General features: G+C 56.1%; 61 protein-coding genes and 1 pseudogene (1 of these 62 only partly in view). 39 read left to right on the forward strand and 23 right to left on the reverse strand.

Annotation, left to right across the window (positions count from 1 at the left end):
• The first annotated feature begins 353 nt into the window (after positions 1-353).
• Together D777_RS07100 and D777_RS07105 are read left to right on the forward strand one after the other, a co-directional pair.
• Complete coding sequence (locus tag D777_RS07100) at positions 354-1,058, forward strand: hypothetical protein (protein ID WP_036130027.1); 705 nt, start codon at positions 354-356, stop codon at positions 1,056-1,058.
• A gap of 12 nt (positions 1,059-1,070) precedes the next feature.
• Positions 1,071-1,709 (forward strand): hypothetical protein, encoded by a 639-nt coding sequence (locus D777_RS07105; RefSeq protein ID WP_036130030.1) that lies wholly within the window; start codon positions 1,071-1,073, stop codon positions 1,707-1,709.
• Between the two features lie 58 nt (positions 1,710-1,767).
• Here D777_RS07105 and rlmF read toward each other — a convergent pair whose 3' ends face one another.
• From rlmF to D777_RS17840, 3 genes and pseudogenes are all read right to left on the reverse strand, one after another.
• Positions 1,768-2,700 carry a 23S rRNA (adenine(1618)-N(6))-methyltransferase RlmF gene (rlmF, locus tag D777_RS07110; protein ID WP_036130034.1) on the reverse strand — a complete coding sequence of 311 codons (933 nt, stop codon included), beginning with the start codon at positions 2,698-2,700 and terminating at the stop codon, positions 1,768-1,770.
• Positions 2,697-3,139: pseudogene (locus D777_RS07115) on the reverse strand (DUF3010 family protein). The gene rlmF and the pseudogene D777_RS07115 overlap by 4 nt, the downstream one beginning before the upstream one ends.
• A gap of 23 nt (positions 3,140-3,162) precedes the next feature.
• Positions 3,163-3,282 (reverse strand): SEC-C metal-binding domain-containing protein, encoded by a 120-nt coding sequence (locus D777_RS17840; protein WP_319802602.1) that lies wholly within the window; start codon positions 3,280-3,282, stop codon positions 3,163-3,165.
• 235 nt (positions 3,283-3,517) lie between these two features.
• On the opposite strand from D777_RS17840, the gene D777_RS07125 reads away from it, so the two are divergent.
• The 5 genes from D777_RS07125 to D777_RS07150 all read left to right on the forward strand — a co-directional run bounded on the left by D777_RS07125 (position 3,518) and on the right by D777_RS07150 (position 7,309).
• Positions 3,518-3,847 carry a thioredoxin family protein gene (locus D777_RS07125; protein WP_036130036.1) on the forward strand — a complete coding sequence of 110 codons (330 nt, stop codon included), beginning with the start codon at positions 3,518-3,520 and terminating at the stop codon, positions 3,845-3,847.
• Positions 3,848-3,869: 22 nt separating this feature from the next.
• Positions 3,870-4,511, forward strand: a complete 642-nt coding sequence (locus D777_RS07130) for a DUF1294 domain-containing protein (RefSeq protein WP_036130039.1) — start codon at positions 3,870-3,872, stop codon at positions 4,509-4,511.
• A 271-nt stretch (positions 4,512-4,782) separates the two neighbouring features.
• Positions 4,783-6,258, forward strand: coding sequence for a type VI secretion system PAAR protein (locus tag D777_RS18140; protein WP_081849494.1), 1,476 nt, complete (start codon positions 4,783-4,785; stop codon positions 6,256-6,258).
• Positions 6,251-6,646: a hypothetical protein gene (locus D777_RS07145; RefSeq protein WP_036130041.1), complete on the forward strand. Its 396-nt coding sequence runs from the start codon at positions 6,251-6,253 to the stop codon at positions 6,644-6,646. Before D777_RS18140 ends, D777_RS07145 begins: the two co-directional genes overlap by 8 nt.
• Positions 6,647-6,688: 42 nt before the next feature.
• On the forward strand, positions 6,689-7,309 hold the full coding sequence (locus D777_RS07150; RefSeq protein WP_036130043.1) for a hypothetical protein: 621 nt from the start codon (positions 6,689-6,691) through the stop codon (positions 7,307-7,309).
• A gap of 31 nt (positions 7,310-7,340) precedes the next feature.
• On the opposite strand, the gene D777_RS07155 is transcribed toward D777_RS07150, so the two are convergent.
• The gene (locus tag D777_RS07155) at positions 7,341-7,844 is read right to left on the reverse strand and encodes an Lrp/AsnC ligand binding domain-containing protein (RefSeq protein ID WP_036130044.1); all 504 of its coding nucleotides are present in this window, start codon (positions 7,842-7,844) and stop codon (positions 7,341-7,343) included.
• A 174-nt stretch (positions 7,845-8,018) separates the two neighbouring features.
• Between D777_RS07155 and ald the strand changes: the two genes are divergently transcribed.
• Positions 8,019-9,143 carry an alanine dehydrogenase gene (gene ald / locus D777_RS07160; protein ID WP_036130045.1) on the forward strand — a complete coding sequence of 375 codons (1,125 nt, stop codon included), beginning with the start codon at positions 8,019-8,021 and terminating at the stop codon, positions 9,141-9,143.
• 118 nt (positions 9,144-9,261) lie between these two features.
• Entirely contained in the window at positions 9,262-10,650 is a 1,389-nt protein-coding gene (locus D777_RS07165; protein WP_036130047.1) for an alanine/glycine:cation symporter family protein, read from the forward strand.
• Between the two features lie 72 nt (positions 10,651-10,722).
• On the opposite strand, the gene D777_RS07170 is transcribed toward D777_RS07165, so the two are convergent.
• Positions 10,723-11,172 carry a hypothetical protein gene (locus D777_RS07170; protein WP_036130050.1) on the reverse strand — a complete coding sequence of 150 codons (450 nt, stop codon included), beginning with the start codon at positions 11,170-11,172 and terminating at the stop codon, positions 10,723-10,725.
• 219 nt (positions 11,173-11,391) lie between these two features.
• On the opposite strand from D777_RS07170, the gene D777_RS07175 reads away from it, so the two are divergent.
• The gene (locus tag D777_RS07175) at positions 11,392-11,778 is read left to right on the forward strand and encodes a DUF2750 domain-containing protein (protein WP_036130051.1); all 387 of its coding nucleotides are present in this window, start codon (positions 11,392-11,394) and stop codon (positions 11,776-11,778) included.
• On the forward strand, positions 11,775-12,113 hold the full coding sequence (locus D777_RS07180; RefSeq protein WP_051668995.1) for a DsbA family oxidoreductase: 339 nt from the start codon (positions 11,775-11,777) through the stop codon (positions 12,111-12,113). The genes D777_RS07175 and D777_RS07180 overlap by 4 nt, the downstream gene beginning before the upstream one ends.
• 118 nt (positions 12,114-12,231) lie before the next feature.
• Here the strand turns inward: D777_RS07180 and D777_RS07185 are convergent, their stop codons facing one another.
• Positions 12,232-12,885, reverse strand: coding sequence for a murein L,D-transpeptidase catalytic domain family protein (locus D777_RS07185; RefSeq protein WP_227501706.1), 654 nt, complete (start codon positions 12,883-12,885; stop codon positions 12,232-12,234).
• 74 nt (positions 12,886-12,959) lie between these two features.
• On the opposite strand from D777_RS07185, the gene D777_RS07190 reads away from it, so the two are divergent.
• From D777_RS07190 to D777_RS07260, 15 genes are all read left to right on the forward strand, one after another.
• Positions 12,960-14,693 carry a L,D-transpeptidase family protein gene (locus D777_RS07190; protein WP_051668997.1) on the forward strand — a complete coding sequence of 578 codons (1,734 nt, stop codon included), beginning with the start codon at positions 12,960-12,962 and terminating at the stop codon, positions 14,691-14,693.
• A 78-nt stretch (positions 14,694-14,771) separates the two neighbouring features.
• Positions 14,772-15,014, forward strand: coding sequence for a hypothetical protein (locus D777_RS07195; protein ID WP_036130054.1), 243 nt, complete (start codon positions 14,772-14,774; stop codon positions 15,012-15,014).
• A 58-nt stretch (positions 15,015-15,072) separates the two neighbouring features.
• The gene (locus D777_RS07200) at positions 15,073-15,741 is read left to right on the forward strand and encodes an HAD-IA family hydrolase (RefSeq protein ID WP_036130056.1); all 669 of its coding nucleotides are present in this window, start codon (positions 15,073-15,075) and stop codon (positions 15,739-15,741) included.
• 125 nt (positions 15,742-15,866) lie between these two features.
• Complete coding sequence (locus D777_RS07205) at positions 15,867-16,436, forward strand: DJ-1/PfpI family protein (protein ID WP_036130058.1); 570 nt, start codon at positions 15,867-15,869, stop codon at positions 16,434-16,436.
• A 51-nt stretch (positions 16,437-16,487) separates the two neighbouring features.
• A complete protein-coding gene (locus D777_RS07210) occupies positions 16,488-16,868 on the forward strand; it encodes a ribbon-helix-helix domain-containing protein (RefSeq protein WP_036130060.1) in 381 nt (126 codons plus the stop codon).
• 137 nt (positions 16,869-17,005) lie between these two features.
• On the forward strand, positions 17,006-19,159 hold the full coding sequence (ovoA, locus tag D777_RS07215) for a 5-histidylcysteine sulfoxide synthase (RefSeq protein ID WP_201443351.1): 2,154 nt from the start codon (positions 17,006-17,008) through the stop codon (positions 19,157-19,159).
• Between the two features lie 130 nt (positions 19,160-19,289).
• Positions 19,290-20,183: a metal-dependent hydrolase gene (locus tag D777_RS07220; protein WP_036130064.1), complete on the forward strand. Its 894-nt coding sequence runs from the start codon at positions 19,290-19,292 to the stop codon at positions 20,181-20,183.
• Positions 20,184-20,251: 68 nt separating this feature from the next.
• Positions 20,252-20,992, forward strand: coding sequence for a helix-turn-helix domain-containing protein (locus D777_RS07225; RefSeq protein ID WP_051668998.1), 741 nt, complete (start codon positions 20,252-20,254; stop codon positions 20,990-20,992).
• A gap of 95 nt (positions 20,993-21,087) precedes the next feature.
• A complete protein-coding gene (locus D777_RS07230; protein WP_036130068.1) occupies positions 21,088-22,038 on the forward strand; it encodes an alpha/beta fold hydrolase in 951 nt (316 codons plus the stop codon).
• Positions 22,035-23,405, forward strand: coding sequence for a flavin monoamine oxidase family protein (locus D777_RS07235; RefSeq protein WP_036130075.1), 1,371 nt, complete (start codon positions 22,035-22,037; stop codon positions 23,403-23,405). The genes D777_RS07230 and D777_RS07235 overlap by 4 nt, the downstream gene beginning before the upstream one ends.
• Positions 23,406-23,457: 52 nt before the next feature.
• Positions 23,458-25,506, forward strand: coding sequence for an MOSC N-terminal beta barrel domain-containing protein (locus D777_RS07240; protein WP_081849496.1), 2,049 nt, complete (start codon positions 23,458-23,460; stop codon positions 25,504-25,506).
• A 38-nt stretch (positions 25,507-25,544) separates the two neighbouring features.
• Positions 25,545-27,563: a DUF3604 domain-containing protein gene (locus D777_RS07245; protein ID WP_051668999.1), complete on the forward strand. Its 2,019-nt coding sequence runs from the start codon at positions 25,545-25,547 to the stop codon at positions 27,561-27,563.
• Positions 27,533-28,480 (forward strand): foldase protein PrsA, encoded by a 948-nt coding sequence (locus D777_RS07250; RefSeq protein WP_150112626.1) that lies wholly within the window; start codon positions 27,533-27,535, stop codon positions 28,478-28,480. Before D777_RS07245 ends, D777_RS07250 begins: the two co-directional genes overlap by 31 nt.
• 5 nt (positions 28,481-28,485) lie before the next feature.
• Positions 28,486-29,472 carry a HupE/UreJ family protein gene (locus tag D777_RS07255; protein ID WP_150112627.1) on the forward strand — a complete coding sequence of 329 codons (987 nt, stop codon included), beginning with the start codon at positions 28,486-28,488 and terminating at the stop codon, positions 29,470-29,472.
• Between the two features lie 99 nt (positions 29,473-29,571).
• Positions 29,572-31,350, forward strand: a complete 1,779-nt coding sequence (locus D777_RS07260) for a DEAD/DEAH box helicase (protein WP_036130079.1) — start codon at positions 29,572-29,574, stop codon at positions 31,348-31,350.
• A 49-nt stretch (positions 31,351-31,399) separates the two neighbouring features.
• Here D777_RS07260 and D777_RS07265 read toward each other — a convergent pair whose 3' ends face one another.
• Complete coding sequence (locus D777_RS07265) at positions 31,400-32,008, reverse strand: DUF938 domain-containing protein (protein ID WP_036130081.1); 609 nt, start codon at positions 32,006-32,008, stop codon at positions 31,400-31,402.
• Between the two features lie 97 nt (positions 32,009-32,105).
• On the opposite strand from D777_RS07265, the gene D777_RS07270 reads away from it, so the two are divergent.
• The 5 genes from D777_RS07270 (at position 32,106) to D777_RS07290 (ending at position 35,424) form a co-directional block, all read left to right on the forward strand.
• Positions 32,106-32,969 carry an alpha/beta fold hydrolase gene (locus D777_RS07270; protein ID WP_051669000.1) on the forward strand — a complete coding sequence of 288 codons (864 nt, stop codon included), beginning with the start codon at positions 32,106-32,108 and terminating at the stop codon, positions 32,967-32,969.
• A 70-nt stretch (positions 32,970-33,039) separates the two neighbouring features.
• Complete coding sequence (locus tag D777_RS07275; RefSeq protein WP_036130083.1) at positions 33,040-33,480, forward strand: hypothetical protein; 441 nt, start codon at positions 33,040-33,042, stop codon at positions 33,478-33,480.
• Between the two features lie 3 nt (positions 33,481-33,483).
• Positions 33,484-34,116 (forward strand): hypothetical protein, encoded by a 633-nt coding sequence (locus D777_RS07280; RefSeq protein WP_036130086.1) that lies wholly within the window; start codon positions 33,484-33,486, stop codon positions 34,114-34,116.
• A 47-nt stretch (positions 34,117-34,163) separates the two neighbouring features.
• On the forward strand, positions 34,164-34,475 hold the full coding sequence (locus tag D777_RS07285; RefSeq protein ID WP_036130087.1) for a hypothetical protein: 312 nt from the start codon (positions 34,164-34,166) through the stop codon (positions 34,473-34,475).
• 163 nt (positions 34,476-34,638) lie between these two features.
• Positions 34,639-35,424 (forward strand): alpha/beta fold hydrolase, encoded by a 786-nt coding sequence (locus tag D777_RS07290; protein ID WP_036130089.1) that lies wholly within the window; start codon positions 34,639-34,641, stop codon positions 35,422-35,424.
• Positions 35,425-35,519: 95 nt separating this feature from the next.
• On the opposite strand, the gene D777_RS07295 is transcribed toward D777_RS07290, so the two are convergent.
• From D777_RS07295 to D777_RS07325, 7 genes are all read right to left on the reverse strand, one after another.
• Complete coding sequence (locus tag D777_RS07295) at positions 35,520-36,134, reverse strand: PEGA domain-containing protein (RefSeq protein ID WP_036130090.1); 615 nt, start codon at positions 36,132-36,134, stop codon at positions 35,520-35,522.
• Positions 36,135-36,168: 34 nt separating this feature from the next.
• The gene (locus D777_RS07300; RefSeq protein ID WP_036130092.1) at positions 36,169-36,720 is read right to left on the reverse strand and encodes a hypothetical protein; all 552 of its coding nucleotides are present in this window, start codon (positions 36,718-36,720) and stop codon (positions 36,169-36,171) included.
• Between the two features lie 227 nt (positions 36,721-36,947).
• The gene (locus D777_RS07305) at positions 36,948-37,898 is read right to left on the reverse strand and encodes a sensor domain-containing diguanylate cyclase (protein WP_051669001.1); all 951 of its coding nucleotides are present in this window, start codon (positions 37,896-37,898) and stop codon (positions 36,948-36,950) included.
• Positions 37,899-38,023: 125 nt separating this feature from the next.
• Positions 38,024-38,986: a DUF6635 family protein gene (locus D777_RS07310; protein WP_051669002.1), complete on the reverse strand. Its 963-nt coding sequence runs from the start codon at positions 38,984-38,986 to the stop codon at positions 38,024-38,026.
• A gap of 41 nt (positions 38,987-39,027) precedes the next feature.
• Positions 39,028-39,231: a DUF3185 family protein gene (locus D777_RS07315; protein WP_036130093.1), complete on the reverse strand. Its 204-nt coding sequence runs from the start codon at positions 39,229-39,231 to the stop codon at positions 39,028-39,030.
• 161 nt (positions 39,232-39,392) lie between these two features.
• Positions 39,393-39,599 carry a cold-shock protein gene (locus D777_RS07320; RefSeq protein WP_036130097.1) on the reverse strand — a complete coding sequence of 69 codons (207 nt, stop codon included), beginning with the start codon at positions 39,597-39,599 and terminating at the stop codon, positions 39,393-39,395.
• Positions 39,600-39,809: 210 nt separating this feature from the next.
• Entirely contained in the window at positions 39,810-40,415 is a 606-nt protein-coding gene (locus D777_RS07325; RefSeq protein WP_081849497.1) for an NUDIX hydrolase, read from the reverse strand.
• Positions 40,416-40,507: 92 nt separating this feature from the next.
• Between D777_RS07325 and D777_RS07330 the strand changes: the two genes are divergently transcribed.
• From D777_RS07330 to D777_RS07340, 3 genes are all read left to right on the forward strand, one after another.
• Complete coding sequence (locus tag D777_RS07330; protein WP_036130101.1) at positions 40,508-42,247, forward strand: N-acyl-D-amino-acid deacylase family protein; 1,740 nt, start codon at positions 40,508-40,510, stop codon at positions 42,245-42,247.
• A 75-nt stretch (positions 42,248-42,322) separates the two neighbouring features.
• Entirely contained in the window at positions 42,323-44,053 is a 1,731-nt protein-coding gene (locus tag D777_RS07335) for a chloride channel protein (RefSeq protein WP_036130103.1), read from the forward strand.
• On the forward strand, positions 44,040-45,167 hold the full coding sequence (locus tag D777_RS07340) for a polyamine ABC transporter substrate-binding protein (RefSeq protein WP_036130106.1): 1,128 nt from the start codon (positions 44,040-44,042) through the stop codon (positions 45,165-45,167). The genes D777_RS07335 and D777_RS07340 overlap by 14 nt, the downstream gene beginning before the upstream one ends.
• Here the strand turns inward: D777_RS07340 and D777_RS07345 are convergent.
• Positions 45,161-45,346, reverse strand: a complete 186-nt coding sequence (locus tag D777_RS07345) for a hypothetical protein (RefSeq protein ID WP_036130110.1) — start codon at positions 45,344-45,346, stop codon at positions 45,161-45,163. The genes D777_RS07340 and D777_RS07345 overlap by 7 nt on opposite strands.
• A gap of 156 nt (positions 45,347-45,502) precedes the next feature.
• On the opposite strand from D777_RS07345, the gene D777_RS07350 reads away from it, so the two are divergent.
• Positions 45,503-45,682, forward strand: a complete 180-nt coding sequence (locus D777_RS07350; RefSeq protein WP_036130113.1) for a hypothetical protein — start codon at positions 45,503-45,505, stop codon at positions 45,680-45,682.
• Here D777_RS07350 and D777_RS07355 read toward each other — a convergent pair.
• The 3 genes from D777_RS07355 to D777_RS07365 are packed head-to-tail and all read right to left on the reverse strand — an operon-like array spanning position 45,670 to position 48,257.
• Positions 45,670-46,221: a nucleoside 2-deoxyribosyltransferase gene (locus D777_RS07355; RefSeq protein WP_036130116.1), complete on the reverse strand. Its 552-nt coding sequence runs from the start codon at positions 46,219-46,221 to the stop codon at positions 45,670-45,672. The two genes, D777_RS07350 and D777_RS07355, sit on opposite strands and share 13 nt — an antisense overlap.
• A 7-nt stretch (positions 46,222-46,228) precedes the next feature.
• The gene (locus D777_RS07360) at positions 46,229-46,666 is read right to left on the reverse strand and encodes a universal stress protein (protein WP_036130118.1); all 438 of its coding nucleotides are present in this window, start codon (positions 46,664-46,666) and stop codon (positions 46,229-46,231) included.
• Positions 46,638-48,257, reverse strand: coding sequence for a BCCT family transporter (locus tag D777_RS07365; RefSeq protein WP_036130121.1), 1,620 nt, complete (start codon positions 48,255-48,257; stop codon positions 46,638-46,640). Before D777_RS07365 ends, D777_RS07360 begins: the two co-directional genes overlap by 29 nt.
• A gap of 68 nt (positions 48,258-48,325) precedes the next feature.
• On the opposite strand from D777_RS07365, the gene D777_RS07370 reads away from it, so the two are divergent.
• Both D777_RS07370 and D777_RS07375 read left to right on the forward strand, forming a co-directional pair.
• Entirely contained in the window at positions 48,326-48,781 is a 456-nt protein-coding gene (locus D777_RS07370) for a DUF4112 domain-containing protein (protein ID WP_036130123.1), read from the forward strand.
• A gap of 63 nt (positions 48,782-48,844) precedes the next feature.
• Positions 48,845-49,261, forward strand: a complete 417-nt coding sequence (locus D777_RS07375) for a PilZ domain-containing protein (protein ID WP_036130125.1) — start codon at positions 48,845-48,847, stop codon at positions 49,259-49,261.
• A gap of 25 nt (positions 49,262-49,286) precedes the next feature.
• On the opposite strand, the gene D777_RS07380 is transcribed toward D777_RS07375, so the two are convergent.
• Positions 49,287-50,177, reverse strand: coding sequence for a haloalkane dehalogenase (locus D777_RS07380; protein WP_036130128.1), 891 nt, complete (start codon positions 50,175-50,177; stop codon positions 49,287-49,289).
• A 76-nt stretch (positions 50,178-50,253) separates the two neighbouring features.
• Positions 50,254-51,135, reverse strand: coding sequence for a LysR family transcriptional regulator (locus D777_RS07385; protein ID WP_036130131.1), 882 nt, complete (start codon positions 51,133-51,135; stop codon positions 50,254-50,256).
• A gap of 136 nt (positions 51,136-51,271) precedes the next feature.
• Between D777_RS07385 and D777_RS07390 the strand changes: the two genes are divergently transcribed.
• A complete protein-coding gene (locus tag D777_RS07390; protein WP_036130134.1) occupies positions 51,272-51,946 on the forward strand; it encodes a type 1 glutamine amidotransferase domain-containing protein in 675 nt (224 codons plus the stop codon).
• Between the two features lie 108 nt (positions 51,947-52,054).
• A complete protein-coding gene (locus tag D777_RS07395) occupies positions 52,055-52,432 on the forward strand; it encodes a hypothetical protein (RefSeq protein ID WP_036130136.1) in 378 nt (125 codons plus the stop codon).
• Positions 52,433-52,440: 8 nt separating this feature from the next.
• On the opposite strand, the gene D777_RS07400 is transcribed toward D777_RS07395, so the two are convergent.
• The 3 genes in view from D777_RS07400 to D777_RS07410 are tightly spaced (at most 54 nt apart) and all read right to left on the reverse strand, a layout consistent with a single transcriptional unit that may run on beyond the window.
• Positions 52,441-54,027: a flavin-containing monooxygenase gene (locus D777_RS07400; protein ID WP_081849498.1), complete on the reverse strand. Its 1,587-nt coding sequence runs from the start codon at positions 54,025-54,027 to the stop codon at positions 52,441-52,443.
• 23 nt (positions 54,028-54,050) lie between these two features.
• Positions 54,051-54,887 carry an SDR family NAD(P)-dependent oxidoreductase gene (locus tag D777_RS07405; protein WP_036130139.1) on the reverse strand — a complete coding sequence of 279 codons (837 nt, stop codon included), beginning with the start codon at positions 54,885-54,887 and terminating at the stop codon, positions 54,051-54,053.
• A 54-nt stretch (positions 54,888-54,941) separates the two neighbouring features.
• Positions 54,942-55,740, reverse strand: the 3' portion of a protein-coding gene (locus tag D777_RS07410; protein WP_036130141.1) for a metal-dependent hydrolase. It continues 140 nt past the right edge of the window; the window shows 799 of its 939 coding nt (coding positions 141-939); the start codon falls outside the window, past its right edge; it ends in the stop codon at positions 54,942-54,944.

A 55,740-nucleotide genomic window follows, 5' to 3' on the forward strand; every position in this document is an offset into this window, starting at 1 on the left:
GGGCCTCAATTTACCCAAAACACGGAAGGAATTGTCCATACAAGGTGGTCAACGGGATGCTGGACTTCCACGGATGTTTTGGACAATGGAGTAGAGGTTGAGATATTGCGGGTCGGTGCTGGAAGTTAGATCACAATAGGGCTGTTCTTGGTAACCCCAATCGATCAATGTTTTCCCTTTAGATTTCGAATGGATGCTATGGAGACCCATAGAGGGGAGTAGCGTTTCCAGTAACCACGTTATAAATATTTTGCAGAATGACAAGCTGAGTTAGCATTGTAGCCAGAGTAATATGCACTACTCTGACCCTCATCGTTTGTCATACTAATAAACTAATTGGGAGGAAGTCTGGGTTGGAGTTCGATATTGGGAAGTGGCTGGGAAAAATTATTGTCGAGCCAGGGAACTATCAAGCTTTATTTGAATTTGCTGAGAGTGAAAAGTATCTCGAAGCGCATACTCAAGGCCGATCTGTTCTACCGAGCAATGGAACGGAAAGAACTGTTGCCGATTTAGATGAGCCGATCAGAGAGCAGGTGGTTGCTACCATCAGTGCGTCCGTCAAGCGAGCCCTTGATACCTATTCAAGTCAAATGATCGTGTTAGCAATCGCCCTTGTAGAGGGGATGACTCAGGAATATGTCCAGTCCATTTTTAGGAAGCATCCAAGCAGAATGCATCGATTTTTAAATGGAGGTGGGCAAAGTGGGCAGGTGAGCTTCAAACTCATAACAGAGTCAGAAGACAAGGAACAGATCCTGGCTTCTCTTGCCAGGGACTCGTCGAATACTCTAATGCAAGGAAAATTTGATAAGTCTTTGGAGCGAGTTGAGTCTATATCCAAGGATCAAATCCCAGACGATTTAAAGGAAGAGTTGGTCCGTCTATCTAAAGTGAGAAATCAAATTGTGCATGAGGCTCACACTCCATCAATAGATAAACAAGACGTGAAAAGTGCTTTCGATAGGTTGCATGAACTACTCCGATGGTACGGGGCTGCCGCGGTAGCGCAATCAGTGCCAATCCATGATCCAACTGAGCTAGTAGCAAGCCGGTAAAAGGAACTCAAAATGCAAAACACGAACGCAGTAGCCCTCGCGGCTGTTCTGGCAATGATAACCACCCCTCTGTTGGCCGAAGAGCAGAAAACCGCGAGCCTCGGCGAAAGCAACTTCTCTTACAGCTTCGTTGGCGGTTACCTGGGCCGGATAACCCTCGACGAGGAAATCAACTTTCTGGGTGAAGTCTATGAGGACTTCGGTACGGCAGGCCTGAATGGCGCGGTTCAACTGGCAGACAACTTTGCCATTGGTGCCGGTTTCGGTGTGTTTGCCAATGAGGGCAACCGAACCGAAATTACCAACTCATCGCTGAACCTGAGCCTTTTCTTCCCGATCCCGATTGTTGATCGTGTCGACCTCATTCCCCAGGTCGGGTTTGTCTACAACGAGGCGGAAGCCTGTTTCGACAACATCTGCGCCACCGAGGATGACAGCGCCCTGGCGTATGGCGTGGGAACCCGCATCTGGGTGGTCCCGGGAAGCTTCGAGTTCAATGCGGCCTATTCGGATTCCGATGAGGACAACTCAGAAAGCACCGTCTCACTCGGAGGGGCGCTCTGGTTCCGAGAGCATCACAGCATTGAGTTGAATGTGGACCGCAGTGACAGCTTTGATGCGGTTACGGTGGGGTACCGATACAGTCTTTGAAACGGTGACTGAGGGTGGCGGCGTTGGGCCGTTTGCTGAGTCGTGAATCGGGATCGGCTCAGATGAAGGTCCAGGCCAACACCCTCGTCATCTTATTCCCCTGCTTCATGTCGATTTCCCGGCAATCAACGGCTCCAAGCTTACGAATCAACTTCTTTGCCGGCTTCACATTGTCGGCTTTTGAAACCAGGCTGGTAAACCAGCGGCATTGAGTGGAATACGCCTGGCTTTCTCTGATCAGTTTTTTCAGAAACAGCTGTTCACCGCCCTTACACCAAAGCTCGGCTCCCAGCCCGCCAAAATTCAGCGACGGGGATTCGTCTTTCGTCTTTCGTTCACCGCGACTGCGGGCAAGGTTATTGCGCTTAAGCCGGTTGCCCTTAATCGCGTCATCGAGCGAGGCATGAAAGGGCGGGTTGCATACGCTGACGTCAAAGAATTCCCCAGGCTGAATGATCCCTTCAAACATGTGGTTTTTATCGTGTTGGGTGCGCAGCGTGAAGCGGTCTTTGAGTGTGGGGTTTTTGGCGATAATCGTGGCGACGTTCTCAAGCGACTGGGTGTTAATGTCACTGCCGACACACTGCCAGCCGTAAATCTGGCAGGCCAGCAGCGGGTAGATGCCATTGGCTCCCGTCCCTATATCGAGCAGCTTGATGCCCGGCTGTTCAAGGCCAGGTTGAAGCCCAAGCAGGTCGGCCACGTAATGGATATAGTCGGCTCGGCCCGGAATGGGAGGGCAAAGGGCACCGTCTGGGATATCCCAATCGACTATGTTGTAGTACCGGTTTAATAACGCGGCGTTGAGGGTTTTTACAGCCAGTGGGTCTGCGAAATCGATGGATAGGTTGCCATGCGCGTTCGGTTTTACATAGGGCGCGAGTGCCGGGTGGCTTTCTACCAGAGCCGGGAAGTCATAGCCCTGGTTGTGCAGATTCCGCGGGTGCAGGGACTTGCGAGCGGGCTTTTTAGAGCGATGGTTTGGGTTCATCGGCAAGCCTGAAGCTGTCCTACATAGGCGGCGATGAAGGCCGTTTCCTGAAAGGCCTTCAAGCCCGTCTCGGAAAACGCAATTGGCAGCGGGTTGGAGGCCAGGGTGGACTTGATCAGTGCCGTGGGCAGCATGGTCACTGTTAATTCACTAGCGGTGATCAGTTGAATGGCCGCTTCCATTTTAAAGCTGATGGCCCCGCCGGCAAATTTGCCTTTGGCATCCGTTCTTTGATCGCAACGGTGGTGACTCCGTACTCGGCCATCAAGTCCGCAAAGGCCGCCTGGAATTGCTTCAGATCCTCACGGCTGTGGTTTTTCGGCAGAGACAGTTTGCGCACCTTGCACTCCGGCAGGTTGAACAGCCCCCTGTCCATATTCAGCAAACACACCACCGCATCGCTGCCCGTAAGCTCAACCCCGCAAACAGTCATCGTCATTACCTCCTATTACCCGGCTTTCGTCAGCCGCAGCACTTCTTGAATTTGATGCCACTACCGCAGGGGCAGGCGTCGTTGCGGGAGGGCGATTTTACCGTGGTGACCGTCCCTCCTTTATTCAGGATAGCGGAGAGCTCGTTGATGGATTCAACGGCGCCCTGCCGACCCTTGTGTCAGAATTTATCTGACATGCTGATATCCTGATGGGAAAAATGCCCAGACTCTTGCCGGGGGGAGTCTTTTAGCATGCTTGCAGATACGGTGATATAGGGAAACCCGGGATAAATCTATTTTCAGGGCTTTTGATATGGAAAATCATCTCAAAGAGTTCACTGGCGCCGATGAGAATGAGACACCGATGCCCATCAGGATATAACGATGATCAACATTAGTTCAGAAGAGGCTTTGTCGGAACTGCTGCGCTCGAAGCCGGCGGTGCTGTTGCTCTTTGGTGGACCGCACTGTGGTGTTTGCCAGGCCATTAAGCCCCAACTCGAAAAGCTCGCAAGTGACGAGTTCCCGAAACTGGAGACGGCCTACATTGATTGTCAGGAGGCGGCTGCACCGGTATGCGCCGCTCGCGGGATTTTTTCTCTGCCGGTTGTCCAGCTGTGGTTTGGCGGGCAGCGATTTGCGGAATTCGCGAGGGTGTTTTCCATCGGAGAGGTACGCACCGCGCTGGAGCGGCCTTACCGGCTTATGCTTTGAAACCTGTTAGGAGCAGAATGCATTGAATCAGAAAGGAACTCTCGCCACATGGAATGACGCCAAGGGTTTTGGTTTTATTACCCCGGAGAATGGTGGTGAACGGGTGTTTGCCCACATCAGCAGTTATGCGGGCCGTGGCCGTCCGGTTGCCAGTCGGAAGGTGACGTTCACCCTCACGAAGGACAACCAGGGCAGGCTGAGGGCAGGGCGTTTCCAATATGTCGGAACGGCAAAGGTTGGTGCCAGTATGGCCCCTGGATTCTGGGTGGCGGCTGTTGCGGTGATGGTGTTTTTCACCGCTCTGGCTGGCCTGCTGTATCAGGGTTATCTGCCGCTCGAGTTCTTGGCTGCCTACGGCGGGGTGAGCCTGGTGGTGTTTGCCATGTACTGGATCGATAAGCGGGCAGCACAGCGAGGGGGCCAACGCGTGGCTGAGAAAACCCTGCATTTGTTTGAGGTTTGTTGTGGCTGGCCCGGTGCGCTGCTTGCTCAGCAGGCTCTCCGGCATAAGACGCGGAAGGGGAGCTATCGGTTTGTGTTCTGGCTCGCGGTTCTGGTGAATCTGGGCGCTTTGGGTTGGTTGTTGGTGGCTCCGGAGGCGATGAGTGTGCGCCAGCAGTTGGGCTTCGATTTGTCGAAGTCGTTGCGGCCGCTTATTTGGTAGGTTGAAGTGCGGGTCAACTCAGAAAAGAGATGAATGCAGGTTATAGCCCATTTATGCATCAAGTTTCTTGAACCCTTGTGGCACAATGCTCCCGGCTGGTTAACCCGAGGTTCCCAACAAAGTTATCCACAGCTTTTGTGAGTAACGTTAGGGGCAATCCCCCGATTCAATTTGGGTATTGCTGAGCATTTGCTTACCATGGGCGCGATAGGTGCCAGTGAAGGTACCCATAGAAAACGGATGATTCTTCAAGGACTGAAGGAACAAAGGAATGAGCAAAAAAGTTGTATTGCTGGGTGACTTGGGAACCGATCACCAAGGGTTCCCGCCCACGCCGGTTATTGCCGGCTCCCCCGATGTACTGATTGACGGCAAACCCGTTGCCCGCGTGGGTGACCCTCTCGCCCCTCACTCGAAACCCAAACATCCTCCCCACCCGCGAGCTATTGCTGCTGGTTCAGCAACCGTGCTTATCAATGGCATTCCTGCTGCTGTGACGGGGGGCGCTATTTCCTGCGGCGGTGTCACCATTGGCAGTAGTAGTGTTGTTATTGGTGATAGCCACTCTCCAGCGCCGTTTTCCGGTGTATCGCCGGCAAGGCCCGTTTCAAAGGCGGAGCCGACTCGCACCTATCGTTCGGGAAACACAGCGTCGGATTCGTCAAATGGCAACGGAAGAAGCAGTCAGGCTGGTAGTTCAGTGGTAGGTGGGCCAGCTGCTTCGAGCCTGGTCGGGCAATCCCAGGTTTCCGTTGAGCCAAAGGCTTCAGTCGAGCCCGGTTACCACGTCGTCCAGCGCCCCATGAGTAAGACGGAGTTGTTGACGGCTCTCTATGGGGACGCGTCGGCAAAGCCCGATCATTTTGATCGCCTGAATCCTGACCTTGGCGGGCAGGTCTTGCCCGGTGAGATGATTGTGCTGGGTGACCCGGAAGGCATGGAATGCACTCGGGAAGAAGCGGATCTGATGGAGGTGGCGTCTGAAGTAAACAAGAAGGTTAGGGCGCTGGATAAGGATGAGGCGCAGTTCCTCGTCAAGCATTACGACCTGTTAGAGGTAATAACGTCAACGGGTTCTGCGGGTTTGGGTGCCGGGGCAGTGATGGTCTCGAAACAAATCAAAAGTATTGAGATGACCCTGAAAGATATAGAGCACCTTCATCAGGACAGTTACCGGCAACATGGGCATCTGAATCATTCGGAGTTTTTCGAGAAACGGCGCGCTTTGTTCAAAAAGCTGGACTTTGCTTTGGGCAGCTTGGCGAGGCAGGGCATGTCGCTGGATGATGATAAGAAGCTGAAGCGGGCCCTGGGGTTGTCTTCTAAAAGCATGGTGAATCATTGGAAGACGGCTGGAGTGGGTGACATACCTGGGTATGCTACGCACTATGAGCGGGTGGCTAAAGGGGCGAAGTATGTACGCAATGTGGGATATGTTGGGGTCGCCTTGGATGCATCTATGTCTGCGCTGAAAATTCGTGAGGCTTGCACTGCGGGTGACGAGAAGGAGTGTCAGGTTGTTGCTTACCAGGAGGGGGGTAAATTGACTGGTTCAATGCTGGGGGGCGGTATTGGAGGTGGTTTAGCGGCGGCTACATGTCTAGCTTTCGGGGTTACAACAGCCGGAATAGGTGGTGTGGCCTGTGCGATTATTGCGGGTGGCCTCGGTTCAGCTGGCGGTGGATATGCAGGCGGAGTAGGTGGAGGGGCCTTAGGCGCCAAACTGAGAGAGGCTATCCATGAGTAAAGAGCAATTGCTTGAATTGGCGACAATCACAGGGGTGGCTTGTATGGCCCTTGGTGTTGTTCTGATGGTTCTTATGGTCACGCTGTTTTTTCGTAGAACTGAGGAAGTCGAGCGGAGAATTGCTACACCAGGCAAACAATTGGATGGTATTCGCAGTATATGGGGCAATGGCCCCATTGGTCGTTGGATGAGGGTTTCGCATGTATATGCTTTCTTTGTGTTCCGTAAGTTTCCGCGTATAGGGGCTCGTATAGAATCCCGAATGGGTGACGAGGAAGAGCCTTTACCTCGTTCGTTGAAGCTTTGGGTGATTGTGCCCTATACCACGTACGCGATTCTTGTGTTTCTGTTTTTTTTCTCTGCTTGGTATCTCGGAGCATACGATTAGCAAGTACTGCCAGTGATACAAAGCTCAAGGAGGAGCTGCCAATTGATCAACTATTTCTCCCGCCACAAGAAAAGAGTCACGCTCGCTGGCGGGATCCTGGTTATAGCCCTGACGTTATTCCCGATGATCTATCGCACCTGGGCATTCGGTTCTGATGCCTGGGGGTTAACCGTTATCGCGCTTCTTGATCCTGAGGAAATGCCGTGGAACCCGCTCAACTCCGATAGTCTGCTGATCCGGCCAGCTGCTGCATATTGGTTTCTGACGCATGCCGACTGGCCATATGAGCGGTGTGGGAGGGCGATAAGTGCGATGGATGGTTGTTCGCAACCCCTCGTCAGTTTTGTGGGCGCATCCCTGGATTTGCATGATGACGATTCCATCATGCGCCGGCGTGGTTACGCCTTGCTCAAATATTTTGCGGCAAGGGGAGAGCCTGTTAACGCATACTACAAGGGGTTAGCGCCGGTGCATGAGGCAGTACTTTACGCCAATGTTGAGTACCTTCGCGCTTTGCTGCAGCTGGGTGCAGACCCCCACTTGCCCATGGATAGCCCTGAAAAGGACGTTCACGGTTTTGATGCTTTTGAGTTTGCAACATTCCTGGAGTCCCGGAATCAGTCTGTGTATCAGGAAATCCGGGCAGCTCTTGCCGGCCTGTGAACAAGTCACTGCTGATCGACTCAACCAACTCTCAGCCCACGCCATGCTCCGTCACACTCTTCATGCTCAATACCTGCCCTTCCTTCACTGTCTCCATCACGATGTAGCTCCGGGAGTCGTTCACCCCTGGCAGTGCCAGGATGGTTGCTCCCAGGAGTGAGCGGTAGTGTTCGACATCCGCTACCCGGGCCTTGATCAGGTAATCGAAGTTGCCGGAAACCAGATGGCACTCCTGCACTTCCGGAACGTCGATGGCCGCCTCCTTGAACTGCGCGAACACGTCCGGGCCGGTTCGGGTCAGGCTGATCTCAACAAAAACCGTGAGGCCGATGCCCAATTTTCGGGCGTTGAGGATGGCGCGGTAGTTCTTTATATAGCCGTCCCGTTCAAGCTTCCGGACTCTTTCCAGACAGGGGGTCGGGCTCAGGCTCACCCGGTTGGACAACTCGTGATTGGTGATTTTGGAATTGTTTTGCAGTTCATCCAGGATGGCCAGGTCTATACGGTCCAGTTTCCGCAATGCGTTGCTCCTCATGCCGTGAATGTTTGATGATCCAGTGGAAAATACTTTAGATGACAAAATAAAAGAGTTAAATGATGAATTTGTAGGAAAGTTCGGGATTTTATCCTGTCGGCGCTGTTTAGACTTTGAAACGTCAGCGTAACCAGTCGGTTGCGTTCATTCACTGCCCGACAGGAGCAAAACCCTATGATTGTGGGTGTACCCAAAGAGATCAAAAACAATGAATTCCGGGTTGGATTAACGCCAGAGGCGGTCCATGAGCTGGTTACACAAGGCCACTCGGTGGTGGTGCAGGCCGGTGCCGGTGCGGGTATCGATCTTACTGATGAGCAATACGAGTCAGCAGGCGCCAGGCTTGCGTCTTCGGCGGAAGCGGTCTTCGAGCAGGCGGAGATGATCGTTAAGGTCAAGGAGCCGCAGGCTATCGAGCGGGCCTTGCTACGGCCTCACCATACGCTGTTTACCTATCTGCACCTGGCACCGGATGTGCCGCAAACCAAGGATCTCCTGGCCAGCGGCGCCACCTGTATCGCCTATGAGACCGTCACTGACAGCAGCGGTGCGTTGCCGCTATTGGCGCCGATGTCGGAAGTGGCAGGGCGTATGAGTATCCAGGCTGGCGCTCATTGCCTGGAGAGTTCGCGAGAGGGGCGTGGTTTGTTGCTGGGCGGCGTGCCTGGTGTGAACACGGCCACCGTTGTGGTTATTGGTGGCGGGGTCGTGGGTTTCAATGCCACCCAGATGGCGGTTGGGATGGGTGCCCGTGTCATTGTGTTGGATACCTCAATTAGCGTGCTGCGTCGATTTGATGCGGTATTTGGCAACCGGGTCCAGACGCTGTTCTCTTCCGGGAAGGCGGTTGAAGAGGCCGTTACACAGGCGGACCTGGTCATCGGTGGCGTGCTGATTCCAGGGGCGGCTGCGCCCAAGCTGGTCAGTCGCGAATTGATATCCCACATGAAGCCCGGGGCGGCGGTGGTGGATGTCGCCATCGATCAGGGCGGCTGCTTTGAAACCTCAACCCCGACGACGCACGCCGAGCCGACCTTCATGGTTGATGGTGTCGTTCACTATTGCGTGGCCAACATGCCCGGAGCGGTGGCCCGGACCTCCAGCTACGCCCTCAACAATGCCACGTTGCCCTATGTCCTTCAGATCGCCAATAAAGGCGCGGCCAGGGCATTGTCGGAAAGTTCGGGGCTGCTGAACGGGTTAAATGTCGTCAACGGTGTGCTGACCTGCCCATCGGTGGGCTCGGCCCAGGGTATCGAATCCATTACGCCCGAACAGGGGCTCGCGATGATGCACTGATCTGTCCCGATTCTGTGGGTGTGTGTATCGCTCGCAGAATCACCTCTCCATCGTTTGTTATCTGCAGTTTTGATAACGCTCTACGCACCATACGACAACAACAAGAGGTATTGATTCAATGGAATTTTTGAGTTCTGTATTAGGGGGTATCAACGGCATTGTCTGGGGTTGGCCCATGCTCATTCTCATACTGGGCGTGGGCTTTTTTATGAGCCTTGGCCTGAAACTGATGCCGATACTGCGCATTGGCACGGGGTTTAAATTGCTCGCCAGTGGCGTGAAGGTTGGTAAGGATGAAGACCCGACCGGTGAGGTGTCGCCTTTCGAGGCACTGATGACCGCCATGGCTGCCACGGTTGGCACTGGAAACATTGCGGGTGTAGCCACGGCGGTGTTTCTGGGTGGTCCGGGAGCGCTGTTCTGGATGTGGGTGACAGCCCTGGTGGGCATGGCAACCAAGTATTCCGAAGCGGTGTTGGCTGTGCGGTTCCGCGAAGTGGATGACGAGGGCAACCATGTTGGCGGGCCGATGTATTACCTGAAGAACGGCCTTGGTCGCCGGTGGGCCTGGCTTGGATCAGCATTTGCGATCTTTGGTGCCGTGGCTGGATTTGGCATCGGTAACACGGTTCAGTCCAACTCCATTGCCCAGGTCATCGAAACCAACTTCGGTGTGCCGGTACTGGTGACAGGCCTGGTGGCGATGGTTCTGGTTGGGGCCGTCCTGATGGGCGGCATTCGGAGAATCGGCTCCGTGGCGGGGAAGCTCGTACCGTTCATGGCGGTCGCCTACATTCTGGCCGGGCTCATGGTGCTTGCCATTAATGCCGAACAAATTGGACCGGCCATGGCCCTTATCCTAGAGAGTGCTTTTTCGGGCCACGCCGCGCAGGGTGGTTTTGCGGGCGCCGCTGTTTGGGCGGCCATTCGTTTCGGTGTAGCCCGTGGTGTGTTTTCCAATGAGGCCGGGCTGGGTTCGGCGCCCATCGCTCATGCGGCCGCCAAGACCCGGGATCCCGTTCGCCAGGGTCTGATTGCCATGCTGGGAACCTTGCTGGACACGCTTGTCGTTTGCTCGGTCACCGGCCTGGTGATTGTGACTTCCGGTGCCTGGGATTCAGGTGAGTCGGGAGCAGCATTGACGTCGGCGGCTTTCGGTCTTGCCCTGCCGGGGGTAGGGAACTATCTGGTCGCCATCGCGTTGGCGTTGTTCGCCTTCAGTACGATCCTGGGTTGGTCGTTCTATGGTGAGAAATGCGTGGAATTCCTGTTTGGTACCCGGGCCACCATACCGTTTCGGGTATTGTGGGTTCTGGCGGTTCCCCTCGGTGCGGTGCTCAGTCTGGATTTTGTCTGGTTGGTGGCCGATACGCTTAATGCCTTGATGGCCTTGCCCAATCTGATCGCCATCATTGCCCTCAGCCCGGTGGTGTTCAGGCTGACCCGTGAGTACTTCGAGCGGCAGGTGCCGGGAATACCCGCTGAATCCTCGGGCGCTGGTTCCTGAGGTTGTAGGAGAGCCCCAGGCTTGCAGGCCCTGAGAGCGGGCTGATTCGATCCGCCCGCCCTCAGCCTCGCTTTACTTCACAGGCAACAACGGGCACTGGAAGTACACCGGCGGGCCATCCGGGAAGGAACCCGGAGTAATAACCAGGTGGCCCAGTGCTTCGTGGTACTGGATGTCCTCATAGGAGGTCAGAACCGGCACGATGCCGTGATACATGAACCCGGCTCCGGTCCATTCCACCGTATGGGTAAACCAGCGCCCACCGTTGTAGTCCGGATTGCCGGGTGCCGCTTCAGACACCGGCAACTGACCTTCCGGGTTATTGGTGTTGGTCACCACGTAGAGTGCATCAAAGGATTGGGCGTTGTTGGCCGTGGGCGCAGGTAAGCTCGTGGTTCCCTTGGTGCCCCAGACTTCGCCATCACCCCAGAGGGCTGGCATGAAGTTAGGCTGACCAGGGTTGGCGTGAGCAAGGCCGGCCATCAGAAAACTTCCCAGTAAAAGCAGAGCGATACGTGACATGTTGGACCTCCTTGGCGGTAGTGTTATCGCGTCTTGTATTTCCGCCCGCATTACTTCCAACGGGACAGGTATAGCTTCTGCCTGGCTCGCGGTACGTTCCTCACACAACGGTAAAGATATAGTCGCCATTCCATAACGATTCGCTAAACCCCTAGCGCCACCGGGCCGCAATATGCGTTAGACTCCGGCAAAACCACTAACGCAGCACTGGAGCCATTCATGAGCGATAACGCCTTACAACAGATTCTCGAACTGGATGGCGAAGGGCGGTATGACCACTTCCTGGACGCCGTTGTGGATGAACGGGACATCTGGATTCTGGTGAATGCAGACAACCAGTTCCTCAAGATCGTTGCCGAGGAAGACGGCGTGGCCTACCTGCCCGTCTGGCCCACCCAAGCGTTTGCAGAGCAATATGCGGCCGGGGCCGACGGCCTTACGCCGAAGGCGATTTCAATGCCGGATTTCTTCCGGAAATGGGTGTCGGGTTTAACCCGTGATGGCATCGAGGTGGGCGTGTTCCCGGGCGCAGATGAGGAACTCTGGATTACCTCCCCGGAGGAGCTCAAGCACGATCTCCAGGAACTGATGTCCAGCGCCTGGTGAAGTGGGCGGCTGGCTCCGGCAAGCAGACAGAACTGAAAAAGGCGTTGTTTGAAGCCTATTTCGGCAACGCTGCGAATGTGTCCGACCCGGGCGTGCTGGCACAGTGCGTTGAGGCGACCGGGCTGGAGGTGTCTGAAGCCCGCGAAGTCCTGGCCAGCGACCAATACGCCAGGGAAGTCCGGGAGGATGAGGCCACCTATCAGCAGGCGGGTGTGTCGGCGGTACCGGCGTTTATTATCAATAACCGCTACCTGATCTCCGGGGCGCAGGAGCCTGAAACGCTGGTTAACGCGTTCCGGGAGATTGCTAGCGAGTCGGAGCCTTCACGCTCTTGAAGCGCTTCACATAGTCCATTTTTGCATCAGATTTCCCGATCCCTTGCGGGACAAGGGATTCGGGTGGTTGACCCCGGGTTTCCAACAAAGTTATCCACAACTTTTGTGAGTAACGTGCTTACCCCCCGGAAGATTCCTCTTCGCTCACCAGCCCCGCCACCTGAGCCCCGGCATCGCAGTTGAGGAAGGTGGAGGACGACAGCCACTGCTGGTCCGGGTAATAGCTGAATACCAGTTGGCCGCCTTTGAGGCTGTCCACCACTTCCTTGATCGTGCCCTGGCTCACCGCCGGGCAGCCGTGGCTGCGGCCGATGCGGCCGTATTCCGCCACCCAGGAGGGATCAACGTAATCTGCGCCGTGGATCACGATGGCGCGCTTGCGGGCCAGGTCGTTCACCCCTGGTTCCAACCCGTCCAGCCGCAGGGAATAGCCGTGGCGACCCCGATAACTCTCACTGGCCCGGAAAAGCCCTATGCTGGACTGGTAACTGCCGTTATTGTTGGAAAACGCAGTGGCGGTTTTCATGCCGGAGTTTTTGCCATGGGCCACCAGGTCGCGAAGGATCAAATTGCCCTGGGCCAGGTCAAACAGCCAGAGGCGGCGCTCACTGGAGGGCAGGGAGAAATCGATGACTGCCAGTCGCTCCGGGCTTGCTACTCCATGGGCAACGGCACAGCTTGAGGCCGCCAGGGCTTTCTCGAGTACCGCCGGGTTGAGATTCGGTGCCGCTTCCGAGAGTTGGTTGTACAGAGTGGTATGGCTATTTGCCATACAGGTGCCCGCCACAAGTGTTAGCCATATACTGGCCAGCAGCGAAGGTAGGCGGGAGGAGCGGGTGTGTAACATTGATTCTGTCTCGTTGGAGTAACGTGGTGCATTGGCGCGTGGGTGACTTCAACGGACCGGGGAATGGCGGTACGAACAGCGAGCGGGAACCCAATTACGATGCCGGTAAAATTTGCCGGATTCTAACAGAGAATTCCGAGACGGCCATCAGGATGTACGTTTTTTATACAAAACATCACGTTCGTTCTCTGCTGAAGGCATTGCTCCTGCTGGCCTGTCTGCTTCCAGCGGCGGTGTCTGCCAGCTTCCGTATGGAGCCCGAAGACTGTGTGGCTCTGCCGAAAGATACCGGCGCGCTCGGTGAGGCCGTGTCCGGTTTTGGCAAAACCATGGGCGACGATTTCTGGAATTCCGAGCCGCGCCTGAGTGCGCTGATCGCGCAGCTACAAACTCTGGAGGACGATGGCCTGGCACCCGCCGATTACTATGTGCCGGTGTTGAAGGACATTCGCGACTTTCAGGGCACCTGGGGCGTGGTACTCGCCTGCGACGCCGAGTTGGCCAGCTATGCCTACCTCAGCGCTCTGGCGGACTTGCGCTTTGGTCGCCAGGAAGCCCAAACAACGGATGAGATCTGGTACGCCCCGATGCTGGGCGAACGGCGCAAGCTAAGCGCATTGAATGCCCTGGCGACACTGGGCCGGGATAGCCTGGCGCAGGCGTTTGATGAGGCCCGCCCGGACTCAACCCGCTATACCAACCTGCGAGAGGCCTATCTGAGCGCCCGGGAAAACCTGCCGGAGAGCTGGCCCCGGATTCCCGCCGGTGCCACTCTGGAGCAAGGGCAGGACTCTCCCAGAGTCAGTGCTCTCAAACAGCGGCTGTTGGCGGAGCAGTATCTTGAAGGCTCTGATGCCTCCGGCAGCCTGTTCGACGAATCCGTGACCCGCGCTATCGAGGCGTTCCAGCGCCGGCACTATCTGGATGTGGATGGCAAAGTCGGCGCCCAGACCCTGGCGCAGCTTAACGTTCAGCCTGCAGAACGGCTGTCGCAGATTCGTTCCAATCTGGAACGGCTACGGCGCCTGGCGGCGGATATGGATGACACCCTGTTATTGGTGGACATTGCCGCGGCCAGGCTCGAGTTCTACGACAAGGGTGAGCTGGCCTGGTCCGGCCGGGCTCAGGTTGGCCGGCCACTGAGGCAGACACCAAAACTGAAGTCGGTGATTACTCACATCACGGTGAACCCCAGCTGGACCATACCCACGTCGATTTTTGTGCGTGATCAGCTCCCGCGCATCCGCCGCAACCCGGACTATCTCGATCAGCGCAATATCCATATCTACAACTTCCAGGGTGAGGAACTCTCGGTTTCAGACGTTAACTGGAACAACCCCCGGGGGATCCGTTTGCGACAGGCACCGGGCCCCAACAATGCCCTGGGTGAGGTGGTGATCCGTTTCTCCAATCCGTTTGCGGTGTACCTCCACGACACGCCCAGCGACTGGCTGTTCAACACCAATGACCGCTTCTACAGCTCCGGTTGTGTTCGTGTGGAAGATGCCATGACCCTCGCCCAAACGTTGTTTGAGGTCTCTTCTCCCAAGGCCTGGCAGGAAGTGGAGCGGGTGCGCGCCAGCGGGGCCTCGGAGAACGTCCACCTGCCACGGGGGATTCCCGTATTAATGGCCTACTGGACGGCGGAAGCCGACGCTAATGGCGTGCTGAGCTATCGTCCCGACCCCTACCGCGATGATCCGGCGATGCTTGCGAACCTGATGGATGAGTGAGAATGGTCCGCCGTATTCGGCCCTTCGTATTGCCGTAGGCTAGACTGAATGAAGACGAGCAAACGAGGAGGAACCATCATGCGTTATCTTGTGGCAGTTTTATTTACCGTGTTTTTTGCAGGCAGTGCGCTTGCCGGCCAGTGCCCAACGCTGGTTCATGAAATTGATCAACAACTGCAGTCGGCCCAACTCGACGCTGACACCAAGGCCAGAATTCAGGAGCTCCGGGATCAGGGGCAATCGCTGCACAGTCAGGGCAAGCATGGCCAGTCCGTGAAGGTGCTCAAGCAGGCGATGAGCGAACTGGACGCTGCCTCGTAACAGCCATTTGGCTGGACTACACTTTGAGGGCCCACACCGGTTAAGGGAGGCTCTCAAAATGGCTGTCCGACCGAACGTCGTTTTCTTCGATGTCCTCGAGACATTGATTGATCTGAACCCCCTGGCTGCCCGGCTGGAAGAAGTTGGTCAGCCGGGGATCCTTCTGGAGCCTTGGTTCCTGCGCTTTCAGCGCGACGCCATGGCGCTCACACTTGCCGGCGACGCGGCTCCCTTTGAGGCCGTTGCCCGGGAATCCCTCCGAACGGAAACCAGGCTGACCCTCAGTGAACGGGATGTTGAATACGTGGTGGAGGGGTTCGCCACATTGCCCACGTTTAGTGATGTTGCCCCGGCACTGAAGAAAATTTCTGACGCCGGCGTTTCGGTGGGGTGCCTGACCGTCAACAGCCCTGACAAAACCCGACGTTTCCTCGAGGGGGCAGGGCTGATGGGCTACGTGGACCACATCGTCACTGCTCAGGACGCCGGTGTCTGGAAACCGCACCCGGATATCTACCGCTTTGCCGCACAACGGATGAATACGCCGATTGACCGCCTGGCCCTCGTGGCTGTGCATGCCTGGGATTGTCATGGGGCGAAAAAGGCGGGTGCCCTGGCGGGCTGGTGTGCTCGCCTTGAGTACGAGCCGGGCGATGTGTTCCTTCCCGCTGATGTCCGAGGGGACAGTCTGATTGAAGTTGCAGACAAGCTGATGTCATTGCACTGACTCATGGACAAAGTCACCACGTCGGGAAGGCCGGTGTGGTGACTGTAGTAGCCCTTTAATACCCGCCCGACGACCACCGCTGCTACTGTTTCCTGACCTGACAAAACAAGCACAAGGAGACAGCCATGAGCGGGAAGAAGATTCTGATGATTACCGGTGATTTCACCGAGGATTACGAAACCATGGTGCCGTTCCAGGCACTGCTCGCGGTGGGCCATACGGTGCATGCCGTGTGCCCCGACAAGAAAGCGGGCGACACCGTGGCGACTGCCATCCACGATTTCGAAGGCGACCAGACCTACACCGAAAAACCGGGCCACCGCTTTGCACTGAATGCGGACTTTGATGGGCTGAACCCGGCCGATTACGATGCGTTGGTGGTGCCTGGAGGCCGTGCTCCCGAGTACCTTCGTCTGAACGAGGATGTGCAGGCGATGGTTCGCCATTTTTTCGAGACCAACAAGCCGGTGGCGGCAATCTGTCATGGTGCCCAGTTGCTGGCTGCGGCTGGCGTTCTGGAAGGTCGCAAGTGTTCGGCCTATCCGGCTTGCCAGCCAGAGGTGGAGCTGGCCGGTGGAACCTTCGCCGGTATCGAGGTTGATCAGGCAGTCACTGATGCTAATCTGGTAACAGCGCCTGCGTGGCCCGCGCACCCCGCCTGGCTCGCGCAGTTCTTCACGCTGCTGGATCAGTAACGCCGCAGGGGCCGGTTCGCTGGCCCCCTTTTCGTTGTCAGGGAGGTCATCATGTGCAAGCTCTTCATTAACGCGGATCCGGAGCTCTGGGTCAGCCGGACCCACTCCCTGCGTATTGATGGCATGGTGACCAGTGTGCGGATGGAAAACGCCTTCTGGCAGGTGCTGGCAGAACTGGCCGAGCGGGATGATATGAACCTGCCGCAGATGATCACCCGCCTTTACCACGAGTCCATTGATGCCGGGCATGACCTCGGCAACTTCACATCCTTCCTTCGAGTGTGCGCGCTTCGCTATCTGGAACTGCAACTGAGTGGCGATGTGCCCAGGGATACCCGGGTACCGATTGCCTCACTGGATGCCGACCGCATTCTAGCCAGTAATCCCAGTGAGTCCGCCATGCCCGATGTGGTGACAGAATCAAAGCACTGACGTCAACGTAACCGGATCCGGTCTGTAACAATTCTGATGCAAGGATGGTCAATCTGTTTTTAGTGGAGGGGAGTTGAACCAACTCTCGGGCTAAAGACGTAATAGATCAGACCACACAGCAAAGGACGTGTTCAAAAATGATAACCCCAACAACGGAAATGAAGTCCCTGGCCAGAACTCCGGGTCTTGGAGTCGGCCTTCTCAGAACGCCAGACCTGAAAACCGGAACCGAAGAGGACAAGCGCGACGAAATCGCGTTGTATTTTACAAACACGTTCGATATTTACACCGGGCTGTTCGACTGCCTGGCCGATGATGCCGGCTACTTCCAGAAGTCGATCCCGCTGAGGCACCCGCTGATTTTCTACCTTGGGCACACCGCAACGTTCTTCATCAACAAACTGGTGCTCGCCAAACTCCTGCCCGAGCGAATTGACCCGCGCATGGAGTCGATTTTTGCAGTTGGTGTGGATGAGATGAGTTGGGATGATCTGGACGAGGATCATTACGACTGGCCGACCGTCTCTGAAGTGCTGGATTACCGGGCCAAGGTTCGCGCCACGGTGCTGCATCTTATAGAGACACTCCCCCTGACCTTGCCGATCAACTGGGCAAGCCCCTGGTGGCCGATTGTGATGGGCGTCGAGCATGAGCGTATTCACCTTGAGACGTCGTCGGTTCTGATTCGACAACATGAGTTGGAGCGGGTGCGCCCTCAGCCAGAGTGGGAGCCGATTCGTGAGACTGGTGAAGCGCCGGAAAATGAACTGATCACCGTGCCGGCTGGCACAGTGTCGATCGGCAAGCCCTACGACGATGCCTACTACGGCTGGGATAACGAGTACGGTGAACACGAAGCCCAGGTCGATGAGTTCAGGGCAAGCCAGTATCTGGTCAGTAACCAGGAATTCCTCGGGTTTGTCGAGGCCGGCGGCTACCAGGAGGACCGATTCTGGAGTGAGGAGGGGTGTGCCTGGCGGCGATTCGCCAAGGCACGGCACCCGACCTTCTGGCGTTGGCAGAATGGATGGCAGCTGCGCCTTATGACCGAAGAAGTCGAGATGCCCTGGGACTGGCCGGTGGAAGTGAACTATCACGAAGCCAAAGCCTTCTGCGAGTGGAAGGGGGAGCAAACGGGCCAGCACATCCGCCTGCCCACGGAGGACGAGTGGTACCGGCTGTGTTCCGAGGCCGGCATTGACGAGGTAGGCGACGAACAAGCCGACGCCAATCTGCACCTGGATCATGGCGCCTCTTCGTGCCCGGTGACCCGCTTCCGCCACGGCGAGTGGTTTGATGTGGTTGGCAATGTCTGGCAGTGGACAGAAACACCCACCTATCCGTTCGACAACTTCAAGGTACACCCACTCTACGACGACTTCACAACGCCGACGTTCGATGGGCAACACAACCTGATCAAAGGTGGCTCGTGGATTTCCTGTGGCAACGAGGCCCGATTATCGGCTCGCTACGCCTTCCGACGGCATTTCTTCCAGCACGCTGGTTTCCGCTACATCGCCGCTGAGAGCGAGGCCGTACAACCAAACGCCTACTATGAAAGCGACCGGCTGCTGACTGAGTACGCGGAGTTCCACTTCGGTGATACCTGGTTTGGTGTGGACAACTTCCCGAAAGCCCTGGCGGATCTTGCTCTGGGTGCCATGAAGGGCAAGTCATTCGGAAAAGCACTTGATCTGGGCTGCGCCTGTGGCCGTTCCAGCTTTGAGTTGGCAAGAGCGTTCAACGAAGTGGAAGGTGTCGACTTCTCCGCCAACTTCATCCGTTTGGGTGTTGAAATGGCCGAGCAGGGTTCCATCCGATATGCGCTGGCAGAGGAAGGCGAGCTGGTGAGTTACCACACTCGCACCCTCAAAGAGCTCGGCCTTGAGGCATGTTCAGAAAGAGTCAGCTTCCACCAGGGCGACGCCTGCAACCTGAAACCGCATTTCTCCGGCTACGACCTTGTTCTGGCGGCGAACCTGATAGACCGTCTCTACCGGCCAAGGCGCTTCCTGGACAGTATTCACGAGCGAATTAATGACGGTGGCTTATTGGTCATTGCTTCGCCGTACACCTGGCTGGAGGAACACACGCCGAAAGAGGAGTGGATTGGTGGTTTCAAGAAAGACGGTGAGAATCACACCACTCTGGATGGCCTGAAAGAACACCTTTCACGGCATTTCCGGTTAGTCAGTGAGCCGAGAAAGGTGCCTTTCGTGATCCGCGAAACCCAGCATAAATTCCAACACACGCTGTCGGAAGTGACGGTCTGGGAACGGTTGCCTCGCTGACAAGCGGGCATCATGGAGGAGCGCTTTAGAAAAAGGGGGGCAGATATCGTCTCTGTCCCCTTTAGCTCTTACGGCTTTGGAATACCCGCCCTTATGATGATGGAATAGACACCATCCCGCGGGGCTCAGAATGATTGCGAAAACAATAAAGGCCAGTGTTCACCCGATCTCAGTGCGCGCTCGCGCTCGATTTGCTACACCCAAAGGCAGCATTCCAGAAGTGCGGCAGCCGGATTTCGATCTGGCCGGTGACGTGCCCAAGTACTGGTGGGACAACGATCCCGCCAAAACACTTCTGCTGGCGGCACTGTCGGCCAGTTTTCCCCCCGGTGAGCGATTTTTTATCGATTCGGTGCGCCACTACCAGAAGCAGATCACGGATCCTGAGCTGAAGGCGGCCGTTCGTGGCTTTATTGGCCAGGAGGCGCATCATTCGAGGGAGCATGAAGCGCTTAATGGCTATCTGCAGGATCGGGGTATCAATGTCGATCGACTGGAAGGAGAGATTCAGGCTTTCATGAACTGGCTGCGCAAGCACCTCAGCCCCGAGCGCCAGCTGGCCCATACGGTGGCTGTGGAGCATTTCACTGCCTTGATGGCCGAGGAATTTCTCCTCAAATATGATGCCCTGGAGGAAATGGACCCGCGCATGGCCCCCATCTGGGCCTGGCATGCGATTGAGGAGTCTGAACACAAGGCCGTGGCGTTCGATGTTTACAAGACCGTTGGCGGCAGCGAGTTTGTTCGGCTGACCGAAATGATGGCAGTGAGCGTGTTTTTCCCGCTCTTCGCCGGGATTCATCTGGTTCAATTGATGAAAGAAGACGGCCAGCTGTTCAATCTTAAATCCTGGGCCGATGGTCTCAATTACATGTGGGGCAAGCCCGGAGTGTTCCGCAAGCTCTTGCCGTTCTACTTCAAGTACTATCGCCCGGATTTCCACCCCTGGAATCACGATGCCCGAGATCTGGTGGAGAAGGCCAAGCGCAAATGGTTGGCACCGGTGATGAAAAAGGCCTCGTGACAGGTCCCCAGCTCGAATTTCCAGCGGGATAACAGGCTGAAGCGTCATAGCCATGGGAGGTCACTGGTTTGAAGCGAAAAAACTGGGAAGGCGACATTGTGTTTTCCCACAGCACGGCCATATTCAGAGGCCATGTCGGTGATAACAAATTGCACAGTCACTGGGCATCTCAGCTCACTATCTCGCTGGATGACGAGCTGGCCTTTGAAACCTCGTCAGGGGCGCAGAGCGCGAAAGCGGTCTATTTCCCGTCCAACACTCCGCATCGATTGGAATCAGGGTTCGTCTGTTCCATTTATTTTGATCCTTTGGCGGACTCCTTCTGTAGAGCTTTGAACAAGAGTGCAGCTGATGGCTGGACCGCTATATCCCTGAATGACCTTCCGCGGGCCCTGGCTCAAATCGACGCCTCAACGGACCTCAGGGCTTTGCTGAATTCAGAATTACTCAGTTTGCCCGATATGGTTTCCCCTGATCCCCGGTTGGAGGCTGTCATTCGAGAGATCAAGGCCAGGCTTGCTGAGGGTGACGATATTGACCGGGACTCCCTCGCAGACATCGCTCACTTGTCCCCAACACGTTTCTCTCACTGGTTCGTTGAACGCACGGGCGTGCCACTGAGGAGCTATAGAAAGTGGCTCAAGCTCAGAGTTGCTGTCGACGCTGTGCTCGAGGGCAGGAACCCGATGGAAGCCGCAACTTTGGCTGGTTTTAGTGACCTGGCACACATGAGCCGGGTTTTCTCCGAGTCCTTTGGCTTTACCTACATGGACGCTATGAGAGCTTGGGAACGGTCAAACAAACTCTAGCTCTTTCGTTCAATACGATGCAGACACCAGCGGATAGACTGCAATCTTCTTTATTCATTCGAATGCCCCAAACAGAATGATAATGGGAGCAGTGCATGAACATCAGGAAGGGCCGCGTTGAATCCGAAGGCCACCACATAGCCTATCTGGCCGTCAATGAGCACCTTGTTTGTGATGAGAGGCCCGCCATCGTATTCATCCATGGCGTACTGGCGTCGGTCAATTTCTGGCGTGAGTGTGTGCCGCCTGCCTTCAAGAAAGACAGGGCCTGGTATTCCCTGAGCTTACCCGCTCATCATCCCTCGACCGTGCCGACGGACTTTGCTCCCGAACACGTCAATGAACAATGGTTCTACGACGTGATGTATGGCGCGCTCAAAGATTTGCTGGGTGATCGCAAAGCCATCATTGTCGGGCACTCGACCGGCGGTTTCAGCGCACTCAATCTTGCCATTCACCAAGCGCCCAACGTGGTCGGCATCGTCAGTATTGCCGGTTTCCACAGTGGAAACTGGGGCGGAGTCGAAGGCCTGCTGGTGAAACTGGCAGGACTCGGCAGGTGGGCTGAGGGCCTGTTTGCCTCCAATATAAGGCTCGCCAGTAAAAGTCCATTCATTCAGCGTGTATTCGCAAGTCTCCTGGCGAATAACCACCGCGCCTATCGGGCGAACCCGATCAGCCGGCGCATGCTAGAGACCATCAGGCCCGATGTCCGTGCACAGAATCCGGCGGCCTTGTTTCCTTTGTTCAATGGTATCAGTCGTCTGGAGATCGCGGAGCAGCTCTGCCACATCAACGTACCCTGTTATCTGTTCGCCGGCACACATGATCCGGTCGTGCCTGCCAGGCAGTCTCTGCTATTGGCGGGCAACATTGAGCGGGCCAAGACCGTAGTTTTCCGTAACGTGGGCCATATGCCCTTTATGGAGGACACCGAGGCTTACACGGCAGCCTTGGAGCAGGCATTGGATAACATCGAAGCGCAGTATCCCATTCCTCAACACGGCCGCCAGGGAACCTTGCTAGAAAGGAGCGCCTCGCCATGAATTCAAACAAGGTGATTGTCATCGGTGCTGGCTTTTCCGGGCTCGCAGCCGCGGAAAAGCTCAACGCGGCAGGCATGCAGGTAACCGTGCTGGAGGCGCGAGACCGCGTCGGTGGCCGTGCCCGTACCGAGCAACAGGCGGATAGTATCTGGCTGGATTACGGCGGCCAGTGGTTGGGGCCGGGACAGAATGAGATGTACGCCCTGGCGAAGCGCCTGGGGCACAGTACCTGGCCCATGTACGTGGCCGGTAAGAACCGCACTTTGTTTTCCGGTCGGCTTGGTGCCTACCGCGGTAGTATTCCCTTCAACCTGCCGCTGCCAGCCCTGCGCAGCCTGGCCTACGCCTTTGTGCGCCTGTCATGGCTGATACGCCGCATCAACAAGGAAAGCCCATGGCTGTCCCCTCGAGCTGAGGAACTGGACAGCCAGACGATGGGCGACTGGATGCGTGAGCATGTGCGTCATCCGGATGCATTCAGCTTGCTCAGTATCTCGGTTAAAAGTGTGTTTGCAGCCGATCCCGACGATATCAGCCTGTTGCATGCACTGTTTTATTTTCGCAGCGGCGGCGGGTTCTTCTCCCTGGTGGAGTCCGAAGGTGGTGCTCAGCAGGACCGGTTGGAGCGGGGCGTTCAGCCACTGGCCGAATCCTACGCAAAGCTGCTGGAGGAGCGAGGCGTAAACATTCTCCTGAACCACCCCGTAAGCAAGATTGAGCAGCAGACCGATGCCGTCAAGGTGTTCATGAGTGCGGCTGAATGGGAATGTGGCTCCGTGATTTGTGCAGCTCCACCTGCGTTGGCGAGTGAAATAGAGTTCGAACCGCCACTCGCCGATAAAAAGCAGAGCCTGTTGAGTAATCTGCAGCCTGGCTGCGCGATCAAATGCTTCGCTGTGTACCCAACGCCTTTCTGGCGCGAGCGGGGCTGGTCGGGATCAGCGGTATCTGATGAGCCGCCCGTGCATGTCTGTTTTGATGTTACCCCGCCGGATGAAAATCGTGGAATTCTCATGGGTTTTATCGAAGGCCGGGACGGGGTCGCATACAGCGAACGGTCCCCAGAAAAGCGGAAGGCGGAATTCTTGCGTGCACTGGAATCCTGGTTCGGTGCAGAAGCTGCCCGCCCCATCGCCTATTACGACCACAGCTGGCGACAGGACGAATGGGCACGCGGCTGTTATGCCGGTGTTGCCGCGCCTGGCCACTGGACCTCTGTCGGGCATGCTATACGTGAGCCCAGCGGGCGGATTTTCTGGGCCGGCACGGAAACGTCGACCGAATGGAACGGGTACTTCGAGGGTGCTGTGCGTGCAGGCATACGAGCGGCGGAGGAAGTGATTGAGGGCTTGATCCCGGCCGGCTGATGAGGCGGCTTTTGGCTAGAAAGACGAACTTACTGCGTGCGTGGTAGATGTGATGCAAATAGGAACAATCAAGGAAATCTGGCGCTTCCCGGTCAAATCGATGTTTGGCGAGCGAGTCAGTGCTGCACAAATCGAATCTGCAGGCTTTGCCGACGACCGCACCTGGGCGATTCGTGATGATGAAACCGGTGAAATCGCAACCGGCAGAAGAATTCCCAGCCTGATGATGCTGAAAGCCCGCTATCTCTCCGAACCCCGAACAGGCTTTGGACCCGCGGCGCAGTCGCGGATAGAAATCGAGTTTCCGGATGGTCGTTGCATCAGCTCAGACGACCCTTACGCCTCAGCGATACTGTCAATGTACACCGGAAAGCGTGTCAGTCTTATCCAGCGCCCGGCCGCGCGTGACAAGAAGCCCTATCGTCTGGCCCAGCCGATGAGTCCGAGCGAAGTTCGCTATGTACTGGGTATGAAAGCGGATGACCCTGATCCGGATTTCTCCTCGTTTTCGCTCAAGGTGCTTGCCACCCTGTCCAGATACGCCACGCCACCGGGCGCGTTCTACGATGTTTATCCGCTGCATTTCATCACCACCGCAGCACTGGACACCATGAACGCGATCTACCCGGAAGGTAATTTCTGTCCTGAGCGCTATCGCCCGAGCTTTGTGATCGAAACTCATCCGGACCTCAACGGCATCGTCGAAAATGAATGGCGTGGTCGAGACCTGCGTATTGGTGATGCCATCATTCGCTGTAACCATCCGACTATCCGCTGCTCAATGCCGGGCACTGCGCAGCCCGGCATCCACAAAGACCTGAAGGTGCCACTAACGGTTATGGAGCACGCTGGCCAGCACCTCGGAGCCTATGCGACGCCCCGTAACGAGGCACAGATTCGGGTCGGCGACAGCGTTGAATTGGTACCCCAGGTTGGTGGCAAGCTCTACCTGTGGTTCGACGAGGTGGGGCGCCGTGCTAAATCGAAGATCATAGGCGTTGGCAACCGCATCGCTGAGTTTGAAGAGAAACAAACCAAGCGATCACCCGCCGTGAAAGCGGCTCATCCCAGGGGCTTTCGATCTTTCACGGTGGTGAAACGCGAGCAGGAATCCAATGACATCGTCTCATTATGGTTCAAAGACCCTGAGCGCACTGAGTTGCCACGGTTCGTGCCCGGCCAGCACATCGTACTGGCTATACCACAGTCCGATGGCGGTCATGTCTATCGGCCATATTCGTTGTCCAGCCCTGGACACCAGCAAGACACCTACCGCATATCCGTGAAACGCGAAACAGCCACCGTCGATGGCAAAACCGTTGTGGGAAGGGGATCAGGCTGGCTCCATGACCAACTGGCCGTTGGCGACAGCCTGGCCGTCAAAGATCCCGGCGGCCAATTTGCCGCCGTACCGTCTGACAATACCCCACTCGCGCTCATCAGCGCAGGCATCGGAATCACACCTTTCATGTCGATCTTGCAGAGCCTGGCTGCACATAACCCTGAGCGTGAGGTTCATCTTTTTCACGGCATTCGGCATCCGCAAGACTTCGCCTTCCGGCAATCCTTCACAGCACTGCAGGAGCGGTTGCCGAATTTCCGTTTTCACCTGTTTGTCAGCCAGCCCGATGCAGACTTGCCTGAGGGTAGTGTTGCCGGTCGCATGACTCCCGAACAGATAAGCAGCACCCTTGAGCCCAACGATCACTATGAATTTCTGATCTGTGGTAAACCAGCATTCAGCAAAGCCTTTCATGATGGTCTTGTTGCCCAGGGAATTAACGCCGGGCAGCTGCACTTCGAGAGCTTCGGTGCCAGTGTCGCGGCCGATGATGGCGACCAGACCGCCTACCGCATCCGCTTTACCGACAGTCGTCAGACCCTGAACTGGGACCCGAAACAGGAAAGCCTGCTCAGTTTTGCTGAGGCTCAGGGAATCGACGCCGCGTCTGGTTGTCGCTATGGGGCGTGTCAGGCTTGTGAGGCCACTCTGCTCTCAGGGGAGGTCAGCTACCCAGAGGATATTCAGCCTCCAGGAGGCAAAAACAAAGTGCTGCTGTGTTCGGCAAGGCCGAAATCAGATCTGGAGATCGAGCTGTAGGGGCGTTGAAAGCAAAAAAACAAAAAAGGTAAAAAATCATGTCACTTCGTAAATGCCTGCTTTTTCTGGCTGGGGTATCGGTTCTGTCGATGCTCTCCGCCTGTGGCGGAGGAGAGTCGAGTTCGCCATCAGAGAATCAAGAACTGGTCAACGGCTCGACTGCGTCAAAGCCCTGGCCGTCCTTGGCTTGCGACCCACCGGCACCGAACTCGCAGCGCAATGCCTATTTTGGAGAGCTGCATTTGCACACCGAGTATTCGCTGGATGCCGTGGCGACCCGGCTCAAGCCTGAAGATGCCTATCGTTTTGCCTTGGGCGAGGCAGTTGCCGCACCACCATACGATGAGGCGGGCAACTCCCTGGTGCCGCCCCATCAGATAGACCGGCCGTTGGATTTTGCCGCGATTACCGATCATGGCGAATGGTTGGGTGAGCGCCAGTTGTGCACCGATCCGACAATCGACCAGGTGGCTTACTACTCGCCTGAATGCACACTTTTCCGTGAGGACAAAGAACTGGGATTCCTTCTGTTTGGCGGGGGGGCGGCTGCTTTTAGCCCAGATATCTTCCCGAAGTTGGAGTCCGGTAGCCTTGATTCCCTGACTGAAACAGGAAAACAGCGAGCGCCCTTTTGTGGCGCGCTGGGTGAAAAGTGCGAGGCTGCCGCTCGTGGCCCCTGGATGGATACTCAGCTTCAGGCCGAACGGTTCAACCAGCCGGGTTGTTTCACCACCTTCAACGCTTATGAATACACCTTGTCGCCGCAAAGTGACAATCTGCATCGGAACGTGATTTTCCGTGGTACGGAGGTTCCGACGATCCCGGTCAGTGCCAATGAAGCGCCCACGCCCACCGACCTTTGGCGAGAATTGGACGAGGCCTGCACCGGTGACTGCGAGTACCTTACAATTCCGCACAACTCCAACCTGTCTAACGGGCGCATGTTTGCATCACCCAACGATGTGGACGCCAGTGACAGCTACGACGTGGATGAGAGACGGAAGGCTGAACCTCTGATCGAGATCTTCCAGGTCAAGGGGTCGTCGGAGTGCAGTCAGTCAGAGGGTGCGAGCGAGGATGACCCATTATGTGATTTTGAACAGCTGGCGTCGACGAACTTTGTGCAGTTCTTTTTGGGTGTTAATCCTCTTCCTGTAGCCCCGGCATACACCAACACCGTTCGTTACGGCCTGAAACAGGGGTTATTGCTTGAGCGTCAGTTCGGCGCGAATCCATTTCAGTACGGGTTTGTAGCCAGTACTGACTCCCATTTTGGCCTTCCCGGATCGGTGGATGAGCAGAATTTTCCCGGCCATCGGGACGTTCCGCCGGTGAACGGTGTCAAGGATGATGCCTACAACAACCCCGGAGGACTGGCGGTGGCATGGGCCGAGGAAAATACGCGCGATGCGCTTTTCGATGCCTTCAAGCGAAAGGAAACCTACGCGACAAGCGGCCCGCGGTTGCAACTGAGGGTGTTTGGAGGAAACCAAAGCGGCCTGCCGGAGAATATGTGTCAGGGCAGTGGGGAGAGTTTTGTGCGCCAGGGCGATGCCGGCGGCGTGCCCATGGGAGGCGAACTCCATGTGGGGCAGGGGCGTCCCCGTCTGGCTATCTGGGCCGCTGCCGATGCCTGGCCTCGTGAGAATGGCCGGACTAAAGCGGTGCCTCTGGCGCGGATGCAAGTAATCAAGGGCTGGCTTGAGCTGGATGAGTCGGGTAACCCCGTGACCAAGCACAAGGTTTATGATGTAGCCGGAGCGGAACAGAGCGATTGGCAGGTTGATACGGCGGACTGCTCGGTTTCCGGTAGCGGGCCGGCTCAGCTTTGCGGTGTCTGGGATGATCCGGATTTTGAGCCTTCTCAGAGTGCGTTTTATTACGCTCGAGTGGTTGAACAACCCACCTGCCGCTGGCTGACGCGGCAGTGCTTGGCGGCCCCGGAGAACCTGGATTGTGACAATCCGCCGGAAGAGTGGGCCGGATGCTGTGCGGTTGATACGCCGCCTACCGTGCAGGAAAGGGCTTGGGCATCTCCGATCTGGTACAAGCAATGAATTGCCTTCGATTCTCGTGGTTCGGGCGGCTGGGTAAGGTGCTTGCGCGCCAGCCTTTGCTGACGTTCCTGTTGCTTGGCGGGTTGCTTTATGTGACGGAGGCGAGGTGGTTCATTCCGTTGCAGGCGCAAACGCCGATCGTTATTGAGGCTGAAAAGGTAGAGCGACTGCGTCAGCAATGGACACAGAAACTGGGGCGCGCCCCAGAACACAATGAGATGTTGGCAGTGCTTGAAGGGGTGGCATTGGAGGAAATGCTGATCGCAGAGGCGGTGGCCCGTGGCGTACATCGTAACGATCCGGTAGTCCTGCTCCGACTTCGGCAAAACCTCGAATTCCTCGGCATGGAGGTCAGCCCGGGTGCGTTGGAGCACGCCTACGATCTCGACATGCATCGCCACGACCCTGTGGTTCGCAAACGCTTGCGGTTGTTGATGGAGTCTGAATTGCTTGCCGGTGCAAGGCCAGCCCCAACGCCTTTGGATTCAGAGCCGCCGACCCCGGAGCCGTTGCATAAGTTCAGTTTCAGTCAGATCTTTCGTGAACAGCGGATTGGCCCGGATGAGTTGAATCGTCTGCAGGATGCTCGCCCGGAGAGTGCGGCCGAACTGTCTGATCCATTCCTGTTGGCGCACCGCTTTCATCAGGTCAGCGAGGTTCAGATCGCCCGGGAACTCGGCCCGGACCTGGCGCGTGCAGTGAGCTCCGCACCGATTGGCCGTTGGGTGGGGCCGATACAGTCGGTCTACGGTGACCATTTGATATGGCTCGAGGGGCGAGAGCGAGTGACGCCCAATCTGGACATTGATCGAGTGCGGATTGAGCGTCAGATTCAGGCAGAAAAACAAAATCTGGAGCTGGCACTGGCGGACTTGCGGGCTCGTTATCGCTGGCACGTTGAGCCGGGTGAGGAGTAGTGACCGTGAGAAGCCGCATCGGTTTGCTGGTGATACTGGCCATTGTTTGGTCGGGAACGGCGGTTGCGCACTCGAAGGCGCCGGCGTTGCTTGAACTCAGGTTGGGTTCCGATGGCTTGGTGATTGCCCGCCTTAAGCAAAACCTGGCTATGGAAGTGCCAGAACCGGATTTCCCTCCAATGTGTCGGGTGTCTCAGAGCGTTCCGTCGCAGCGTGAAAGTGACGGCGTCTGGAGTGAGTGGCAGCTGGACTGTGGTGGGGGACTGCCTGAAGGAGCGATTGGCTGGTCGGAGCTGTCGGCGGAGGTTAACGTCGTGCTGCGCCTGATTGCAGGCGACGGACAAAACCGCACCATACTTTTGCACCACAACAACCCCTTTCACCTGCTCTCTGGTGAGCCGGCGGCGATCGAGCAGTTTCGACAGGCTGTTGGTTCAGGCGTGAGTCACCTGTTTGCCGGGTTTGACCATCTGTTATTTATCATCGGTCTTGTGCTTTATCTGGGACGAACGCGCGCACTGATAGCCGCTGCTAGCCTGTTCACGGTTGGACACAGTCTTACCCTCGCGCTTGTGACGCTGGGGACCCTCTCTGTGCCTGTTGCGCTGGCAGAACTTGCAATAGCCGGAAGCATTCTCTATCTGGCAACCAGTCTGTTCAGAACCCGGCGCCGGCAAGTGGAGCGGGGTTGGAAGGACATTCTGTTGATGCCTCTTGGCTTCGGCCTGCTTCATGGCTTGGGTTTTGCCAACGTACTGGAGAGTGCGGGTTTGCGTTCCGGTGACTTGCTCATCAATTTATTGGGCTTCAACCTGGGGATTGAACTGGGGCAACTGGTTTTCATCGGTAGCATTCTGATGCTTTATGGGGCTTCACGATGGTTTGGAGTGGAGCCGAAGTGGCGAGCTACCGTGGCTACTGCCCTGATTTTCGTGATGGGCAATGCTGCTGCCTACTGGTGGTGGGAGCGCATGCTGGCGTTGATTGTTTAGGGCAATGAGTTGAGCGCAGCGGCTGCCATAGACACCGGCCGTCGCTCCGTCATAAAGTCTCTGATCGACCGGTCATCCCCCTAACGATAAAGCACTGCCATGAATGCTCCTTTCCAACTGCGGCCCTACCAACAGGAAGCCGTTGATGCCACGTTGAGTCATTTTCGAAAATCTGATGAGTCCGCCGTCATCGTGTTGCCAACGGGCGCTGGGAAGAGTCTTGTCATTGCCGAGTTGGCTCGCTTGGCCCGTCGTAAAATTCTGGTGCTGACGCATGTAAAAGAACTGGTGGAGCAGAATCACGCCAAGTACCAGAGTTATGGGCTAACCGGCGGCATCTTCTCGGCCGGGCTCAAGCGCAAGGAAAATGAGCATCAGGTCACCTTCGCCAGCGTGCAGTCGGTCTCCGCCAATCTGGAGGCGTTTCGGGATGAGTACTCGCTGGTCATCATTGATGAGTGCCACCGGGTTAGCGGCGATCAAACCAGTCAGTATCAGCGAATCATTGAACTGCTCAAACAACAGAATGACGCCCTGAAGGTGCTCGGGCTGACCGCGACTCCCTATCGTCTGGGCATGGGCTGGATCTACCGCTACCACTACCGCGGGTTTGTTCGTGGCTCAGGCAAAGACCAGGACAAGCCTTTCCTGCATTGCATATACGAATTGCCACTGAGTTTTATGATCAGCCGAGGCTATCTCACCCGACCTGAGTTGGTGAACGCGGCGGTGGCGCAGTACGACTTCTCGGCGCTGGCTCGGGACCCCTTTGGTGAATACGCCGAGCGGGACGTCAATCAACTGCTGAGCAAGCATAAGCGGGTAACCCGCGCCATCATCGATCAGGTGACCGAACTTGCCGCTGAGCGCCAGGGGGTGATGATCTTTGCCGCCACGGTGGACCATGCACGGGAGATTACCGGTTATCTGCCGGAGCACGAAACCGCCCTGGTAACCGGAGACACGGACCTCAAAGATCGGGATCTGCTGATCCAGCGCTTCAAGCAACGGGAACTGAAGTACCTGGTCAACGTGTCTGTGCTCACCACGGGGTTTGATGCGCCCCATGTGGACTTCATTGCCATCCTCCGGCCAACCCAGTCTGTGAGCCTGTATCAGCAGATTGTGGGGCGTGGTCTTCGGCTCGATGACGGCAAGCAGGATTGCCTGGTGATTGATTACGCGGGCAATAGCGTAAACCTGCATCACCCGGAGGTGGGCGAGCCGAAGCCAAATCCGGACAGCGAGCCGGTTCAGGTGTTTTGCCCGGGTTGCGGGTTTGCCAACATCTTCTGGGGAAAAACCGACAGCGATGGCCGGGTGATCGAGCATTACGGGCGCCGGTGCCAGGGCTTGCTGGAGCCTGCCGAAGCCGACGACCCCGCGGGGCAGAGAACGCGCCCGGAGCAATGCGATTACCGCTTTCGATTCAAGGAATGTCCTCACTGCGGGGGTGAGAACGACATAGCCGCCCGCAATTGCCATCAGTGCCGGAAGGCGATTATTGATCCGGACGATCAGCTAAGAGATGCCCTCAAACTCAAGGACGCGATGGTCATCCGTTGTGCCGGTATAGCGCTCACTGTTGATGGCAGAAAACTGAAGATGACCTATCACGGGGAGGATGGGGAAGAACTCACCGAATCATTTGATTTCGGTAAACCCGGTCAGCGTGCCGTTTTTAACCGGCTGTTCGGACGCCGTTTCGCGAATGGGCAGGCGCCGAAAACATTCCACAAGGCCGATGAGGTGCTAGAGCTTCAGGCCTTGTTACCGGCTCCGGATTTTGTGATTGCCCGCAAGCAGAAGCACTATTGGCAGGTGCAGGAGCGGATTTTTGATTATCGGGGCAGCTACCGTAAGGCGAATGAGGTCTAGCGGATAGTCCATACAGCAGCAAGGGCGGCCAGACGTTCACGGTTCAGAGTCATAAGTTGGGCTCGCAGATGAAAACCAGCAGTTGGTTATTGGCCGGCATCGCATGTTTTTCCTTAAGAGTCAGGTTTGCCGATTGTGCCAGTGCAGACAGATCTTCCAGATCCCGGATACCCATGTGGGGTGCCCGAGCCCTGAGGTGCTGATCAAACTGTTGGTTGCTCTCACTGGAATACTGCCCGTCCTGGTTGAAGGGCCCGTAGAGGCAAAAGGCTCCTTCTGTTGGCAGGCTCTCGCCTATGTGTCGGAACATCTGTTCAACTTGCTCCCATGCCATGATATGGGCCGTGTTAGCTGAGAACACCCATCTGAAGTCCTCGACTGGCCAATGCTCTGTGGCTACGTCCAGTTCGATAATGGGCAGGACGTTCGGCAGTGCGGCCTGTTCAAGTCGGGGGCGAGCGAGATGTGCCGCATTGGGGTGGTCTGTTGGCTGCCACTGCAGGTGCGGCATAGCGGCGGCAAAGTGTTCGGCGTGCTGACCGGTACCCGCCCCGATTTCCAGCACTTTGCCCGGCGCTGTAAAAACCTCACGGAGTCGTTCCAGTATTGGGGCTTTATTGTTCTCACAGGCTTGAGAAAAGGGCAGGTCGGTCATCATCGGGCTATGCTCTCCTTCTTTGGCTGCACGTTATCACAAACCAGCGCGACTTCCGTTAGCATTGGATGTCAACAGGCTATGCCGCAGGAAAAGAAGTATGGATATCGTTCGTAGCGTTTTCGAGCACCGCGGATTTGAGCTTTCCTATCTGGATTCAGCCCCCGGTGATGGCCACCGGCCCGTCGTTCTGTTATTGCACGGTTTTCCCGATACGGGCGATATGTGGCAACTCCAGATCGAGGCATTGCATGGTGCGGGTTACCGTTGTCTTGCTCCGGATACGCTGGGGTGTGGGCATTCTGAGATTGCACCACGGGTTCGAGACTACAACGCTGTCAAAATCGCCGGTGACCACGTGGCGCTGCTTGATCATCTGGATATCACCAGAGCCCATGTGGTCGGTCATGACTGGGGCGGGATGATAGCCTGGTTCTTTGCTGCCTACTTCCCGCAAAGAATCAACCGATTGGTGCTGTTGTCCATGGGCCACCCGACGGCTTATGCGCGGGCAGGGTTCCGCCAGAAACAACTGGGTTGGTACACCTTTTTCTTTCAGGTTCGCGGGCTGGCTGAATGGATGCTCGGTGGTGATGGCCCGATCTCTCTGCGCCATGTATTTGCGAGCCACCCCAATATGGATGAGGTGATGGCGCGACTTCGTCAGCCGGGTCGGCTCAAAGCGGCACTGAACATCTATCGGGCTGCGGTAGTTCCGGTCTTGCTGAGCAAACAGCCGAGTGTATACGCGAACACACTGGCGATCTGGAGCGATGCGGATCGATTCCTCACAGAAGACCAGTTAACCAATTCCAGAAGGTTCGTAGAAGCGGACTGGGTCTACAAACGCCTTGAGGGTGGGCATTGGATGTCGCTGGAGCAGCCGGAGAGGATCAATGAGTTGATAATTGGGCATTTGAAAGGAGAGCACTCGAGCGGTCCGGCAGATGCATTTCGGGATTGAGGTTTGTTCTTCGGTCAAAGGATGAGAGAATTCTGGTCCTTCAATCAATAAGTTGCATGGATGCATTGCGATGAAAAAGCCAAGGCTGCTGATGACCCTGTTGCCGCTGGTGCTTTCGGGCTGCACCAACGTTGCGGGCGATATCACCCGAACCATCCACGCTTTACCCGCTTCAACCTTGAACAACGATACGCTGTTCTCTGCCGCCAGCGAGTTTTTTAGCCGCGAGGGGTATCAGTGTACCCCGGAGCGTGACGCAAACCGTTTTCGTTGCTCGCGGGAGATGCGTGATCTCTATATCCATCAGACACGTGCGGTCGTTCAGATCTTTCCGGACGGCGATGAAGGGGTCGCGTACGCGCTGGTGACGACCCGCTGGGATGAAGGGCTGATTCCGGGGGAGTTAATCTCAAGTGACTTCACGAACCCGGATGTTGCGGCATTTTGCACCTACTTGCAGGAGCAGGAGGTGGGGCAGTGTCGGTCTGAAATGATGCACAAAAGGAGTTGAGCTTTGTCTAATATCTCGTTCGAGTTTACTTTCGACGTGCCCCGGTCGCCCGTTAAGCGGTTTCTGTTGAAGCAGCTGATCAAATACGCAGGGTTCTTCATAACATCGGTATTTCTGGCGGTTTGGGCGGCCGCGATTTTGATGATCGTTTCTCTATACTCGCAGAACGCAACCATCATGGTTCTGGATCTTCTTGTAACGTGGGGAGGCGATTTTTTTGCGCCGTTGACAGAGGGCGGTAAGTTGGTTTTCTCAACTGACAGCACTGACATGGGGCCAAATGATATCAGTGGAGTCGATGCTGTCATGTATTTGTCTGGCTGGGTATCGTTAGGGTTGTACGCTCTGGGTGCCCTGTACGACGCTATTGGCTGGAAAAAGATTTCGATAACCAGGGAAGCAAAAACCAGGTTCGTGCGTCGCTTCTCGCTCGCCGGTTTTATCATTGTTCTGTTGAGCGGCTTTTTTCGGTTTGAATCAGGCATGGCATCGGATTCGTTTTTTGCTTCGCTCATTTTAGGTATTTTTGTCGCCCCGGGTCTGCTAATCAGCGGTTATGGCTGGGTTATCGGAAATGCTCAGGTGGGTAAAGCGCTGGATCACGTGGATAATGCTGCCAGTGAGTTTGGCACCTGAGAAACGTCGGAAAGATGTGTTTTTTGAAGAACGAACGTGAGTGAGCCATGAAATTTCTGATTATTGGTGTTTTTGTCATCATCGCCGGCGCTCTGATCCTGCGTAGCATGAAGAATACGGACCCCGTGCAGCAGGCCTGCGCCCGGGAGATCGGTGCTTTGTTCAGGTCAGCGAAGGATGTAAAGCCGCAAGCCATTGCCGATGTTTTCATCAAGCATGGCATTCCCCGGTCGCAATGCCCAAGCGTGGGGAAAATGGTGATCGGGCAATTGCATAAGCATGGCCTTGAGCCAGACGACTCGCGGATTGCGATGATTACCGTCAGGGAAGCTTATTCCCTGGTGCCTGAGGGTAAGTAGCCGTTCCTTCGTCACCCACTACCACAGCTCACCGCCCTCAACGACTCAGGCAGTGATCCCGCCATAGTCTTTTGCTTAACCTTTAAAAGTAACGCTTGAATAGTGGGATCGTCTGCATAAGGATAGGCTACTACCTTAATCCAACAACAAGAAAGGATGCGTTATGGCTTTTGCAGATGTAAACGGTCAGCGGTTGTACTACGAAGATACGGGTGGCAGCGGCCCGGTGGTGGTGTTTTCCCATGGTCTTTTGATGGACCACACCATGTTTGCCCCTCAGGTAGAGGCCCTGCGCGATCAGTATCGTTGCATCACATGGGACGAGCGGGGGCATGGGCAGACCGCCGTCGACGAGCCGGAACCGTTCAGTTATTACGATTCAGCCGACGATCTTGCGGCACTGCTGACTCATCTCGGGGTTGAGAGCGCAGTACTGGTGGGTATGTCCCAGGGCGGTTTTCTGTCTCTACGCTGTGCGCTGACGCATCCTGACCGGGTTCGTGGGCTGGTTATGCTTGATAGCCAGGCAGGCACAGAGCTGGAAGAGAAGATTCCAGTTTACCAGCAGTTGATCAGTACCTTCATGACGCAGGGACTGACGCCTGAAATCGGTGCGACCATTACTCAGATTATCCTCGGTAATGACTATTCCGGGGCAGAGTATTGGAAAGAAAAATGGGCCGCGATGTTTCCGGCCAATATAGGCAACAATTTCCAGACTCTGGCCGCTCGTGACGACCTGACTGAGCGCCTTCCCGAGATTTCGCAGCCGACACTGGTTGTTCACGGCGACGCCGATATCGCCATACCGTTAGAGCGGGCAAAGGCGATGGCAGACCGGATTCCTGATGCTGAGTTGGTGGTGGTTCCAGGCGGCGGCCACGCGGCAAATTTGTCACATCCGGAGCCTGTTAATCGTGCTCTTGCGGATTTTCTGGAGCGTTTTTAAGTCTGGCCGTTGAGCGGCCAGTATAAGAGAGCCCCCACATCGCCTTATGGGTTGGTGGGGGCTTGGTCCAAGTCTTAGCTGTCCGGCTTTGCCCGTTACTTGACGCCGTAGATCTCAATGATCGTGCTGGCTAGCTCAAGATCATTCTCATTGGCGAGTGCGAGTTGGTTCAGCGCTCTGATGGTCGTTTCTTTCTCATCGTCGCCGATACTCAGCAGTTGCAGGATCGCATCTACCTTTTCCCCGCCGCCGCTGGCCAATTGGTGGCGAAATTCTCCACTGAAGGCGATGATGATTTCCTTGATCTGCCTCGGTTTGGAGGTTGGAATGCCGGTTGGCGTCTCGGGCTTTAGTGTGACGAAATATTGGTCGGGAGAAAACTCATGAATCGCACCTGAAACACCGTCTGTGGTGGAACCAATCAGCCCTCCGATTACGATGTTGCCGAAGAACCAGGGGTTGGTGGTTGTAGACAGCTGAGCAGTGTATGTTTCATAGCCATCCTTCTCAAAGGTGATCGATTGATTTGAGGCCCGGTCGACTGGCACGGTGAGAGGTGTCTTACCGAGTACTCGCCCGGATACGGTAACGGTGGCTTCGTCGGGCTCACTGTTGAATGTCAGTTTCTGGTCGGTTCCGGATACGACGGATGCGCAACCCGAAGACCAAAGTGCTGTAATAGCCAGCATTACTAGAAGCGGGAGCTTCATGATTATTCCTTATCGTCTTGAGTGATGCTCAGGCTCATTGCTCGAGAGTGACATCACCGGGCTGTATTTTTAGCTCAGATAGCTTCTCCAGCAATCCCTCGATATTGGCCTTACCGGAACCCTCGTTCGCAAGCCTTAGCCGCTTGATCGCAGCAAATGCGTCACCGATAGTCGCGGTATATGGGGCGACGATTGTTTCGTTCAGTACCACCGCGCCGTTGTTATCGCGGTCAGTCAGGACGTACTTGACGTGCGTGGTCACCTCAAAGTCGAGGCCAAAAACAGGCTGGTCGACCTCCAGAAGAAGCGCTTCGAGTTTATATCGGCCATTGCCTGACAGCAGCCCCTGTTTCCTGAGGCTTTGTTTTAGAGCGCCGGAGAATGCTTCATTGGAGATTTCTGACGTCCAGGCAGGGTTTGTTTCCTCACCACCGGAGACGTTGGTGACGTTCACACTGTTTTTCACAGCTGTGTCGTAGGTCTTTACCGGTCCGTTGTAGACCATGTTGCCCATCTGCGCCCCAGACGCGCAGCCAGTGAGATAGATCAGTGCAGAGAGTACTGCCAAAGTCCTTGCAATTCGCACAGAAGATTCCTTCTTACCTATTTGATTATTTTGGAATATTTTTCGCCAATGAGGCCAAACTCATAGCGGCGCGAATGATAACTGAGTGATTGGTGAGCTTGCTATGAACTGATGTGGAAACAACGTAAAAATTCGTGAAATAGTTGGGGGAAGTGAACCGAATGCACTGGTTCCCAAACGAAATTAGGTAAAAGGATAGAAGCGGTGAATAAGAAAGGATTTCGCAGTTACTTTTGTGGCACTGCGCCGAGTCTGCCCGCCAGAGCTTCCTGCGAAATGATGCAGTTCCGTCCGGCAGCCTTCCCGGCGTAGAGGAGCTTGTCCGCTCTTTTCATCAGCGAGTCATACGACTGGTCTGAGGGTGTAAACGACGCGACACCCATGGTTACGGTAATATGGCAGGTACTGTCATCCAGCCTGAATTCCGTTTTCTCGATCCGGTCGCGGATCCTCTCAGCCAGCGTTACAGCGTCTCGCAGCTGTGTGTTGGGGAGGATGATTGCGAACTCTTCTCCCCCAATTCGACACCCTATGTCCAATGGGCGAAGCTCTCCCTGGACGACTTTTGCAGCCTTGATAAGTACGGTATCGCCGGCGGCGTGGCCATATTCATCATTGATATTCTTGAAGTGATCAAAATCGAACAGGATGAGGGACGATGGCAGCGCTGAGCGAATGAAGCCGGAGTGCTGGGCTTCTAGCTGAGCCTTGAAGTGTTTGCGGTTATAAAGACCGGTCATCTCGTCTGTCAGTGATTCCTGAATCAGCCGGTCTTCCAGTTCTCTCTGATAGCTGACATCCCTCACAACGGCCATGGCAGCGGTAGCCCCATCGAGCACGATGGTATTTAGCATGATTTCCACCGGAATCTCTGTTCCGTCCGCACGTAGCCCCGAGAAGCGTTTTTGAACACTCATCGCTTTAGTGTTTGGTGACCGGAAATACTGATCGACCCTTTTTTTATGGGCGTGACGATGCGTCGCCGGGATGATTGCCTGCAGGTCCAGTCCTTCCAGAGAATCCGTGGGGTAACCAAACATGTCTGAGGCATGGGTGTTGACCAGTACAATCTTGTGTTCGGGGTCGACGATGATCACAGCATCGGGCAGAGATTCAATAAACGGCAGTAAATCCCTGGAGGTTGTATTCAGTTTTTGGGTGCTGGTCTGGCTGTGCATCGTCGAAAAGGCCGAGAGTTCAAAATATTGAATATATGTTCACTTAATATACTCGTTAACCCCTGAAACACCACCATAAGTCGTGTGAAAGATTGTTAGACCAGGTAGGTTTTCAAGCCTGCTACCTACAGTAAGCCCGACCTGATTAAGTCATAAGCATCCAGTATCCGAGCCACAAACTGGTCTTTTGGGCGGAAACTGCTTTGAGTGCTCAGCTTTACATCGGACTCCAGATGGTTGAGTAGCTTGTTCAAGCGTCGGCGATGCAGGCCTATTGCGGCTTGAATGGGATCGAAAAGCACCCCGGACAAGGCCGCGAAAGCGGAGAGGGATGCCATGACGGCAACCATCACGCCAGCGGTGGTTGCGAGGGAGGGCTCCGGTGGAAAGAGGCTGTAGTACCAGCCACCGATGGTTTCGCCGAGGATAAAATCCCTGGCGGCCAGGTTTTTTGCCAGCACGGAAGCGAGTACAACGCCAAGCCCGATCCCGCCGGGAGTGAACTTTTGAAAGGCAAAAGCGCCCAGCACGGTGCAGGAAATGCTGTTTGTAATATCGGCTGAAGCCGTTCGGGTGACCCGGTATTGGCTCAGTGCTTCGGTCACCAGCGGCTCGATTGCCCGAGTGAACTGTCGATGATCGACCGGTTCGGAGGTTTGGCTGGCGTATGTCTCCTCAAGCGTTTTCACCAGATAGCGCTCCAGTAGTGGCCCTGGTTCGCCGTTGTTCAGCAATTCCTGCTGAATGAGGTCCGAGATGTGCTGTTGCACCTTGGTGGTAAAGCCGGCGGGTACCCGACCAAGCAGGTTGCGCAGCCAGAGCAGCCCTGTTTTTTCCGGAATCAGCAGTCGGAGCAAGCATGCGAGGGCGTATACCGGTGCCCAGAGCAGGTTGGCGGGTGCCCGCAGCATGTCCCAGCCCAATGCCACTCGATTGGTCGCTATGGCGCCGGGATAGTGGAAATGTCGGTCAATGAATGCCGGCACCCGTTCCCGGCAGTCATCGAAGTATCGTGCGATGCCTGTTCGTATCGCCAGTTCTATCTGGGCTTCGGAAACGGGGCGGGACAGCGGCGAGGCTGTGGCCATGATAAAACCCGAGGGCTACGTGGTCTGACGAAGTAAGCGGGTTATTTCTTCACGAAGGTCAGGAAGGCGCCTGCCGCCGCTGCGGCTGCACCACCAATCAGGTACCACATGGTTTCGTCCGTAAAGCGACCGGTCAGTGTTTCAGTGAGTTGGTTTCCGACTGACTGGGTGGACTGATAGCCGAAGTAAAGCAGGCCGATGCCAACCACGAGTAGTACGATCCCGATCAGCTTGGAGCTTCCCATTGCAGGTTCCTTAAATGTTAACGGTTGGATGGTTATACCAGTTGCCGGGGTAGAGTGACATTTGCGATGTTCGGCGGCAAGGCGAGAATTCTTTCCACTGAGCTCAGTACGGAAACAAAAAAGGCAGCCCGTAGGCTGCCTTTTCTCGTTGAGCCTGTTATTTACAGGGCAACAACATTCTCTGCTTGAGGACCTTTTTGGCCCTGAGTCACGGTGAACTCAACTTCCTGGCCTTCTGCCAGAGTCTTGAAACCGCCACCCTGAATAGCGCTGTAGTGAACAAAGACGTCCGGGCCGCCTTCACGAGTAATGAATCCAAAACCTTTTGCTTCGTTGAAGAACTTAACGTTACCAGTAACAGTAGACATAGATATATCCTGAAATTAATCATTAAATTGCCGTCAAAAACCGTTGTGATCTTTGATCAGCGGTGTGCGGGAAACAGAAAACGTGCAGGATCAAAAACAGGACTAAATGCGAGAAAACTCAAAAGGTCTTATTCGTGAAGTGCTTTTCTAAATCGTTCCAACGAAGACGACTCTACGCTATTCCAGAGTCGGTGTATAGCAAAGTTTCATTTATTTACTCTGTTTCAGTAGTTCCTGAAGCATGCTGTAGCTGAGCCCCCAAATGCAGTAGCCCTGATATCGGCAACACGGCAGATGCAGTGCCCCAAGAGGTGTGCTCCACGTTAGCGTGCCCTGGTTCTCGCTGGCGGCAAGGTAATCCATGGGTACCCAGACTGTATTCTCTACTTCATGGTTCAGTGTCATGGTCTGTGGGCCTGACCACTCATAAACGTAAGGGGTGACGATCATCGGACGCCATCGGCTGTGATGCCGGGTGATCAGGTCAGACAGGCGGGCCCTGAAGCGGCCGTGGCGGGCCAGATCAATGCCGGTTTCTTCCAGCGTCTCCCGTTCGGCTGCGGCCCGTGGGCTACTATCGTCCGGCTGCATGCGGCCGCCCGGAAAGGCCATGTCACCAGACCACGGATCCCCAGCGCGATGGGCCCGCTGAATGAACAGCAAATCCTGACGGCCATCCTCTCTCTGCCTGTATATCAGAGCGACGGAGGCGCGGGTCAGGTGTCGCCGTAACGGTATCTTTTGAGGTCGTAAAGAGAATCGCCGCTTGTGCGGTGTACCAGCAGGTCGGGCCGTGAGTTTTGGGAGGGAGCGCATTGTCTGGCATTGCCTGCGTTGAGTCAGTGTTTAATATGTTGCATCGTAGACCGATCAGAATTCGAACAATAACACTGAAAGGATATCAGGCAATGGCTCAGTATGACGTGCTCATCAAGGGTGGGCGGTACTTCGACGGGACGGGTGCACCCTCCCACATCTGCAATCTGGCCGTTAAAGATGGCCGTGTCGCCCGGGTCACTGAGGAATCCATTCCCGACAGTGAGGCCGCTCGGGTCATTGATGCCGGGGGACTTTGGGTGACGCCGGGGTTTCTGGATACCCACACCCACTACGATGCGGAATTGCTGGTGAGTCCAAGCCTGTCTGAGTCCGTCAGGCATGGTGTAACCACAGTACTGGTCGGCAGTTGCTCCCTGAGCATGGTCTGTAGCGATTACGAGGATGCCTCGGATATCTTCACCCGCGTGGAAACGGTACCCCGTGAACGGGTCCTGCCAATCCTGAAGGCGCATAAAACCTGGTCCACGCCGAGACAGTGGGTTGACCATGTGAAACAAATACCGCTTGGGCCGAATGTCATCAGCTTCCTGGGGCACAGTGATTTGCGTGTGGGTGTCATGGGCCTTTCCCGGGCGACCGACCTCAGGGTGAGGCCTGGCGAGGACGAAATACAGGCCATGGAAGGGTTGATGAAGGAGGCTCTGGATGAAGGGTTTCTGGGGTTATCCACCATGTGTCTGAAATGGGACAAGGTCGACGGTGACCGGGAATGGTCCAAGAGTTTGCCCAGCACCTATGCCCATTGGAGTGAGATTGCCAGACTGAACCGCTTGGTGCGCCAATATGGGCGTGCCCATCAGGGGGCGCCCAACGCCGCCACACCGCTTCAGATTCTGCAGTACGTGCGTGAATGTCTGGGTTGGCTGCGGCGCCCTCTCAAGACCACGTTGATCAGCCAGATGGATTTGAAAGGAAGTGCCTATCTCACCAACCTGACCAAGCTGACTTCCCGTATCACCAATGCTCTGCGCGGCGATTTCCGTTGGCAGGTGTTGCCGACCCCTTTCACGGTGTATGCCGATGGCATCGATGTGGTGTTTTTCGAAGAGTTCGGGGCGGGTGAAATGGCGTTGGATCTCAAGAATGCCGTTGAACGCAATGAGCTGCTGAGAGATGAGCAGTATCGCCGGGAATTCCGGCGGTTCTATGGTGAAAAGCTGAGCCCGCGAGTGTGGCAGAGGGATTTTGGCGATGCCATGATCATCGATTGCCCGGATGCTTCCCTGATCGGGAAGAACTTCGAGGAAGTTGCCAGGGCCCGTGGCGTTCACGTCGTGGATCTGTTTCTGGACCTGGTGGTGGAGTTCGGTAAGCAAATCCGCTGGTATACCACGGTTGGCAACCACCGCAAGCAGGTGTTGAAACGGATGGTGAAAGACCCTCGCGCTTTAATCACCTTCAGCGATGCCGGGGCGCATATTCGTAACATGGCGTTCTATAACTTGCCCCTTCGCATGCTCAAACTCGTCCAGGAGTCTATTGATGAGGGGGATCCTGTGATGACCATGGAGCAGGCTGTTCACCGGCTGACTGGTGATCAGGCCGACTGGTTTGGCGTCGACGCCGGGACCATCCGTGAGGGCGATCGCGCTGATGTCGTGGTGCTGGATCCGAGCGGATTTGATCAGAATCTGGAAGAGGTAAGCTGGGCTGAGATGGAAAACTTCGATCTCAAGCGTCTGGTGAATCGCAACCCGGGAATCGTGAAGCATGTGCTCATCAACGGGCAAGTCGCTGTGGAGGAGGAACAGTTATCTCCAGCACTGGGGCGCGATATGGGCTTCGGTGCATTTCTCCCTGCCCGGTAGAGCAGAGGTACAGAAACCTGCTGACGCATGACCTGAGCATTTGAGCTAAGAGCCAATCGGACCTTTACTTGTTCTATGGACAGGAAAGGTCTCGCGCAGATTATCTATCAGATATGCACGGTGACTCTGGTGGCCATTGTGGTCGGAGCTGCCGCGTCGCTGGCGGCCATTGGTTTTGTCGAGTCAGTGCATTATCTCAATGGGCAGCTTCTGATCTCACCCTATGCCCGGGTGCTTGCAGAGGGGCGGCCATTGCTGGTGGCAGCGGCGACTCTGTTAGTGCCGGCCGCCGGTGGTCTGGTGGTCGGCCTGATTGTTCATTTTCTGATACCGGAACGCCGCGGCCTTGCGCCCCCGGATGCCATCCTGGCGGCCCAGACGAGCGGGCCCGCGCCGGGGTTCAGAAGTGGACTGGCGTCCAGCTTTGCCGCTCTGGTGTCCCTTGGCAGCGGGGCGTCAGTGGGACAGTACGGGCCGCTGGTCTACCTTGGGGCCATGTTTGGCAGCCTCGCCGGGCGCTTGCGGCTGAACCTTCGCCACCAGCGTTCCATTGCCATTGCCTGCGGTGTTGCAGCGGCTATCTCCACGGCGTTCAATGCGCCCATAGCCGGTCTGGTATTCGCCCATGAAGTCATCCTGCGCCACTACTCCCTTCGCGCCTTTGCGCCAGTGACCGTTGCCGCCGCCACCGGTTACATCGTTGCCAATGTCATTTTCGATCGCCCGGCGTTGTTTCTGGTGAGCTTCGACAGAGTGGAGCACAGCTACGAGTTCCTGTTCTTTGCCGTGGAGGGGGTGCTGTGCGCGGGATTGGCCTGGGCATTCATGCGGTTACTACGAGCAAGCACTGGTGCCGCAAGGCACTACATCGCCTGGCCCTGGGCCCGTCCAGCGGTTGCCGGGTTGGCGGTGGGGCTGGTAGCCCTGTGGATACCAGAGGTGATGGGGATCGGCCAGGAGACGCTCCGCTTTGCCACCATTGAGGGCGCGTTTGGTATCGGTGAGCTGGGGCTGATCATCATCGCCAAACTGGCCGTCACAGCCCTTTGCGTGGGCTTTGGCTTTGTGGGCGGGGTGTTCAGCCCCGCCTTGCTGATCGGCATTCTCTTTGGTGCATTCTACGGTCTGGTGTTGCCTTACCTGATTCCCGTGCCACATTCCGGGCTGGTGGTGTATGCCATCTGCGGAATGATGGCCCTGGCCAGCTCTGTAATTGGTGCTCCGCTCACCACCATTCTGATCGTGTTCGAACTGACGCGCAGCTATGACCTGACCATTGCGGCCATGGTCGCCGTGGTATTTTCCAACCTGATTTCTTATCGCGTGGTCGGGCGTTCGCTGTTTGATCTGCAGCTCCGGGCCTGGGGCTTTGATCTCTCGTTGGGCCGGGACAAAGCCATTCTGGAGAACCACCGGATTCGGGATTATCTCTCAAGGGAGTTCACGGCGGTTGATGAGTCGGAATCCGTTGGAGGGGTTCGTCAGCGCCTGGTGGATGACCATCGAGCCGAAGCCATGGTATTGGAAGAGACGGGGGCGTTGCTGGGGGTGATCCGGGTACAGGGGGTTCTGAACAGCCCGGCGGCAATGCCGGCCAGGGACGCCATGATCACGTCCTTCACCACCTTTGATGAGGATACGTCGGTTTGGGATTCCATGGACATGTTGCGAGGGTTTCTGGGCGAGGCCGTTCCTCTGGTAAGCCACAGCGGCCGGCTCTTGGGAGTGGTTCCTGAGGAGGCGGTGATACGGGCATACCTGGAAATCGTGCACGATCTGCGTGAGGAAGAAAATGAAGCGGCTTAGCGCGTTCTCCGTTGTCTTCACCGTTGCCGGGTTATTGTCCTTGCCGGCTTCGCTGCATGCTCAAGCGGGGCGGGATGACGCTGACGTGCTGACGGTGGCAACCTGGGGAGGTGCTTATGAGGAAAGTCAGCGCCGAGCTTATTTTGAGCCGTTCACCGAGGCAACGGGTATTGCCATTAAAACGGTCCATTACGACGGCGGTCTGAGAGAGCTCCGGGAGCAGGCCGCCAATAACAGGCCTGAGTGGGATGTCATCGACATGATCCAGTCCGATGCCAGCGCTGCCTGCCAGGAGGGATTGCTGGCAACGATTGATCCACGGATTCTTACACCGGCCCCTGATGGCACACCGGCGGTCGAGGATTTTATGGCTGACGCGATCCAGCCATGTTTCATCACCCAGATTGTCTTTTCCACGGTGATCGCGTTTGATAACCGGGCGTTTCCGGGGATGAAGCCGGACAGCGTTGAGGACTTTTTTGATTTGGAGACCTTTCCCGGGAAACGCGCTCTGCGCAAATCCCCTGCCGGCCTGCTCGAATGGGCGCTGCTCTCGCTGTCTGTGCCCCGGGAGCAACTCTACGACCTGCTCAGTACCCGAAGAGGCCTGGAATTAGCGGCCCGACGCCTGGATGGCATTCGGGGTTCGATCCTCTGGTGGACCAGTGGTGAGGAGCCCGTGGAACTGCTCACCAGCGGGCAGGCAGCCATGGCCACCGGATACAACGGTCGCTTTTTTCATGCCCGGGCGATGGAAGGGGCGCCGATTTCGGTGATTTGGGATGGGCAGTTGATCGGATTTAACAGCTGGACCATTGCCCGGGCATCGAAGCGGGCAGAGCTTGCTACTGAATTCATCGCCTTTGCGACGCAGCCGGCCAGAATGGCAGCCCAGGCCAGCCTGATCAGCTATGGGCCCACCCGGAAATCCGCTCAGCAGATGGTGGGACTGCACCGCGATACGGGCGTGCCAATGCGCCCCTACATGCCCACGGCCCCAGCTCACATGGGGCGTGCTGTTATCCGCGATCACCGCTGGTACTCCCAGACCGTGGATCTCCGGGAACAGTGGTTTCTTGACTGGCTTGGCCAGGTAGACCAGAAACCTCAGTGACGCGGATTATTGCTGTCGGGTGAGGATTCGTCTTCAGAGACGTTGTCGTCCGAGGTCAGGTAGAAGTCTTTGTCTTCGTAGGTTTTCAGCTCGGGGTCCTCAATCGTGTTCTTGCGTTTGCCCTGAAACAGCCAGTAGGCAATGATTCCAATGATCACTGCCAGGATGATCCATTTCATTTGCGGTTACCCTCCTGCGGTTTCCTATCTATGATTCAGGACTCTTCGGCGCTATTCGTCAATGTGGAAAGTCCACTCTTTCCCGTAAGGTTTAGACAACACGCACGTAAGAGAGTTTGTTAGGGTTATGGTCAGGCCGTTGAAGGGAGGGCGTTTATGGGCACTCTGCTGACGATTCTCGCAGTACTGTTCATCGCGTTGATCATTATTATTCCGTTGGTCGAAAAGTATGCGCCCAAGGGGGAACCCCGTGATTACGGGAACATTGCGCGGTGGATTATCCCGCTGATGATGGTGATCCTGGTGCTTCAGTTGGTGCGTTACTATTTTTTCTGAGTTGAAAGGGCTTCCACGCAGCGCTCGAAGAGAACCGTTGAAAAGAAGGGATGATCGCCGGGGCGCTCAGCCACGAATAGCTTCCCCCCTGACGCTTCAATGCCGCCTTCGATCATCAGGTTGTCGCTGAGCTCAAAGTCTTCAATGGTATGGCCAAGATCGTCCAGTACGGTGTCGCCGGCCCGCTCCTGATAGGGGCGATTGTCCAGAGTGAAGCCGAACGCCGGTTTGCCCTGACCGATCATATAGCCCACTTCAAAGACGGTACCCGGGTCAGCGCTGATGCCACGAAACGGCGTCAGGTTGGCGATGATGGCATCGCAGCCGTCCATCAGTTCGCGATTCGCCCGGTAAATGCGATGGCCACGATCAGCCTTCGCCTCATCCTCTGGAAATTCCATTTCGACGTCGAGTGGGTCTACGCCCTCAAGCTCGAACTGCTCGAGAATTCGTTTCTTCTCCGCGACTATGCTCCGGTGTTCTTTCCGGGGAAAGAAAACTTCCGGGCCGGCGAGATAGATGCGTTTGAGGTGTGACATGGGGTGGTTAGTCCTGCTGATCAAGGGCGGGTAATACGAGCACGGCACAGGGAGCGTTTACGGAAACATACTCGACGGTCGCCCGTCGCAGAGGCCAGTGCCCGCTGCTCCCCCTCGACACAAGTATCATCAGGTCCACGCACAACTGCCCCGCCAGGGCGACGAGTGTCTCTCCGGGCGACCCGGCAACCACGTGCAGTGCCGCCCGCTGGTTAAGGGGGAGGTATTTCCGAGCGAGTAAATCCAGGTGGTTCTGGACTTCAGACTCTTTCTCCTCCGGCGAATGTTCCTCGACATGGGGGAAAAAGCCCCCGCCGTCGGGGTTGTAGACGCTGGCCAGGTGGAGTTCACCGTCTTCGCTGAGCAGCTCAAGAGAAGCCTCCAGCGCCCGTTTACCCTCGCCGTCGTCTTCGGGATCAATGGCGATCAGCAGCTTGTGGTACATACTCATCCTCCTCAATCGGTGCGGCATCGGCTTCCACCTCAGGGAATGCGCGCCCATGTACAAGTTCACCCACGCTGTATCCACGGTAGTCTGCATGAAGCGCTCGGTACAACGATATGGCCATGAAGAGCAACAGGACGCAGAAGGGTAATCCCAGAGACGTAATGACGTTCTGGAGTGCGTCCAGCCCTCCGGAGAGCAAAAGAGTGGCTGCAATCACGCCTTGCGCGGCCGCCCAGAAAATGCGCTGCCGAATCAATGATGGTTGGTCTTCCCGGCGGGTCAGCATATCAATCACCAGCGACGCCGAGTCCGAGGAGGTGGTAAAGAAAATGACGATAATCACCACGCTGAGCACGGATGCGGCTTCGGCCCACGGGAACGCCTCAAGGAAGGCGAAAATGGCGACCGATGGATCCTGTTGTACCTGCTCCGCCAAGGCGATCTGGCCATTCATTTCCACATTGATCGCGGATAGCCCGAAGATGCCAAACCAGACGAGTGTGAATGCCGTGGGCGCAAACAGGACACCGGCCACAAACTCCCGGATGGTTCTGCCTCGTGAAATGCGGGCAATAAAAATGCCCACGTAGGGTGCCCAGGAGATCGTCCAGGCCCAATAGAATAGTGTCCAGTTTCTCTGCCAGTCGGATTCGCGGAACGTCTCGGTCCAGAAGGCCAGCCAGGGCAGGGCGTCCAGATAATTGCCAACGCTTTGTACCATTCCCTCGGCAATAAACACCGTCGGCCCGACCGCTAATACGAACAGCAACAGGAAAATCGCCAATAGAATATTGAGTTGGGAGAGCCGGCGGACGCCCTTGTCGAGACCCAAGGCGACAGAAGTTGCAGCAATGCCTGCAATAACCGTTATAAGACCCACTTGAACAGGCCCGCTGACCGGCACGCCAAAGAGGTAGTTCAGGCCACTGTTCAGCTGCAGAGTGCCCAAGCCCAGGGATGTGGCCACGCCAAAGAGTGTGCCCAATACGGCAACCACGTCGATGGTCCATCCCCAGGGCCCAAAAGCTCGTTCACCAAGGATGGGGTAGAACAGGCTACTGATGCGCATAGGAAGTTTGTGTCGGTAAGCAAAGTACCCGATCGCCAGCCCAGGCATGGCAAATATGGTCCAGGTGTGAAGCCCGAAGTGGTATAGCGAAATGGTCATAGCATCGCTTGCCGCTCGCTCAGAGCCGCTTGCCACTCCGTAGAATGGTGGGTTGGCAAAGTGGGATACGGGTTCGGCGACCCCCCAGAACATCAGAATGGTGCCAATGCCGGCAGCAAACAGCATGGTGAACCAGGTGAGATTGGAGTAGTCGGGTCGGCTGTCATCCCCACCCAGGCGAATGGTGCCATATCGACTGAAGGCGAGGCCGAGGAGAAAGACGAACAACGACGAAACGGACAGTATGTAGAACCAGCCCAGATTATGGGCGACCCAACCGGTTAAGTAGCCAAAACTGTCGGCGACGGTCTGATCAAACGGGATAGCGAGGCATACAAACAACACCGCGATCCCGGCCGAGGAAAAAAAGACCGCGGGAATGGTTTCGAGCCCTAACCAGCGTTGAATCCGTTCAAACACCCTGTTTTACTCCTCCCAGTTATCCGAACACGGGCCACGACAGCCCTAGCATAAAAGAGGAAACGCAGATGTCCAAACCCAGCGAAGCAAAACAGAGGGCGATCCTCAAGCGTCTGGATAAATTCAGCCGTTTTACAGACAGTAGCATTGGCATACCGTTTACAAAGTTCCAGATCGGTGCTGAGGCGATCATAGGGTTGTTGCCCGTTATCGGGGATATGGCCGGTCTTGTGCTGTCATGCTATGTCCTGTTGGAGGCCCAGAGGGCGGGTGCCAGCAGGGCGGTCAAGTTGAGAATGCTGCGGAACATGGGGATTGATTTCCTGGGAGGTCTCCTGCCCGTATTTGGCGATGCATTTGATGCCATTTACAAAGCAAATACCCGGAATACCCGCCTGTTAAGAAACTATCTTGAGGAGCAGCTGGAGGTTGAACCGCCGGCGCCACCTTTTCCATGGAAGGCTCTGATCTGGCTATCGGTTCTGTTTGCTGTCCTGACGGGAGGCTTAACCCTGCTTCTTTGACTACTCTAGGATAAGACGCTGAGATGAGTTCGTCGTGCCACTGCCCTTGCCAAGGGGAATCAGATGAGACGCTTTATTCGCCACCCCACGGAGTTTCCGATCCTGATTTTTGCCGGGGATTGCGCCTCAGGGGATGAGGCCAGCATGTGTGACATCAGCCAGGGTGGGTTGGCCTGTCGTCTTACAAGGAAGCTCAGGGTGGGAGAGACCGTGGCACTGGGAATTCCGTCTATTCAGCAGGACTATCGAATCGCGGGTCAGATAGTGCGTTGCCGGCGGTGTAGGGCGGGATACAGGATCGCCGTCCAGTTTTCTGATGAGGCCGAATCGTTCAAAACCAAAATGGTTGAGCAAGTCTGCCAGATTGAACATTTTCGCCGCGAACTCTGCCGGGAAGGGTGTGAGCTGGATAGCGAAGCCGCAGCGCGAGAATGGATCTCGCGCTTCGGTGGTCAGTTTGCCGATATTTTCTCGGGGTAGCCGAAAGACTGCGTTTACGCCACGATCATGACAGTGTCGCCAGCAGGCTGTTGATGGCCTGGGCAAAGGGTACCGGGGAATCCTCCTGCAGAAAATGGCCGCCTTTGAGAGTGATGTGGTTCTGGTCTTTTGCCCCTGGAATACGCTTTTGCATGAACGCGTCTCCGCCACGGGTAATCGGGTCACCATTACTGAAGGTGGTCAGGAAAGGCTTCTCCCAGCGCTCTAGAACCTGCCAGGCGTTGCGGTTGGCTTCGCTCGCCGGATCGTCCGGGCGCACCGGAACAAGTCGCGGGAAAGCCCGGGCGCCGGCTTTGAATTTCTTGCCCGGGAAGGGGGCGTCGTAGGCTCTTAGTTCGTCCGGACCGAGCTTACGGAACGAGCCGGCGTTGATGATTCTACCAATGGGAAACCAGGGGCTGTGCAGGGCAAAGTTCTTCCAGAGGTTGAACGCTGGCGGGACCTTCTGGTCACCGGTTGGCAGCATGCCGTTGCCCACGACGATGGCCCGGAAGCGATCCGGGTTCTCTGCTGCGAGCCTCAGGCCCAACAGTGATCCCCAGTCCTGACACACCAGCGTGATGTTGTTCAGGCCGAGCCTGTCGATGAACCGCTGCATCCAGTCCATATGCTGTTGGTAACTGTAGTCGTCGATGGATGTCGGTTTGTCGGATTTACCAAAGCCGATCAGATCCGGGGCGATGACTCTGTGACCTGCGGCGGCACAGACAGGGATCATGTGCCGGTAGAGGTAGGACCAGGAGGGTTCTCCATGCATCATCAGGATCGGGTTGGCATCAGATGGCCCTTCGTCGACGTAGTGCATTCGTAGCCCGTCGAGATCAACGTAGTTGGGCTCAAAAGGGTAATCGAGCAGACGGGCAAAGCGTGCTTCCGGGGTCCGGACGAAATCCATGGTCCTCTCCTTATCCACTGTTTTTATAGGTTTGTGGACGAAGAGTATAGCGAGTTGTACGCGGCCTGTGGCGCTGTTACTCGCGCCAATGCTCAAAATGAGAAAGCAGATGGTTGATGGCGAGCCTTGCCCGAAGCGGCAGGAATCGGCGATTCTGGTACACAATCCAGCTACTGGCATGTCTGCTCCAGTAGGGCTGCAATACCGGCACTACATCACCTTGCTCTAAAGCATCCAGGAAGCTGCTTTTGGGCATATAGGCGATCCCAAGCCCTTGTTTACAAGCCTCGGCAATAGCGTGGGCGTTATTGCTCCGCCAACGGCCGGAAATCCGGATGTTATAAGGCTTGCCGTCCATCTCAAACTGCCAGCTGTTGTTATTGGTGACCAGGCAGCTGTGGTGCTTCAGATGATCCGGATGATTGGGGATACCGTGTTGCTCCAGATATTCGGGGCTTGCCGCGGCCATCAGCGGACGGTCCAGCAACTTGCGGGCCACGAGTCCGGAATCCGCCAATTGACCATACCGGATGGCAAAGTCGATCCCGTCTTCAATGAAGTTGGTCATCCGGGTATCGAAATCCATTTCAATGGACAGTTCCGGATGGTTTCCAGCGAACTCAATCAGCGCGGGTGCAACGAATTGCTCTGCAAAAGCGCCGGCAGCACTGATGCGCAACGTGCCATTGAGTGTGACCTGCTCGGTGGCGACCTGTTCATTGGCTTGTTGCAAACCCGTGACCAGCTCCTTGCATTGCTGGTAATACAGTTGGCCCGCGTCCGTCAGGTTCACAGAGCGGGTCGATCTTGCGAATAAGGCGGCCCCCAGCCGATCCTCCAGCCGCGATACCTGGCGGCTGACGTGACTGGCGCTGATATCCAACTGTCTGGCTGCCGCGGTGAAGCCCTGGCACTCCGCAACGGTGACGAATTCGATGATGCCTTCGAAGCTGTCCATGGGGCCCTTGTTTTTGCCGTATTGTTGCTGTGTAGCAATAGTGATTTGGTATTTTATGGGATTATCATTCAAGCGAGGCATTATTACCATGGTGGTCATTCGTAGTCATACCCATGAATGTTAACGGGAGGACCCCATGAAGAAGATTCTGATTTTCGTTACCAACCACGGCACCCTGGGTGAAACCAATGAGGCAAATGGGACGTTTGCACCGGAGTTAACACACGCATTGCACCAGCTCCTGGAAGCCGGATTTGATTATGATCTGGTATCCATTAACGGCGGGAAGGCCCCGCTGTATGGCACAGATATAGAGGGCGATACGGTGAACAGCGAGCTGTTGGCCAGCGAGGATTTTCAGAATCGTATCAACAACACCATTCCCGTTGCGGATATTTCAGTGGAAGGCTACGACGCCATTTTCTATCCCGGCGGTTTTGGTCTCTTGTCGGATCTCGCAGACAACAAGAGTGTTGCCGCCCTGAGCGCGCGCCACTACGAATCGGGTGGCATCCTGGCAGCCGTGTGTCACGGCCCCGCCGGTCTGTTGCCTGTAACCCTCAGCAACGGTGAAAAGCTTTTGGCATCCCGATCGGTCACCGGCTTCACCCGTGAAGAGGAAGTCGATTACGGTACCATTGACAAGATTCCGTTTCTGCTTGAAGAGGCGTTGGCAAGAACGGCTCGCCAGTACAGCAAGGTACAGCCATGGCAGGAGTTCGTGGTTGAAGATGATCGCGTGATCACCGGGCAGAACCCTGCAAGCGCAGCCGCTGTCGGGGCGGCGATGGTTAAGCTTCTCTCCCGCTGATGTGAGGGCATGACCAGAGGCCTGGCCTGATCCAGGTTAGAGCTTTGTGTCCGGCGACACGAAGCTCTATCATCCCCTGCTTTGAACCACCAAAGGCTTGCTCCCCAAATGAAGTTTCCAACCGTCACCGTTGTTCTTGTTTCCGCGGCTCTTCTTGTTGTGCTCTGGGAACAGACGCAGGAAAAGCCGGGCCCGGTTGAGGCCAGTCGGTTTTCTGATTTGCGGGCGAACCCGGCAGAGCGGAGCGTGGCCATGGATTGGGTTGTGCAGCAGATTCCTCAGCTATGCGAGGACAGGCTGGATGAGGGAAACAGTGGGCAGGCAGCGAGCGAATGCGTGGAAGAGGCGCAGGCACGCACGTCGGCGTGCCGTCGCGAGATATACGATCGATTCCCCAGCATTATTGCGTCAGATACCGTATTCCGGGATCTGACGCTGACCGCTATGGAGTGCCTGGTTCCTCACCCGTCTCTCGTGCGTCCGTAGCAGAGGGTTTAACTCAGGGCTGTTTCCTTCCTGGCATTTGTTCGTTTTGATCTCTTGGGCGTCTTGCGCGCGGGTTTCCCGGCGTAAACCGTCTCGTAGTCCTTCAGCTCGAAGCGGTTCAGGCGCTTTTTGAGCGTTGCCAGCGACCAGGGCCAGGCGGCAAAGTTGCGGCCATTCTGGTCCAGATAGTAACTGCTGCACCCACCCGCATTGAAAACCGTGGTTTTCAGGTGTTTTTGAACCTTTTCGTTGTGCTCTTTAAGCACGTTCGGCTTGATGCTCAGTTTACTGATCGCTTTCCCTTTTATCTTCCACAGACCATCGATGATGTAGTCCAACTGAGCTTCTGCCAACTGGATGAACGAGTCGTATACCAGCACGTTGGGTCCGAGAATCAGGAAGGCGTTGGGGGTGTTTTCAATCGCCGTGCCGAGGTAAGCCTCGGGAGAGCTGTTCTTCCAGAGATCGGCAAGGCGTTCGCCCTTGTCATTGAAAACCTTTTGGCCAATTGGCGGATGGGAAACATCAAACCCGGTGCCCCAGATAATCACGTCCACTTCGCGGCGCTCGCCATTGGCGGCAATGACTGTGTTGCCTTCCACTTTCACCAGGCCGCTGGCAATGACCGACGTATTATCGGCCTGCAGTGCCGGGTAGTAATTGTTGGCAAACAGGATGCGTTTGCACCCGATGTCGAAGTTCGGTGTCAGCGCCTTGCGAAGCTCCGGATCTTTGACTTGAAGTCTGAGCAGCTGCTTTGCAGCCACGTTGACGGGTTTGAGAAAGGCCGGGTTGCGCAAGCCAAAGTTGATGACGTTCAGCGATCCCGCTACGGCTTTGCGCCAGGTGTTCTGAATGATTGGAAAGCGTTCAATGACCTCTTTGCTGACGTCTCCCAGTTCCATATCCGGTTTCGGGAGTACCCAGGGCGCCGTGCGCTGGAATACCGTCAGCTCCCCCGCTTTGGGTTGAATCTGCGGCACAAATTGAATCGCCGAAGCGCCAGTGCCAATGACGGCGATTCGCTTGCCGGTCAGGTCGTAGTCGTGGTTCCAGCGGGCAGAATGGAACATTTCGCCCTCAAAGGACTCGAGTCCCGGAATATTGGGGATCTGAGATTCCGTAATCGGCCCTGTGGCGAATACGACGGTTCTCGACAGGTAACGACCCTTGGTCGTGTCCAGCTCCCAAAGATGGTGATGGTCGTCCCAGACGGCACGTTCAAGCTCGTTATTAAACTCAATCAGTGGGTGGATGCCGAAATCGTCGCTGACCTCTTCGAGATAGCTGAGGATTTCCGGCTGTCTGGCAAACAGGTTGCTCCATTTGCTGCTCGGAGCGAAGGAGTAGGAGTAGAGCGATGACGGCACGTCACAACCGCACCCCGGGTAGGTGTTCTCACGCCAGGTTCCCCCGACGCGGCCGGCCTTTTCGATAATCTTGAAGTTGTGATAACCGCTCTTTTTCAGCTTGATCGCCGTAGCCAGGCCGGAAATGCCTGCGCCCACGATAAAGGTGTCAAAGATTTGAGTGTCCGCCAGTTTCTCGCTGTCGGTACGCTCGTTTGTTGTCTTTTGACGCTTGGATGAAGCCATGTTTGCTAACCGTGATTGCTGAATTATTTAACAAAGCCGTAGGACAGGCCGAGGAACTTGGCGTAAAGGCTCGGAGAGAACCGCTTCATGACCCAGAACAGTTTGGCGTCGAGTTGAGGCGTGGTGTAGAGGTGGCCTTTGTCCAGTCGATTCAGGGTGAGCCTGGCGACATCATCGCTTGTGGTCATGGCGTAGTTCATCAGAGCGTGATCGGCGAGCTTGGAATAGCGACCGGGAATTCGCCCGTTCTTGATGATGTTGGTGGGAACCAGGGTGGGACAAAGCACGTTGACCTTCACGCCGTGTTTTTTCAGTTCTGCGGAGAGCGTCTCCGACAAGGCGAGAACACCGGCCTTGGTCACGTTGTAGGCGCTCATTTCCGGCGCCGCCGTGTAGGACGCTGCGGAAGCCACGTTGATGATGGCTCCCTGGCCTGCACGCTTGAACTGGGGCACAAAGTAATGGCAGCCGTGTATAACGCCCCATAGGTTGACATCGGCACACCACTTCCAGTCATCGAGAGTGAGTTCATCGAACTTACCACCGAGACCCACGCCTGCATTGTTGATGACGAGTGTCGCGGGCTGGCTGAAAAACGTTTCGGCTTTCTCGGCCAGGTTCTCGACTTCCTCGGCTTTGCCGACATCGCATTGCACGGCATGACCGCTGGCACCCGCCTTTTTGACCAGTTCCAGTGTTTCCTGAGCGGCGGCCAGATTGATGTCGGCGCACACCACCGATCCATGGCGGCGTGCCAGTTCCAGCGCGAAGCTACGACCAATACCGCTGCCAGCGCCCGTGACTACGGCGCAGGCGTTGTAGCTCGGGCCGGTTGGTTTTCGGGAAAAGAGTGATTTCATAGTCGGTAAATTCTCAAGCAAAAAGAGTCTGTGTATCTCGGCAACCTCGGATCATCACGCGCGAACCGGCGGGATCACTTCCTTGACGAAGTACGGTGTCAGCAGGCCAGTCTCCGGGTTCAGTAGCCGTTCTTTGTAGTAGGCCAGGTACTCGGAGGTGTCATGGTCGTTGGGGTGGAAGCCGGGGCGGAGATAGTCGAATACGTGGCCGAGGGTGCTGCCATATACGCCGTCTTTACGGCCAACCAAGAGGCCAAGGCTGCGTCCCGCGTCCTTCCAGAAGCTGCGACTGATAAGTTTCCTCGGGTTGCGCAGGAATGGAATGGCGACGCCGCCTATCGGGACCAGAAACCAGATGGTGAACAACGCCAGGGCAAAGCCGGTGATGCGCAGGGGGTAGTTGCCGGAGAGTTGCTGGAATACATCGTAGGCGATGTCCTTGTGTTCGGACTCCTCCAGCATGTGCCACATCCACAGGCCACGCTGCTTCTCATCCTCACTGTGAAAGAAGTTGTCCTCGTGCTTCATCATGAATTCGGCAAGCACGGCGGTGAAGTGCTCGATGCCTGCCATCAGTGAGAGTTGAAGTGGTTGCGGGAATCGTTTGAAACCGTAGTTGAAAACATTCTCCGCCAGAAAGCGGTAAAGCGGCACCGGGAAACGGTGCTCTTTGAGGATTTCGTTCCACTCTTCGTGCACTTTTGAGTGCAGCGCTTCCTGGCCGATCAGTGCGGTGACCCGCTGCTTCAGTTCGGGATCGTCAAGCAGGTCTCGATGATAGCGCGCGGTGTCGATGACCAGTTCCTCGCCATAGGTCAGGAAGATCGACAGGGCCTCGAAGTAGGCCGAGGCC

It is taken from the genome of Marinobacter nitratireducens, assembly GCF_000708045.1.
Lineage (GTDB): Bacteria > Pseudomonadota > Gammaproteobacteria > Pseudomonadales > Oleiphilaceae > Marinobacter > Marinobacter nitratireducens.

Coding starts and splice junctions, on each gene's coding strand:
- D777_RS07295 (WP_036130090.1), bottom strand. CDS start 36,134: ATGAAGCTCCCGCTTCTAGTAATGCTGGCTATTACAGCACTTTGGTCT.
- D777_RS07205 (WP_036130058.1), top strand. CDS start 15,867: ATGAGCGGGAAGAAGATTCTGATGATTACCGGTGATTTCACCGAGGAT.
- D777_RS07195 (WP_036130054.1), top strand. CDS start 14,772: ATGCGTTATCTTGTGGCAGTTTTATTTACCGTGTTTTTTGCAGGCAGT.
- D777_RS07390 (WP_036130134.1), top strand. CDS start 51,272: ATGAAGAAGATTCTGATTTTCGTTACCAACCACGGCACCCTGGGTGAA.
- D777_RS07310 (WP_051669002.1), bottom strand. CDS start 38,986: ATGGCCACAGCCTCGCCGCTGTCCCGCCCCGTTTCCGAAGCCCAGATA.
- D777_RS07245 (WP_051668999.1), top strand. CDS start 25,545: ATGTCACTTCGTAAATGCCTGCTTTTTCTGGCTGGGGTATCGGTTCTG.
- D777_RS07375 (WP_036130125.1), top strand. CDS start 48,845: ATGAGACGCTTTATTCGCCACCCCACGGAGTTTCCGATCCTGATTTTT.
- D777_RS07395 (WP_036130136.1), top strand. CDS start 52,055: ATGAAGTTTCCAACCGTCACCGTTGTTCTTGTTTCCGCGGCTCTTCTT.
- D777_RS07210 (WP_036130060.1), top strand. CDS start 16,488: ATGTGCAAGCTCTTCATTAACGCGGATCCGGAGCTCTGGGTCAGCCGG.
- D777_RS07325 (WP_081849497.1), bottom strand. CDS start 40,415: ATGCGCTCCCTCCCAAAACTCACGGCCCGACCTGCTGGTACACCGCAC.
- D777_RS07400 (WP_081849498.1), bottom strand. CDS start 54,027: ATGGCTTCATCCAAGCGTCAAAAGACAACAAACGAGCGTACCGACAGC.
- D777_RS07355 (WP_036130116.1), bottom strand. CDS start 46,221: ATGTCACACCTCAAACGCATCTATCTCGCCGGCCCGGAAGTTTTCTTT.
- D777_RS07405 (WP_036130139.1), bottom strand. CDS start 54,887: ATGAAATCACTCTTTTCCCGAAAACCAACCGGCCCGAGCTACAACGCC.
- D777_RS07385 (WP_036130131.1), bottom strand. CDS start 51,135: ATGGACAGCTTCGAAGGCATCATCGAATTCGTCACCGTTGCGGAGTGC.
- D777_RS07220 (WP_036130064.1), top strand. CDS start 19,290: ATGATTGCGAAAACAATAAAGGCCAGTGTTCACCCGATCTCAGTGCGC.
- D777_RS07335 (WP_036130103.1), top strand. CDS start 42,323: ATGGACAGGAAAGGTCTCGCGCAGATTATCTATCAGATATGCACGGTG.
- D777_RS07155 (WP_036130044.1), bottom strand. CDS start 7,844: ATGAGGAGCAACGCATTGCGGAAACTGGACCGTATAGACCTGGCCATC.
- D777_RS07275 (WP_036130083.1), top strand. CDS start 33,040: ATGAAAAAGCCAAGGCTGCTGATGACCCTGTTGCCGCTGGTGCTTTCG.
- D777_RS07170 (WP_036130050.1), bottom strand. CDS start 11,172: ATGTCACGTATCGCTCTGCTTTTACTGGGAAGTTTTCTGATGGCCGGC.
- D777_RS07200 (WP_036130056.1), top strand. CDS start 15,073: ATGGCTGTCCGACCGAACGTCGTTTTCTTCGATGTCCTCGAGACATTG.
- D777_RS07145 (WP_036130041.1), top strand. CDS start 6,251: ATGAGTAAAGAGCAATTGCTTGAATTGGCGACAATCACAGGGGTGGCT.
- D777_RS07315 (WP_036130093.1), bottom strand. CDS start 39,231: ATGGGAAGCTCCAAGCTGATCGGGATCGTACTACTCGTGGTTGGCATC.
- D777_RS07105 (WP_036130030.1), top strand. CDS start 1,071: ATGCAAAACACGAACGCAGTAGCCCTCGCGGCTGTTCTGGCAATGATA.
- D777_RS07380 (WP_036130128.1), bottom strand. CDS start 50,177: ATGGATTTCGTCCGGACCCCGGAAGCACGCTTTGCCCGTCTGCTCGAT.
- D777_RS07230 (WP_036130068.1), top strand. CDS start 21,088: ATGAACATCAGGAAGGGCCGCGTTGAATCCGAAGGCCACCACATAGCC.
- D777_RS07305 (WP_051669001.1), bottom strand. CDS start 37,898: ATGCACAGCCAGACCAGCACCCAAAAACTGAATACAACCTCCAGGGAT.
- D777_RS07265 (WP_036130081.1), bottom strand. CDS start 32,008: ATGATGACCGACCTGCCCTTTTCTCAAGCCTGTGAGAACAATAAAGCC.
- rlmF (WP_036130034.1), bottom strand. CDS start 2,700: ATGAACCCAAACCATCGCTCTAAAAAGCCCGCTCGCAAGTCCCTGCAC.
- D777_RS07270 (WP_051669000.1), top strand. CDS start 32,106: ATGGATATCGTTCGTAGCGTTTTCGAGCACCGCGGATTTGAGCTTTCC.
- D777_RS07185 (WP_227501706.1), bottom strand. CDS start 12,885: ATGGCAAATAGCCATACCACTCTGTACAACCAACTCTCGGAAGCGGCA.
- D777_RS07260 (WP_036130079.1), top strand. CDS start 29,572: ATGAATGCTCCTTTCCAACTGCGGCCCTACCAACAGGAAGCCGTTGAT.
- D777_RS07320 (WP_036130097.1), bottom strand. CDS start 39,599: ATGTCTACTGTTACTGGTAACGTTAAGTTCTTCAACGAAGCAAAAGGT.
- D777_RS07360 (WP_036130118.1), bottom strand. CDS start 46,666: ATGTACCACAAGCTGCTGATCGCCATTGATCCCGAAGACGACGGCGAG.
- D777_RS07285 (WP_036130087.1), top strand. CDS start 34,164: ATGAAATTTCTGATTATTGGTGTTTTTGTCATCATCGCCGGCGCTCTG.
- D777_RS07235 (WP_036130075.1), top strand. CDS start 22,035: ATGAATTCAAACAAGGTGATTGTCATCGGTGCTGGCTTTTCCGGGCTC.
- D777_RS07125 (WP_036130036.1), top strand. CDS start 3,518: ATGATCAACATTAGTTCAGAAGAGGCTTTGTCGGAACTGCTGCGCTCG.
- D777_RS07240 (WP_081849496.1), top strand. CDS start 23,458: ATGCAAATAGGAACAATCAAGGAAATCTGGCGCTTCCCGGTCAAATCG.
- D777_RS07330 (WP_036130101.1), top strand. CDS start 40,508: ATGGCTCAGTATGACGTGCTCATCAAGGGTGGGCGGTACTTCGACGGG.
- D777_RS07165 (WP_036130047.1), top strand. CDS start 9,262: ATGGAATTTTTGAGTTCTGTATTAGGGGGTATCAACGGCATTGTCTGG.
- D777_RS07350 (WP_036130113.1), top strand. CDS start 45,503: ATGGGCACTCTGCTGACGATTCTCGCAGTACTGTTCATCGCGTTGATC.
- D777_RS07340 (WP_036130106.1), top strand. CDS start 44,040: ATGAAGCGGCTTAGCGCGTTCTCCGTTGTCTTCACCGTTGCCGGGTTA.
- D777_RS18140 (WP_081849494.1), top strand. CDS start 4,783: ATGAGCAAAAAAGTTGTATTGCTGGGTGACTTGGGAACCGATCACCAA.
- D777_RS07175 (WP_036130051.1), top strand. CDS start 11,392: ATGAGCGATAACGCCTTACAACAGATTCTCGAACTGGATGGCGAAGGG.
- D777_RS07345 (WP_036130110.1), bottom strand. CDS start 45,346: ATGAAATGGATCATCCTGGCAGTGATCATTGGAATCATTGCCTACTGG.
- ald (WP_036130045.1), top strand. CDS start 8,019: ATGATTGTGGGTGTACCCAAAGAGATCAAAAACAATGAATTCCGGGTT.
- ovoA (WP_201443351.1), top strand. CDS start 17,006: ATGATAACCCCAACAACGGAAATGAAGTCCCTGGCCAGAACTCCGGGT.
- D777_RS07290 (WP_036130089.1), top strand. CDS start 34,639: ATGGCTTTTGCAGATGTAAACGGTCAGCGGTTGTACTACGAAGATACG.
- D777_RS07370 (WP_036130123.1), top strand. CDS start 48,326: ATGTCCAAACCCAGCGAAGCAAAACAGAGGGCGATCCTCAAGCGTCTG.